Here is a 55,454-nt window from a genome sequence, read left to right as displayed (position 1 = left end):
GGCATCACGGCGACGATCGGCTTGCCCTTGCTGTCGGCGAGCGCGGCGCCGACGTTCGGCTGCTTGCCGAGCCGGATCAGGTTGCGCGTGGTCGGGAACGGCAGCTTGAAGCGGCCGGTCTCGCCGCCCTCCAGCGCCTCGCGCGTCGACACCCAGATCGAGTCGGTCGATTCCTTGCCGTCATGGGCGCCGAGCTGCTCGGGCGGCGCGGCGGCCAGGAAGAACCAGGTGTCGAAGCGCTTCGGCATGCCCTCCGGCGTGATCCAGTGCGCATACGGCACGAGCGCGTCGAGCGCGAGCACCATGCCGTTGTCGGTCAGCACCTTGAGGAAGCTGATCTTGCCTTCGTTCAGCGCCGCGCGATGCGCGGTCGCGATCTCGTTCGCACGCTTCGCATCGACCAAATCCTTCGACCCCTGCGGCCGCGCCAGCAGGATGCCGCTCTCCTCGAAGGTCTCGCGGATCGCCGCGATGCGGAAGCCGAGCGCGTCGCCATCGAGCCCTTCCCCGCCCGAATAGAGCGCGGGATCGGCGGCGATCTCCTTGTCGTTCTTGTCGACGCTGCCGCCCGGAAACACCAGCGCACCCGAGTTGAACTCGATCTGGTGATGGCGAACCATCATGAAGACTTCGATTTCACGTGACGCCGCGCCGTCGCGCAGCAGCAGCACGGTCGAGGCAAGGCGGGGGGCAACGATCTCGGTCATGATTAGCCTGCTGCACTGGATTGCGGTTGCAGATTGGCGCGGCGATCGACGCGCGCCACGCGGGAAAGCAGATAGTCGACCTCGGCCCTCGCCTGCGGCGTGATGACCGCACCCGGCTTGCGCTGGGCGCTGGAGGAGATGATGCCGCGCTTCTGCAGCACGTATTTGCGCACCGTCAGGCCAACGCCGGGCTGCTGCTCGTAGCGGATCAGCGGCAGATGCGCGTCGAACAGATCATGCGCCGCATCGCGCTTGCCGGCCTTGGACAGGTTGACGACGTCGATCAGCAGTTCGGGGAAGGCATAGCCGGTCATCGCACCATCGGCGCCGCGCTCCATCTCGAAATCGAGGAAAAGGCCGCCATTGCCGACCAGGATCGACAACGGCCGCAGCGAGCCGTCCTTCTGGAAATTGCGCAGGGTCGAGATCTTCTCCAGGCCCGGCCAGTCCTCGTGCTTGAGCATCACGCAGGACGGCGAATCCATCACGATCTTGCGGATCACCGCCGGCGTGAACACGACGGTCAGCGTCAGCGGATAGTCCTGCAGCACCCAGGGAATATCGTCGCCGATCGCTTCCTGCGCCTGCTTGAAATAGCCGATGATCTGGTCGTCGGTGCGCAAATGCGGCGGCGGCGCGATCATGACGCCGGCGGCGCCCGCATCCATCGACTTCTTCGCCAGCGAGCGCATCGTGGCAAAGCCCGGCGCCGAGACGCCGACGATGACCTGCAGCTTCTTGGCGCGCTTGACGAAGCGCAGCGCGACCTGCTCCGCCTCCGCGGCATCGAGCTTCGGCGCCTCGCCCAGGATGCCCAGCACGGTGACGCCGTCGCAGCCGACCTCGGTGTAGAAATCGGTCAGCCGATCGATCGATGCCTCGTCAATGCGGCCGTCGTCATGGAACGGGGTCGGTGCGATCGCGAAGGTTCCGGCGGCCTGGGCGGTGAGTTTGGTCATGGGTGCCTCGTCTGTTTCCGCCCTCTATACAGCGTCATTTCCCGATGCGCCATTGCGCATCGGGAAGCCGTCCCCGCGGTCGCGGGTGCAATCCTTACTTGAACCGCCGCGCCGACTTCTTGATCTCTTCCTCGGAGAAGAAGATCTCCTTGGCGTGGGTGACGATGTCCTCCGCCTTCCATCCCGTGAATGGCGGCGTCCAGCCCTCCATTTCCATCATCCGCATCTCGCGGACGCCGCGCGGGCCCGAGACGCCGAGGACCTTGCCGGTCTGGTCGCCCGACAGGTCGCTGACCATGTAGAGCACGGCCGGCGCGATGCCATCCGGGCCGAGCGCCGCACCCGGGTTCTCCTTGTAGCGCGGCAGGTCCGCGGTCATGCGGGTCAGCGCGCCCGGCGCCAGGGTCCAGATCCGGATGTTGTACTTGCGGCCCTCAATCGCCAGCACGTTGGAGAGGCCCCAGATGCCGCCCTTGGCCGCCCCGTAATTGGTCTGGCCGAAATTGCCGATCAGGCCCGAGGTCGAGGACGTGTTGACGATGACGCCGCCGCCATTGTCGCGCATCCATTTGAACACCGGCTGGGTGCAGCAGAAGGTGCCCTTCAGATGCACCTTCATCACTTTGTCCCAGTTCGCTTCCTTGGCCTTGTGGAAGGTCTCGTCGAGCAGGATGCCGGCATTGTTGACCAGAATGTCGGCGCGGCCGAAATGCTTGATGGCATCGTCGAACACCGACTGGCCGCCGGCGAGCGTCGAGATATCGGCGCCGTTGGCGACGGCGCGGCCGCCCTCGGCCTTGATCGCGTCGACCACCTTGTCGGCCATCGACTTGTCGGAACCCGAGCCGTCGCGCGGGCCGCCGAGATCGTTGACCACCACGGCCGCGCCCTCGCGCGCAAACAGTTTCGCATAGGCTTCACCAAGCCCGCCGCCGGCGCCCGTGATCAGCGCCACCTTGCCGTCGAGTAGTCCCATGGTTGTTTTCTCCCTTTATTGGTGCTCTTTCTTACCTCGCCCCGCTTGCGGGGGAGGTCGGATCGCATCGCGAGATGCGATCCGGGTGAGGGGGTACAGATCTGTCCGCAGACCACCGTTGCGGTGAGAGAGCCCCTCACCCCCCCTCTCCCCGCAAGAGCGGGGCGAGGGAGTGCATCACCCTCGCCGCTTAAGCCAGCACCGTCTTGCCGCTCTTGATCACGGTGACGCCGCGCGACTTCACCTTGGCCTCGAACGACACCACATTGCCGTCCTTCCACAGCTCCATGGTCACGGTCTCACCGGGGAACACCGGCGAGGAGAACCGCGCCACGTGCTGCTTGAAGGCGGACGGATCGTAGTCGGCATAGGTCTGCAGCACGCCGCGGCAGGTGATGCCGTAGGTGCACATGCCGTGCAGGATCGGCCGCGGGAAGCCGGCCTTCTTGGCGAACTCCGGATCGGAGTGCAGCGGGTTGCGGTCGCCGCACAGCCGATAGACCAGCGCCTGGTCGGGCCGCGTCGTGATGTCGACCACCTTGTCCGGCGCGCGCTCCGGCACCTTGTGCGGCTCGGGCTGGCCATCGGACGGGCCGCCGAAGCCGCCATCGCCGCGGGCGAAGCGCGAGGCGACCAGCGTGGCGAGCTTGTCGCCCTTCTCGTCCTTCAGCACGGTCTGGTGGCGGATCACCGCGCCCTTGTCCTTGCCCTTGTCGAACACGTCGAGCACGGTCGAGTCGGCCGTGATGTGCGCGGCGGTCGCGAACGGCTTGTGGAAGGTGATGTCGCGCTCGCCGTCGACCACCATGACGCGGTTGAGGTTCATCTCGCCGGGACCGGCGCCCCAGGCCGCGACCGAGGCAAACGTCGGCACCACCTTGAGCGGGCGCGGCGTCAGCACGCCCTCATTGACGAAGGCGAGCTCCTTCTCGTCCATCGGATCGGCACCCAGGCCGATGCCATAGGCATAGAGCATCACGTCGCGGTCGGTGTAGCTGTATTTCTGGCCGAGATTCTTCAGGGCCATCAGCTGTTCGTACACGATCGGCATTGTTGTTTTCTCCCCGAATGTATTCTTAACGGCACGGTGCCCATTACTGCGCCCTCTCCCCTTGTGGGAGAGGGCAGCACCGGCAGTCGTCTCAAACTCGTTTCGGTGAGGGGTTCGCGCCATAGAGAGATTCTCTACGCGGAGAGAGACCCCTCACCCGCCTTCGCTTTCAGCGAAGGCACCCTCTCCCACAAGGGAGAGGGTAAAATCAGGCCGGCGTGAAGAACGGCAGTGGGGCGCCGTCGGTCGGCTTCCACACCACCTTCACCTTCTGGCCGATCTTCACCTTCTCCAGATCGCAATCGACGATGTTGGTCTGCAGCGACGGACCTTCCTTCAGCGTCACATAGGCGATCGCATAGGGACCGGTCGGCGACTTCCGCATCAGGCTGTAGGTGTAGACCGTGGCCTCGCCGCTCGACTCTTCCCACACCGTCTTGTCGGAGAAACAGAACGGGCAGATCGCGCGCGGGAAGTAATGCGCTTCGCCGCAGGTGTTGCAGCGCTTGATCATGAACTTGCCCGCCTTCGCCGCTTCCCAGAACGGCGCGGTCTCCGGATTGGTCACCGGGGCATTGTACTTCTTCGCTTCAGACATCACGCACGCTCCAGAATGCAGGTTGAGGCGGCGTGGCGAACGCCGAGCAGACCGCCGGTGCCGTGGGCGATCGCGAGGTCGCAGTTCTTCACCTGCACCTTCGGATGCGCCTCGCCGCGCAACTGGCGCACAGCCTCGAGGATCTTCGTCATGCCGCCGCGATTGACGGGATGGTTGCTGCACAGGCCGCCGCCGTCGGTGTTGAACGGCAGCTTGCCGACGCCCGAGATCAGATTGCCGTCGGCGACGAACTTGCCGCCCTCGCCCTTCTTGCAGAAGCCGAGGTCCTCGAGCTGCATCAGCACCGTGATGGTGAAGCTGTCATAGATCGAGGCGTATTTGATGTCCTTCGGCGTCACGCCCGCTTCCTCGAAGGCACGCGGACCGGACCACACGCCGGCGGAGTAGGTCAGATCGAGATCCTTGCCGCCGCGCGGGCCCTTCATCGCCTCGCCATGGCCGATCAGACGCACCAGCGGCTTCTTCAGGCTCTTGGCGATCTCGGGCGTCGTGACGATCATCGCGCCGCCGCCGTCGGTGACGACGCAGCAATCCATGCGATGCAGCGGATCGGAGATCATCGGCGAGTTCAGCACGTCCTCGACGGTGACGACCTCTTTCAGCATCGCATGCGGATTGTATTGCGCATGATGCGAGGCCGCGACCTTGATCCAGGCGAGCTGCTCGGAGGTGGTGCCGTAGTCGTGCATATGACGCATGGCACACATGCCATAGGCATTGTGCGTGGTAGCCCCGTAGGCGGATTCGAAATCGGCCTCGGCGCCCGAGGCGCGCGGCGGCATCGGGCCGGTGCGCGGTTTGCCCGCCAGCGTGACCAGCGCGACCGAGCATTTGCCCGCGGCGATCGCCTCGGCGGCGTGGCCGAGATGGATCAGATAGGAACAGCCACCGGTCTCGGTGGAGTCGACATGACGCAGCTTCTTGGTGTTGAGGCCGAGATAATCGACCATCGGCCACAGCCCGCCCGGCGCGTCGCCGGCGCAGAAATAACCGTCGATGTCGTCCTTCGTGAGCCCGGCGTCCTCGATCGCGCCCTTGGCGACCTCGGCGTGCAGCTGTGCTGTTGATTTATCGGGTGCGTGCCGGGTGGGATGTTCGTAGATCCCGGCAATGTAGGCCTTGCCCTTGATGGTCAAATCGCTCTCCGCTGGCGTTTCTTCGCTCGAGCGTTTTTCTGAACCGACGACGCGACCTTGGCAAGCGCGGAAATATTCCGTCAGGCGAGACTGTCTCCGCAACTCAATCGTCGTCTCGGCGAAAGCCGGGACCCATAACCACAGGATTGTGTGGTGAGAGTGAGCTGTGGCCCCAGCGTCGCGCTACAACGAAGCGCGGTGGTTATGGGTCCCGGCTCCCGTGCGCAATTGCGCACTAGGCCAGGACGACACCGAATGTATGGCTACTCTACTCCGCCGCCATCTGCCGCGGCGCGGGCGGCGGATTGCCGAGATCGGCGGCGAGTTGCGCGTAGCGAACCTTCGCTTCCTCTCGCAAAGGCGGTGCTGCTAGCGACCTCTTCTCAAGCTTGGTCCGCGCGGAAATCGCAAGGCACGCTATCGATCGCGCAGCCCGGACCAATTGCCAGCGGTCAAGTCTGGCTGCGCCGACCTAAACTCATCCGATGACCCCGGCGCCCACGGAAACTCTCCGCCTCGATCCGGGAATATGATCTGGTGGCATTCAAAGTTGTCGTTTCCGTAAAACCATCTGCTCCACCCGAGATGGGATCGATAATGCTCGACAGCGACCGGGAGCAGCACCGCGGAGGCATTCTCGAATATCTCTTCCGTTAGCTCGCCAACGGGAAACCGTCGTCCAGCCTCGAGTTCGCGATAGATGTGCCAGAATGTATCCTGGGCGTTCTCCATCGACATTGAGAACAGGATCAATTCCGGAAGCTTGAATTTCAGCCAAAATCCGGTGGTGTACGAGAAGCTCGGGCCTACGTCGTCCGATGCGACATGCGTACCGAACCAGCCATGTCGTCGGATATGCTCGACCAAATTCTGCTCGTGTTTGTCGAGCCGCTCCGGAGCAGCATCGAGCGCTGTGAACACCCCCTACTCCGCCGCCATCTGCCGCGGCGCGGGCGGCGGGTTGGCGAGGTCGGCGGCGAGTTGCGCGTAGCGAACCTTCGCTTCCTTGATCGCCTTGTCCTTCACCGGACCGTAGCCGCGGATGCGATCGGGCAGCGCCAGCAATTCGACCGCAATATCGTGGTTGAGTGGCGACAGCAGGTTCAGCACGGTCGCGACATCCTTCTCGTAGCCCGCGATCAGATTGCGCTCCAGCTTGCGGTCGGCGTTGTAGCCGAAGATGTCGAGCGGCGTGCCGCGCAGGAAGCGGAATCTTGCCAGCACCCTGAAGGCCGACATCATCCACGAACCGAAAGCGCGCTTCTTCGGGCGGCCCTGCGCGTCGAGCCCGCCGCCGAGGATCGGCGGCGCCAGGTTGAAGTTGAACTTGAACTCGCCCTCGAACTGATCGCGCAGCTGCTTCTCGAAGCGGCCGTCGGTGAACAGCCGCGCCACCTCATACTCGTCCTTGTAGGCGAGCAGCTTTGCGTAGTTGATCGCGACCGCGCGCGGCAGCGCCTCGCCATAGCCGCCCTTGGTGGCGGCTTCGCGCACCTGGTCGACCAGCTTGCGATAGCGTTTTGCCAGACGTGCATTCTGGTAGTCGGTCAGGAACGCCATGCGATGGGTGATGATCTCGTCCAGCGACATCGCATCCAGCGATTTCGGTGGGGCGATCTCGTCATCGCCCTTCATCATCCCGCTCAGCCGCGCCGGATCGGCGGCGGCCAGGCGCCCAAGCTGGAACGCCTGGGTGTTCATCTTGATCGAGACGCCGTTGACCTCGATCGCCTGCAGGATCGCCTCCGCCGACAGCGGCAGCAGCCCGCGCTGATACGCAAAGCCCAGCATCATGATGTTGGTGGCGATGGAGTCACCGAGCAGCGCCTCGGCCGGCTTGGTGAAGTCGAAGAAGGCGGAGTCCTTGCGCAGCTCGGTCTCCAGCACGGTGTTGACCTTGCGGCTCTGGAAGTTGAAGTCGCGGTTCAGGATGAAGTCCGCGGTCGGGATCACGTGGCTGTTGATGATGCCGACGGTGCGGCTCGCATCGCACAGCGTGATGGTGTCCTTCGACGCCGCCACGACCTCGTCGGCCGCAAGTACCAGATCGGCCGTTCCGGTCACGATGCGCGAGCAGGTCACGTCGGCGGTGTGCTCGGAGAGCCGGACGTGGCTCAGCACCGCGCCGCCCTTTTGCGCGAGACCTGACATGTCGAGGATCATCGAGGCCTTGCCCTCGATATGGGCGGCCATGCCGAGCAGCGCGCCGATCGTCAGCACGCCGGTGCCGCCGACGCCGCCGACTGCGATGTTGTAGGGCCGGTCGAGCGCGGGCTTGGAGGCCGGCTCCGGCAGATTATCGATGCTGCCGAGCTCGGGCGGCGCGCGACGCCTGAGCTTGCCGCCATCGACCGTGACGAAGGACGGGCAAAAGCCCTTCACGCAGGAATAATCCTTGTTGCAGGTCGACTGGTTGATGGTGCGCTTGCGCCCGAGCTCCGTCTCCAGCGGCTCGACCGAGATGCAGTTCGACTGCACCGAGCAGTCGCCGCAGCCTTCGCAGACGGCAGGATTGATCAGCACGCGACGCTGCGGATCCTCCATCAGGCCGCGCTTGCGGCGACGGCGTTTTTCGGCGGCGCAGGTCTGCACGAACACGATCGCCGACGTGCCCTTGGTGTCGCGGCACATCTTCTGGACGTTCTCGAGCTCGTCGCGATGGAACAGCTTGACGCCGGGCGCGATCGTATCGGTCGGATAGGCGCCCGGATTCTCCGAGACCAGATAGATCTCGCGGATGCCTTCGGCATGGAGCTGGAAGGTGATCTGCTGCGGCGAGAGATCGCCGTCGTGGCGCTGGCCGCCGGTCATGGCGACCGCGTCGTTGTACAGGATCTTGTAGGTGATGTTGGCCTTGGAAGCGATCGACTGGCGGATCGCGAGAATGCCGGAGTGGAAATAGGTGCCGTCGCCGAGATTGGCGAAGACGTGGTTCTCGTTGGTGAACGGCGCGATGCCGACCCACGGCACGCCCTCGCCGCCCATATGGGTGAAGGTCTCGGTCGACCGGTTCATCCAGAGTGCCATGAAGTGGCAGCCGATGCCGGCCAGCGCGCGGCTGCCTTCCGGCACCTTGGTCGAGGTGTTGTGCGGGCAGCCCGAGCAGAAATACGGCGTGCGGCTGACAGGCGCGGTCGCCTGCATCTGCGTCGACTGACGGCCGTTGAACCAGTCGGCCTTGGCACGCAGCATCTCGGCGATTTCGGGATTGAGATTAAGTCGAAGCAGCCGTTCGGTGAGCGAGCTCGCAAGCGAGGCCACGCTTAGCTCGGCGGCGAAGGTCAGGAAGCGCTTGTCGTGATCGTCCATCTTGCCGACGATGCGCGGGCGCACGTCGTCGCGCCAGTTGAACAGCTCCTGCTTGACTTGGTTCTCGACGATCTCGCGGCGCTCCTCGACGATGAAGATCTCCTCGAGGCCGACCGCGAAGTTGCGCACGCCTTCCGGCTCCAGCGGCCAGGGCATGCCGATCTTGTAGAGGCGGATGCCGATCTTGGCGGCGATCTCGGGCGTGATGCCGAGCTCGCGCAAGGCCTGGCGGATGTCCTCGTAGCTCTTGCCCGAGGCCATGATGCCGTAGCGCGCGTTCGGCGAATCCATCGTGATGCGGTTGACCTTGTTGGCGCGGGCAAAGGCGATCGCGGCAAAGCCCTTGTAGTCCTGCAGCCGGCGGTCCTGCTCAAAACGGTCGTCCGGCCAGCGGATGTTGAGGCCGCCAGGCGGCAGCTCGAAATCGGTCGGGATGATGAAAGGCGTCATCTCGTCGGTGAGGTCGATCTCGGCGGTCGTCTCGACCGTCTCGGTGATCACCTTCATGCCGACCCAGCAGCCGGAGTAGCGCGACATCGCGATACCCAGGAGGCCCATCTCGATCATTTCATGGATGCTGGAGGGGTAGAGGTAGGGCATCAGCGCGGAGATGAAGGCGTGGTCGGACTGATGCGGGACGGTGGAGGATTTCGCGCCATGGTCATCGCCGGCAAGGCAGAGCACGCCGCCATGCTTGGCGGAGCCGGCCGCATTGCCGTGGCGGAACACGTCGCCGCAGCGGTCGACGCCGGGGCCCTTGCCGTACCAAATGCCGACCGCGCCATCATATTTGGCGCCCGGCGACAGGGCGAGCTGCTGCGAGCCCCAGATCGCGGTGGCCGCGAGGTCCTCGTTCACGCCGGGCTGGAATTTAATGTTGTACTGCTCGAGATGCTTGCGGGCGGCGAACAGCTGCTGGTCGTAGCCGCCGAGGGGGGAACCGCGATAGCCGGAGATGAAGCCTGCCGTGTTGAGGCCCGCGGCGCGGTCGCGCCTGATCTGCGCCATCGGCAGGCGGACCAGCGCCTGGATGCCGGTCATGAAAACGTGGCCGGTGTCCTGGGTGTATTTCTGGTCGAGGCTGATAGGCCCTTGGTTGATTCCCATTTAGCCCTCTTTTCGCTGGTCGCGACGCTGCTTTTAGCTAGTCATCCGAGCTTGTTAGAACCAGTCTATGTCGGATTTTCCGGCCCGCGCAGCACAATTCTGGGCGACCAGGCCCATCGCTCAAAAATCGCAATTTCGTGCCGGGAATATTGCAGGTCGTTTCGGTTTCTGTCGCAGGACAGGCCCGCGGCGAAATGGCGTGACGCGTCTTGTGGACCGGAAGGTGATCGGATGCGGCGACGATTTCGAACGACGGGTGCGATTCTGGTTGCAGCGCTGTTGTGCGGCGCGCTCGCGACCCGCGAATGTGCCGCCGCGCCGACCGACGACGTCATCGCCCGCGGCAAGGCGCTCACGATCGCCGGCGACTGCGCCAGCTGCCACACGGCCGATCCGGCAAAGCCTTTTGCCGGGGGGAAGCGGATCGACACGCCGTTCGGTGAGGTGTTCTCGCCGAACCTCACCCCCGACCGCGATACCGGCATCGGCGGCTGGGGCGACGACGATTTCCTGCGCGCGCTGCGGAGGGGCGTCGCGCCGAGCGGCGCGCATTATTATCCCGCCTTCCCCTACCCCTATTTTACGAAGCTGATCCGCGACGACATCCTGGCGATCCGTGCCTATCTCGCGACGCTGGCGCCGGTCAACGACAAGGCGCCGCCGGAGCTGCGCTGGCCGTTGAACTATCGCGTGCTGATGCGGGCGTGGAACGCGCTGTTCTTTACGCCGGGCATCATCCAGCCGGACCAGGGCAAGGGTGCGGAATGGAATCGCGGACGCTATCTCGTCGAGGCCCTCGCCCATTGCGGCGCCTGCCACACGCCCAAGAACGCCTTCGGCGCCGACAGGCGCGACCGGGCGCTCAGTGGCAGCAGGGTGCAAGGCATGTTCGCGCCAAGGCTCGATGGCGCCGCGCGCAGCGGGCTGAAATCATGGAGCGTCGCTGACATCGCCGAATATCTGCAGAGCGGCCGCAACCAGCACAGCCATGCCGGCCCCCTGATGTCCGAGGTGGTGCTCAATTCGACCTCGAAGATGCGCGACGCCGACGTGCGCGCGATCGCGGTCTATCTGAAGAGCCTGCCTGCCGGTGCGCCGGAGCCGGAAGTCACCCCGCCCTCGCCGGCGCAGATGAACAATGGCGAACGCATCTACCGCGGCGCCTGCATCGCCTGCCATGAGCTCGACGGCTCCGGCGCGCCGCGGATCTATCCGCCGCTGCCCGGCAACGCCAATCTGCAATCGGCCAATCCGGCGAGCACGCTGCGCATCATCCTCGACGGCGCGCAGACCGTGACCACGCCGCGCGCCCCGAACGGCGGCTCGATGCCGGCCTATCCCAAGCTCACCGACCAGGAGGTCGCGGACGTTGCGACCTACATCCGCAATGCCTGGGGCAACGCGGCGCCGGCCGTCACCGCGGACGAGGTCGCTAAGGTGCGGACGGCGAAATAGCCGTTCAGCGCTCCTCGTCGCTGAACACGAATTTCGGCATCTCCCATCGGTAGCGGATCGCAAGCATGCGGAACGTCAGCCCGAGTGCGAAGGTCAGCGCGGTCCAGAGCTGGGCGTTCACCTGCAGCCCGGAGCCGGTCACATAGAACAGTCCCGTGACCACGGAGACGCTGGCGTAGAGCTCGCTGCGAAACAACAACGGCACCTCGTTGCAGAGGATGTCGCGCAGCACGCCGCCGGCGCAGCCGGTGATCATGCCGGCGACGATCACGATCGGCAGCGGGACGTCGATTTGCGAGGCCACGTCGCAACCGGCCATGGTGAACACCACAAGTCCGATCGCATCGAGCACCAGGAATGCGAGGTTGAGCCGGTGCACGAGCCGCGCCAGCAGGATGGTGGCGAAGGCGCCCGCCGCCGCGACCGCAAGGTAGATCGGGTGCGCGACCCAGAGCAGCGGATAATGTCCGAGCAGCACGTCGCGGATGGTGCCGCCGCCGAGCGCGGTGATCGCGCCGAGCATGCAGACGCCGGCCCAATCCATGCTGCGCCTGCCTGCCGCCAGCGCCGCCGTCATCGACTGCGCCGCAACCGCAATGAACGAGAGCAAGTGCAGCACCGAATCGGTGGGCGGCATGGTCCACATTGAAAAGGCCTCATGAAACAGGTTGGAACCCGAGGAATCGGCGGTTCCTGCATGAACAGGTTGCAACATTGGCGCGGAACATCCTCGCGCGCCAGCCATTGTCCTCTGCGTTTAGCTTTCAGGTGCTAACGGAGGAACTTTGCAATGGCCCATCAACCTGACGATCCGTATCGCGCCAACCTGACCGAGGACGAAATGCGCCGTCAGGCGCGCTTCAACAGCCTGGACAACGAGCTGCAGCCGGACCCGGAACTCCAGGAGGGACCGGCCAGCACCACCAAGATCGCGATGTTCGCAGTCGCGGTGGCCGTGGTGCTCGGTGCGTTGTTCTACGGCTTGAACAATACCTCGGTGCATGAGGCGGGTACCACGCCGTCAGCGCAGACCGCGCAGCAGCAGCCGGCCAATCCGGCCGCGCCGCCTCCGGGCATGCGCGACGTGACGCCGAAGCCGAACAGCCAGCCCGGCACGACCACGGGCGCGGCACCGGCACAGCCGGCCTCTCCGTCGGCCAACAAGCCGACCGGACAGGAAATCGACCGCTCGGCGGCGCCGTCCGACTCGACCGGCGACAAGAACAAGTAATCCGCTCGCTATCTTGAGCGACGAAGCAGCGGGCCCCAGCGGCCCGCTGCTTTTTTGCGTGAGTCTACTTGAACATCTTGTTGAGCTCGCCGCCGGGATAGCCGTTGGCGAATTCCGTGAAGGTGCCCTTCTCGGCCATCTCCTTGGCCGCCTTCATCACGCCGGTCCAGGCCATCCGCGCCAGCGCTCCGCCGACGCTGATCCGGCGCACGCCGAGATCGGCAACCGATTGCAGCGTCAGCTCCGACGCGCCGCCGATCAACAGATTGACCGGCTTTGGCGCCACCGCCTTCACGACCGCGGAAATCTCCTCCTTGGTCGCGATGCCCGGCGAATAAAGGACGTCCGCTCCTGCTTCCGAATAGGCCTGCAGCCGTTCGATCACCAGATTGAGGTCCTTCTTGCCCCACAGGAATGCCTCACAGCGGCCGGTGAGCAACACGCCGCTGTTGTCGGCATCGATGGCCTTGCGCGCCGCCTCGATGCGCTCCACCGCAAGCTTGTGCTCGAACAGCGGGTTGGCGACGTCTCCGGTGGAATCCTCGATCGAAAGCCCGGCGACGCCGGTCTTGACGCCGCGCGCGACATTGGCGGCGACCTTGTCGGGCTCGATCGCGAAGCCGCCCTCGAAATCCGCATTGACGGGAATATCGACTGCCGCACACAGCGCGGTCAGGTGGTCGCAGACGTCATCGACGGTGACGCGGTTGTCGGCCTTGGCGATGGTCCAGGCAAAGCCCGCGCTAGTCGATGCCAGCGCCTTGAAGCCGAGATGCTGCAAGGCGCGGGCGCTGCCGACATCGAACGGATTCGGAATGATGAAGCAGCCGCTCTCATGCAGCTTCCTGAAGGCGGCGCGTTTGTCAGCAGTTGGCAGTGGCATTGGTCGCTCCCTGGAGTCATTGGCCGCGCACAGATAGGCACCCACGCATCCGCCCGCTAGTGCGGCTCATGCGCCGCGCGGCTGTCCTTCGGCGCCTGATCGCGTTCGTTCAGGCCGTAATCACGGACCACGCTTGCCACCCGCAGCCGGTAGTTCTCGAAAATCCGCGCGCGGCCCTTGGCCTGGGTACGGCGATGTTCGATCGTGTTGCGCCAGGCTTCCACCGCAGCCTCGTCGCGAAAGAATGACAGCGACACGAACTTGCCCTTCTCGGTAACGCTCTCGAACCGCTCGACCGTGATGAAGCCGTCGATCTCCTGCAGGATCGGCTTCAGCTCGGCGGCGAGGTCAAAATAAAGATCCCGTTGCTCAGGCTTGGGCCAGACTTCGAAGATCACTGCGATCATGGGCGCCTCCCGCACATTGCTGTTGTGGCCCTACTATACCTCGACCTTGCGGAGAAATGTCCGTTCCTCGGCGAGGATGAAGCAGTTTTCTTCCGCGAAATTGAAGTTTGCGACGCCCTCCTTGTCCTGGCGCAGCCGCGCGCGATAGGCCTCATAAGCGGCAAGGCTGTCGAACGAGATCAGCGCGAACGCGATGTTGTTTGTTCCCTCATGCGGCATCCAGTAGCCGATGAGGTCGCCGCCGCAGCGCGGGATGATCGAGAGCCAGTTCCGCGAATACTCCTCGAACATCGCGCGCTTGAATGGATCGAGCTGGTAGCGGATGAAGACGGTGACGGTCATTGATGGCCTCCGGTAATATTTCCGTCATTGCGAGCGATAGCGAAGCAATCCATCGCTCCACGCATGTGGAAAGGTGGATTGCTTCGTCGCTGCGCTCCTCGCAATGACGACATGCGTCCGATGCTGAAGATTACCGCCTTGTCCGACCTCGATGCTTCGGCTATCATCGAACTATGAAAGCAGGACCCGACATCTCCCGGATCGCCGCTTTGGTCGGCGATCCCGCACGCTGCAACATGCTGACCGCGCTGATGACCGGCCGGGCGCTGACCGCGAGTGAGCTGGCGCAGGAGGCCGGCATCACGCCGCAGACGGCGAGCTCGCATCTCTCCAAGCTCGAGGCCGGCGGGCTGATCGAGCCCGAGAAGCAGGGCCGCCACCGCTACTACCGCCTCTCCGACCCCGACGTCGCCGACGTGCTCGAAGGCCTGCAGGGCATTGCCGCTCGCGCCGGCCATATGCGGGTGCGCACCGGGCCGAAGGATCCGGCGCTGCGCCGCGCCCGCATCTGCTACGACCATCTCGCCGGCGATCTCGGCGTGCAGATGCTCGACAGCATGAAGCGGCAGAAGCTGGTCCGCCAGAGCAAGCAGGCGATCGAGCTCACCGGCGAAGGCAAGCGCTTCGTGGCCGAGGAGCTGCAGATCGACGCCGATGCGCTGACGCATCCGCGCCGTCCGGTGTGCAAGGCCTGCCTCGATTGGAGCGAGCGGCGGCATCATCTCGCCGGCACGCTGGGCGCTGCCATGATGGACCGCTTCACGGAACTGAAATGGGCCGCGCGCGACGCGACGCCGGGCAGCCGTGTGGTCAATTTTTCGCGCAACGGCGAGAAGCGATTTGCCGCGCTGTTCGGCCCGGACCAGTAGCGGTGCGCCTTCGGGCAAGCGTCGATGAACCGCCGGTCTCGGTTGCCTCGTCTTCCGATGCATTTTCATTCACACGCTCGCCATTAGCGCGCGGCTGCCCGCGTCCGCGAAATATTTCGAAGTGATGCTGAGCCGGCTTGCGGCGTGCTGACGCAGCTGTGAGCTGCAACATTCATCTCGCATTCAGGCCGCAACATTATGGTCGGCGACATCGGGCACGCCTTCTGCAATGATCCGGCCGGGCGAATCGGTAGACGAAAGCTTGTTGCGGTGCCGCAGCGCGGCCCAAAATAAAAAAGGAGAAGACATGAAGTATCTTTTTGCTGCAGCAGTTCTGCTGACGACCGCATTCGCCGGCATCAGCGCCGCTGATGCGGCCGGTGGCTGCGGCCCCGGCTGGCACCGTGGCCCCTATGGCGGCTGCGTCAGGAATCGCGGCGTCGTCGTCGCGCCGGGCGCCGTTGTCGTGCGCCCGCCGGTCGTGGTCGAGCGCCCCGTCGTGGTGGCGCCGCGTGTCCGCGCCTGCCCCTACGGTTTTGCCTGGCGCTATGGCCGTTGCCGCCCGATCTGATCGCGGCAGATTCCGAACTAACAAAACCCCGCCTGGCGCGGGGTTTTTCTTTTCGTCATGGAGTCGACATCACCAGCGGCGCCAGTGATGACGGCGCCAATGGTGGCGACGCCAGCCCCAATGCCTGCGGTGCCAGTGCCGGTGACGCCAACCCCAATGGCGATGATGCCAGCGTACTTGCTCGGGCTTCATGCGGCCGACCTCGTCACCCGTGGTGACGGCGGGATGCGCATCGCCAGCCGCCGGCGCGCGTGCATCCTGGTTGAGAGGAAGCGGCGCGAGCGGCGCCGCCTGCGCCGTCGCTGCGAAGGTGACGGCTCCGGCGGCGGCACCGAAGGCCATCTTCAGAAAATCCCGGCGTTCCATGAGCGTTTCCCTTTGTTGCTGAGTTGGACCAACTGCAGCAGCGAGTTTTTGCCTCACGAGCTGAACGCCCGCTGAACCGCGCGTTCACGTTTCATGGAACTCGAGGGTTGTCGACGTCGTGACGTCACGCAACCATCATGCCGCCGTCGTCTCCTCCGCCTGCACCAGGAGATCGCGCGTGCGTGTCACCTCCGGCCAGTCACGGTTGAAGTCGGCGACCAGCCGCTTCATGTCCTCACTGCTCACCGCGCGCTCGAGCGCCTTCTCGTCGGCGAACTGATAAGTCGCCTGGTGCAGCGAGGGATCGCTCAGGCTCCAGCATCGCCAGGCGCGCTCGGCGCCGAACGATTTCATCGCGTCCGGCAGATGCTCGCGCGAATACCAGGCGTCGAAGGCGGCACGCCGGGCGGCGTCCGTGACGGTGGCGCGGACGACGAAATAGGCTGCGGGCATTGGTTTTCCTCTCCATAGTTTCATTTCGCACAGGCGGCCGGCACATGCTCCGTGATATGTCGGCCTGCTGACAATGCCCGATCAGGGGGATCACCCATGCTTGCCCGTCACCGCACCGCGCTGCTCTCGTTCCTGCTCGCCCTCGGCGCCGCGCTGCCCGTCGCCGCCGGGGAGATCGCGCTGCCGCGCGACGCACAGCTCGGGCCGCGCCCGTTCTATCTGGTCGACAGGATGAAGGACGGGCCCCTGAAGCAGCAGCTCAGCCAATGCACCGGGCCGTTCCACAAGACCGACTTTTCGATCGGCCACCGCGGCGCCGCGCTGCAATTCCCCGAGCATAGCCGGGAATCCTATCTCGCCGCCGCGCGGATGGGCGCCGGCGTGATCGAATGCGACGTCACCTTCACGCGGGATCGCCAGCTGGTGTGCCGGCATTCGCAATGCGACCTGCACACCACGACCAACATTCTGACGGTGCCGGATCTCGCCGCAAAATGCACGCAACCCTTCAGCCCGGCCGATCCGGCCGCCGGCAGGAAGGCCTCGGCGAAATGCTGCACCAGCGACATCACGCTCGCCGAATTCAAGCGGCTCACCGCGAAAATGGACGGCTTCAATCCGGATGCGAGGACGCCCGAGGAGTACCAGAACGGCACGCCGCGCTGGCGCACCGACCTCTACGCCAATTCCGGCACGCTGATGAGCCATGACGAGAGCATCGCCTTGATCAGGAGTCTCGGCGCAAAATTCACGCCCGAGCTGAAGGCGCCGGAAGTGGCGATGCCGTTCGACGGCGACTACACCCAGGAGACATATGCGACCCAGATGCTCGCCGCCTACAAGGCCGCCGGCATTCCGCCGAGCGACGTGTTCCCACAGAGCTTCAGCCTCAAGGACATCCTCTATTGGGTGAAGACCGAACCCGACTTTGCCGGCCAGGCGCTCTATCTCGAGGACCGCTACGAGAAAGCAGGCCTTGATCCGAACCGGCCGGAGACCTGGAAGCCGTCGATGCAGGAATTGAAGGCCTCCGGCGTCGCGATCCTGGGGCCGCCGATCTTCGCGATGCTGGCACTGAACGACAAGGGCGAGATCGTCCCGTCGGCTTACGCCAGGGCGGCGAAGGCCGCCGGCCTCGATCTGATCGGCTGGTCGCTGGAGCGCGACGGGCCGCTCAACCGAGGCGGTGCGTTCTACCACAAGTCGGTGAAGGCGGCGATCGACCGCGACGGCGACACGTTGACCGTGCTCGACGTGCTGGCAAGACAGGTCGGCGTCCGCGCGATGTTTTCCGACTGGCCGGCGACGACCACATTCTATGCGAACTGCATGGGGATGAAGTGAGGTCTTGCCGGGCGCGTTACGGCTGCCCCGCCCTACGCACCGTGCGCGCCCGCCATGACCATTCCGGCCGTTCCGCGCGCGGCAGAACGGGACTAGCATCATCGCCTTCCCGCCCGACGGGACAACACCACAGGGAGGCCGCCATGAAGCCAGGACAACCGGTCAAGGACGCCAGCCATCTCTACGAAGTCGAGCGCCGCGCCCAGCACGCCGCCCGCCCCGGCTTCCGCATCATGGAGCTGCAACTCTCGCCGACCCAGAAGGTGCCGTGGCACACCCACAGCAACATCTCGGACACCTTCTACGTGCTGGAGGGCCAGATGCGGCTGTTCCTGCAGGAGCCCAAGGAGGAAGTGAACCTGAAGGTCGGCGAAGTCTACGCCGTCCGCCCGACCGGCCCTCACCTCGTCACCAACGCCGGCACGACGTCGCTGACGTTCCTGATCCTGCAAGGCGTCGGCGAATACGACTACGTACCGCTGGCGTCGAAGTAACTCCCTCCGCTGTCGTCCCGGCGAAAGCCGGGACCCATTACCACCGCATTTCGGTGATGAACGGGATCGCGGCCCCAGCGTCGCGCAACAATTGAGACTTGGGATAATGAGTCCTGGCTTTCGTCAGGACGACACTGAGTTTGCGGCGCCGCTTTGCGCGCCCGCCGCGCCTCACATCAGCTTCAGCGGCGCGTCGTGAACCAGCCGCAGGTCGATATTGCCGATCAGCCGCGCGCGGCGCGCCTCGGCGGTGCTGATCGCTGCCTCGGTCTGCCGCAACGTGCTGACATTCGAGCCGAGCGACACGATACCGCCGAGCACCAGTGCGATCGATCCGAGTGCCGCAGTCTGACCGGCGCCCAACAGCCCGAGCAGCGCGACGGCCAGCAACGCGAACCCGCCTGCGATCGCGACCTTCGAGCCGAGAATGATCCGCCGGGAGCGCTCGGCGCTCTCGGCAAGCTCCTCGATCTGCGCCTCGATCTCGGAGATCTCGTCGGTCGGCTGGTCTTCGGTCATCGGGTTCGGACCTGTAGGGCGGGTCAGGCGGAAGCCGTAACCCGCCGTGTTCATTTTCGCAAGAAATCGCTACGCTTCAGGCGCGCGCTAGCTCTTGGTCATCCGATTCGGACTCAAATCAAATGTTAGCCTGTTCAACGCTCGACGACGGATGGGTCGTTGCGGCTCCCGCCGAGGTCGGCTTCGATGCCGAAAGCCTCTCCGGACTCGACGCGTTTCTCAAACAATGGCCCAAGCGCAACGTTCACGCCGTTGTCATCGTGCGGCGCGGCAAGCTTGTGTTCGAGCGCTATTTCGCCGGCCGGGAGCGGCGGTGGATGGAGTGGTCGGCACCGGTTCAATTTTCGGCGGAAACGAAGCACGACATCCGCTCCATCTCGAAGAGCGTAACCTCACTTCTGATCGGCTTGGCGATCAGCGAGGGACAATTTCCGCCGCTAGATTCCCCTGTTATCGACTACTTCCCCGAATACGCCGATCTTCGTACGACGAGGAACGCTCGCATCACGTTCCGGCACCTGCTCACCATGTCGCACGGTCTACGGTGGGATGAAGCGCGCGGCTGGAACAGTCAGGCGAACAACGAACGGCATCTGCTCGAAGCGAAAGATCCCTACCGCTATGTTCTGCAACAGCGGATGGCGCTCCCGCCCGGCGTATCGTTCAACTATAGCGGCGGCGCCACCAGCCTCCTGGCTGCGGCCCTTGCCAAGAGCGTCGGCCAACGGATCGATGCTTTTGCCAGAGACAAGCTGTTCGAACCGCTCGGCATCACTGATGTCGAGTGGCTCAGCTTTACCGGCAGTGCCGAACTCGCGGCCTTTGCCGGATTGCGGCTACGGCCGCGCGACGTCGCCAAGTTTGGCCAACTCGTCGCGAATGATGGACGCTGGAACGGCAGACAGGTCCTGCCCGCCGCGTGGATCGCCGAGTCGACCAAGCCGCGGGTTAACGCCGGAGGGCACGTGGCCGTCTACTATGGTTATCACTGGTGGCTTGGCCGTTCCTTGCTGAACGGTCACGACCTGATCTGGATCGCCGCGTACGGCAGCGGCGGCCAACGCCTTTTCATCGTGCCCGGGCTCGATCTGGTGGTCGTCGTGAACGCCTTCGACCACGATGCCATCTCAAACGCCATCCTCAACCAGTTTCTCCTGCCTGCCGTGACGGACTGTCCGCCCCTTTCAGCGTAAAGGGTTGGAATGGGGCTGAGCTCAGCTCTCTGTTCGCAGGGCCGGTTACGCGACCGGGTCCGCGCGCGTAGCGCAGTGAGCGAAGGCGGAAGCCGCAACCCGCCACGGATCGTACGCCCCTGGAACCTCGAGATTCCGGGTTCGCGCTCACGCGCGCCCCGGAATGACGACAACAAGAGCAACAAAGGGAGACGCGCATGCGAAGGTCGTGGGTTACGCTTGCGCTAACCCACCCTACGCTCTCCTCACAACGGCAGATTGTCGTGCTTCTTCGCGGGGATCTCCACCTTCTTGTCCTTCAGCATCGCCAGCGCCCGCGCGATGCGGCGGCGGGTCGAATGCGGCATGATGACGTCGTCGATGTAGCCGCGTTCGGCGGCGATGAAGGGGGACAGGAAGCGGTCTTCGTATTCCTTGGTGCGGGCGGCGATCTTGTCGGGGTCGCCGATGTCAGAGCGGAAGATGATCTCCACCGCGCCCTTGGCGCCCATCACGGCGATCTGGGCGGTCGGCCAGGCGTAGTTCATGTCGGCGCCGATTTCCTTCGACGCCATGACGTCGAAGGCGCCGCCATAGGCCTTGCGGGTGATGATGGTGACGAGCGGCACCGTGCACTGCGAATAGGCGAACAAGAGCTTGGCGCCGTGCTTGATCAGGCCGCCATATTCCTGCGCGGTGCCCGGCAGGAAGCCCGGCACGTCGACGAAGGTGACGATCGGGATGTTGAAAGCATCGCAGAACCGAACGAAGCGCGCGGCCTTGCGTGAGGCGTCGCTGTCAAGCACGCCCGCCAGCACCATCGGTTGGTTGGCGACGAAGCCGACGGTGCGGCCGGCGATGCGGCCGAAGCCGGTGACGATGTTTTTCGCAAAGGTCTCCGAGATCTCGAAGAAGTCGCCCTCGTCGACGACCTTGAGGATCAATTCCTTCATGTCGTAGGGCTTGTTCGGATTGTCGGGGATCAGCGTGTCCAGCGACATGTCGACCCGCCCGATATCGTCGAAGCTCGGCCATTCCGGCACGCCGTCGCTGTTGTTCGAGGGCAGGAAGTCGATCAGGCGGCGCATCTGCAGCAGCGCGTCGACGTCGTTCTCGAACGCGCCGTCGGCGATCGAGGAGCGCGTGGCATGCACCGAGGCGCCGCCGAGTTCCTCGGCGGTCACCACCTCGTTGGTGACGGTCTTCACCACGTCGGGGCCGGTGACGAACATGTAGCTGGTGTTCTTCACCATGAAGATGAAGTCGGTCATCGCGGGCGAATAGACGTCGCCGCCGGCGCAGGGGCCCATGATGACGGAGATCTGCGGGATCACGCCCGAGGCCTGCACGTTGCGGCGGAACACATAGGAATAGCCCGCCAGCGCCGCGACGCCCTCCTGGATACGCGCGCCGCCGGCGTCATAGAGGCCGATGATCGGCGCCCTCGCCTTCATCGCCATGTCCTGCAGTTTCGTGATCTTCAGCGCGTGGGTTTCGGAAAGCGAGCCGCCGAACACCGTAAAATCCTTGGCAAAGACGAACGTCTTGCGGCCGTTGACCGTGCCCCAACCGGTGACGACACCGTCGCCGGGGATCCTGGTCTTCTCCATGCCGAATTCGATCGAGCGGTGCTCGACGAACATGTCGAACTCCTCGAACGAGCCCTTGTCCAGCAGGAGCTCGATCCGCTCGCGGGCGGTCAGCTTGCCGCGGGCGTGCTGCGCCTCGATGCGCTTTTCGCCGCCGCCCAGCTTGGCGCCGGCGCGCCGCTCTTCGAGGGTATCGAGGATATCTTTCATTTGTTTCCGCCCGTGTTAGCTACAGTCCGCGTCCCGGCGCGAGCCGAGGTCCGCTTCGTTCGGAAATGGCTTAGCACGGCCATTTCGGAACCGGAAAGGCGGTTGTGGACGGGTTCGGGCGCAAAAACGGTAGGATTTTCCGATATCTGGGGAGATGGCGATGACCGACACGAGCACGGCCACGGTCGAGACCGGCGCACCGACCGGCGGGGTGCGCACCCTGCTCCGGCTGGAGGGCCTCGTGCTGTTCCTCGGCATGACCGTGCTCTATGCCCAATGGGAGGGCTCGTGGCTGGTCTATGTCCTGCTGTTCCTGGTGCCGGATTTGAGTTTCGCGGCCTATCTCGCCGGCCCGCGGGTCGGCGCCATCGTCTACAACGCCGCCCACAGCTATCTGGCGCCGGTCGCGCTGATGACGCTGGGCTTTGCCGCCGCGGCGCCGCTGGTGCTGTCGATCGCGATGATCTGGCTCGCCCATATCGGGATCGACCGCGCGCTCGGCTACGGGCTGAAGTATTCGAAAGGCTTTGGCTTCACCCATCTCGGGCGGATCGGGAAAGCGCAGGAGCCCGCCTAGCGCCCGCTTCCTGACGTCCCGCACGGCCCGCCGCGCTACGCGCGTCCACCTCCCCCGCAAGCGGGAGAGGTGCAACCAGTTCGGTTCAACCGGCTGTGAATTTGCGTTGTGATACTTACGCGTACCGGCGCGCGAACACCACGCAGACCACGACCAGCAGGGTCGCCACGATCATCGACCACGGCACCTGCTCGTGCAGCAACAGGCCGGCCAGCGCGAGGCCGAAGAACGGCTGCAGCAGCTGCAATTGGCCGACGCTGGCGATGCCGCCGATCGCAAGGCCGCGATACCAGAACACGAAGCCGACCAGCATGCTGAAGATCGAGACATAAGCGAGCCCGAGCCAGGCCGGCGCACCGATGCCCTGCCAGCTCGGCGGCAGTGTCATGATCGTCATCACGAGCACCACCGGCACTGAGAGCACCAGCGCCCAGGAGATCACCTGCCAGCCGCCGAGCCGCCGCGACAGCGCAGCCCCCTCGGCATAGCCGAGGCCGCAGACGATGATGGCGGCGACCATCAGGAGGTCCCCGGTCAGCGACGCCGATCCGCCGCTCGACAAGGCGAACGCGCCGACCGTCGCGCTGCCGATGCAGGAGAACAGCCAGAACAGCGGCTGCGGCCGCTCGCCGCCGCGCAGCACGCCGAACACGGCGGTCGACAGCGGCAGCAGGCCGATGAACACGATCGAATGCGCCGAGGTGATGTGCTGGAGCGCGAGCGCGGTGAGCAGCGGAAAGCCGATCACGACGCCGAGTGCGACGATGGTCAGCGACACCAGATCCTTGCGCTGCGGCCAGGGCTGGCGCAGCACCGCCAGCAGCGCGGCGCCGAGCAGCGCCGCGATCGCCGCCCGCGCCGAAGTCAAGAACAGCGGCGAGAACCCTGCCACGGCCACGCGGGTCGCCGGCAGCGAGCCGCTGAAGATAATCACGCCGAGCAGGCCGCTGCCCCAGCCGTCGATCGAAGCCTTGTCCATCGTACTTTGCTTCCCAAAACGTAACTGCGCCCCCTCGCCCCGCTCTTGCGGGGCCGAGACGAGCGAAGCTCGCTCTTAGAGGGTTGGGGTGAGGGGCGGCTCCGCATACTCGGTAACGGCCGAACTCGTGGAGACTCCCCCTCACCCGGAACGCATCTGGCGATGCGTTCCGACCTCTCCCCGCAGGCGGGGCGAGGTGAAGCCGAGTCCGACCTCGCACCGACCATAGCCGGCGGAGGCTCGCCAAGGCAGCTACAGATCGGTACAATATCGTAAAACTGTATGGGCAAAGGTAGGCATACACTTGCAACAGCAATCCGATGTGCCAAAGGCGATGCGGACCACCGAGGTGATGAACGCGATCCGCGCCAGGGTGGCGAGCCGCGCGCTGGTCGCCGACGACCGCCTGCCCTCGATCCGCGGCCTGGCCGCGACCATCGGCGTCTCGCCCTCCACCGTCGTCGAGGCCTATGACCGGCTGGTGGCCGAGGGCCTGATCCGGGCCCGGCCCGGCTCCGGCTTCTATGTCTCGTCCGCGGCGCTGCCGCCGCTCGCGCTCGCAAAGGACCAGCCGCAGCGCGACCGCGCGGTCGATCCGTTCTGGGTGTCGCGGCAATCGCTCGATGCCGAGACCGGCGCGCTCAAACCCGGCTGCGGCTGGCTGCCCGCCGAGTGGATGCCGACCGAGGCGCTGCGGCGCGCGCTGCGCGGCCTGGCGCGGGCCGACGACGCCGTGCTCTCCGACTACGGCGCGACGCGCGGCTCGCTCACGCTGCGTCGGATCCTGATGGCGCGGTTTGCCGACGAGGGCCTCGAGGTGCCGCCCGAGCAACTCTTGCTGACCGCGTCCGGCACGCAGGCGATTGATCTCGTCTGCCGCTTCCTGCTGCGGCCGGGCGACACCGTGCTGGTCGACGATCCCTGCTACTTCAATTTTCGCGCCCTACTGCGCGCGCATCAGGTTCGCATCGTCAGCGTGCCCTATACGGCTTCGGGGCCCGATGTCGCGAGCTTCGAGGCGACACTGGCCGCCGAGCGGCCGCGGCTCTATGTCACCAACTCGGCGCTGCATAATCCGACCGGTGCGACGCTGTCGCCGCAGACCGCGCACCGCGTGCTGAATGCCGCTACAGCCCATGATCTCACCATCGTCGAGGACGACATCTTTGCGGACTTCGAGCCGGAGCCTTCGGCGCGGCTCGCCGCGCTCGATGGCCTGAGCCGCGTGATCCGGATCGGCAGCTTCTCCAAGACGCTGTCGGCATCGGTGCGCTGCGGCTTCATCGCCGCGCGGGCGGACTGGATCGAGGATCTCGTCGATCTCCAGGTCGCGACCGGTTTCGGCGGCCCGAGCGCGGTCGCCACCGAGATCATCGCCAGCGTGCTGTCGAGCGGTTTCTATCGCAAGCATGTCGAGGAGCTGCGCCGGCGCCTTGCCCGCGCCCGCCGCGACGTCGGCGACAAACTGCAGCGCATCGGCGTCACACCCTGGCTGATGCCGCGCGGCGGCTTCTATCTGTGGTGCCATCTGCCCGACGGGTGCGACTCCGCCGACGTAGCGCGGCTGGCGCTCGCGGACAATGTCGTGCTGGCGCCCGGCAACGTGTTCAGCGCCTCGCAGACGGCCGCCGCCTTCATGCGCTTCAACGTCGCGCAATGCCGCGACCCGAAGCTGATGCCGACCTTGCAGCGGGCGATCGGGCGCCAATAGCGACGGCGCCCTACTCCCTCTCCCCGTTCTTACGGGGAGAGGGTTGGGGTGAGGGGCTGCTTCCTCTTGCACGGTGATAGCTGTGCCTGAGGAGAGTCCCCTCACCCGGAACGCATCTGCGATGCGTTCCGACCTCTCCCCGCACGCGGGGCGAGGTGAACGGAGTCCGCGCCGCCCCTACTTCTCACCAACCTTGAACGGCTCCTCCTTGCCCGGCGGCACGGTCTCCTCCGCCATCGCCAGGATCATCGCCACCATCACGTAATTGCCGGCGACCGCGGTGAGGTCGACGATCTGCTGATCGTTGAAAATCTTCCTGGCGCGCGCATAGGTCTCGTCGGAGACCTTCTTGGTCGTGGTCAGTTCGGTGACGAAGTCGTACACGACCGCCTCGTCGTCGGCCATCTTCGACGGCCGGTTGCCGGCCTTGAGCTCCGCGATCACGTCGGGCGGCAAGCCGGCCTTGGCGGCGAGCGGCGCGTGCGCGAACCACTCGACCTGCGAGCGCCACTGCCGGCCGATGATCAGGATCGCGAACTCGTTCAGCCGTGTCGGCACCGAGGTCTGCCAGCGCAGATAGTAGAACAGATCGTAGAGCCGCTGGCCGAGCACCGGGCTCCGGATCATCGGATTGTAGGGACCGCCGATGCCGACGCTCGACACCTTCATGATCTGCTCGCCGAGCGGTTTTTGCAGGTCGCTGAGCTGCTCCATCGTGAGCTGCGGGAAGCGCGGCTCCTTGCTGGTGGCCGGCGCCGAGAACACCGTCGCCGCGAGCCAGCCGCCGGCCGCGGCCAGCGTGAGCGACGAGAGCCAGACTGTTGCTGAATGCATGATTCCTCCGCTTGATTTTATCGGAGGATGCTAGTCGAGCTACGTAGCGCCAGCCAGCGATGAACACGCAGATCAGGTCATCACAGCGCGACGATATCGGTGAGGCATTGCTGCGTGACGCTCATCCGCGCATCGGTCTGCGCCTGCGTTTTGCAGTCCATGTTCATCGCGAACACCGTGATGTCGGTGCCCTTCTCGGCCCAGCCGACCAGCCAGCCGAGCGAGCCGTGCTCCTTGTCGGTGAGGCCGGTCTTGGCGCGAATGACGGCGTCGCCGACTTTCGTCACCGGGAGAATGTCGCACACCAGCTGCTGGCTGCGCTTGTCGACCGGCAGCACGCCGCGGCGCAGCCGGTCGAGGAAATCGATCTGCTGCACCGGATCGATCCGCAAATTGCCGGTCACCCAGAACTGGTCGATGCCGCCGCCGATGTCGCGATTGCCGTAGTCGATGATCTCGAGATGTTTCTTCATCCGCTCCTCGCCGATGCGGCGGGCGATCTCCTGGAACACCGGAAACGCCGACACCGCGAGCGCGGAGCGCAGCGTGTGATCCTTGTTCCAGGCCTCGATGCTGCGCGTTGTGCCGTCCCACTTGAAGACGTCCTTGTCGGGGTCCTGCACCACCCCCGTCTCGAGCGCGATCAGCGCGTTCGGGATCTTGAAGGTCGAGGCCGGCAATTTGCCCTCGCCCGAGCGGACCTTGTCGCTGGCGATGATCAGATAGTCCTCGACCTTGTAGCCGACGAAGGTGCCCTCGGTGCCGAGCTCGAAGAACCGCTTTTGCAGCTCCTCGCGAAACTCGCTGCGCTGGTAGGACACGTTGGCGAAGCTGCGCGACGGCAGGATCGTAGCGGCAGCAAGCAGACCGAGCGCATGGCGGCGATGGATCACGACAAGTCCTAGGCAGGTTCGCATTGACGACGATGGTGGATGCCATCGTGGTGAAAGGATGGCAAGAAGACTCACTTGTTTGTCGCGTTTTCTTCACGCGAACCGGTGCCCGCTTCGCTCGAAAACGCGATCGCTAGCGCGCCGGGCCCGACATCCGCAGCACGAACACCAGCACCTCGGCGACGGCCTTGTAAAGCTCGGCCGGAATCTCGTCGCCGAGTTCGACATTGGAGAGCGCGCCGGCCAAGACCTCGTTCTCCTCGATCGGGATGTCGTTGGCCTTGGCGACCTCGATGATCTTGGCGCCGATTGCGCCCTTGCCTTTTGCCACCACGCGCGGCGCACCGGCGTGGTCGTAATGCAGCGCGACCGCGAGCTGGTTGTTGGCCTCGCTCACGATGCGCGGTCCAGGAAATGGCCGGCGCGGGCGGGTGCGGGTTGCGGCGGGGTGCCGTCGCGGATCTCGATATCGCCGGGCGTAAGCTCGGCCCTGGTCAGCGCCTGGCTCAGCTCGGACGCGCCGGCGCGCAGCTGCGCGGCGGTCGAGGGACGCTCGGCCCACATCCGCACCGAGGTGCGCTCGCCGTTCAGCGAGACCAGCGCGTGCACCGGCCCGGCGGGCTCGACATCGAGCGTGAAGCGCGCGCGCCACACCCGCTTGGCGGCTTCGACCTCATGGCCGCCGCCGTCGCGGGAAATCTCGAACTGCGCCATCGCCGTGCCCTGCTGGGTCAGGAACGGGATCTCGAAATTCCAGCGCGGCAGCATGGCGTCGAGCCGCGGCCGCGTAGCGTCGCCGCGGTCCGGCAGCGAGGCGACCTGCAGCAGCGTCTGCCGCGCCAGCGCGGCGTCGGTGTTTTCCAGCAGACGATGCGCGGCGGTCGCGAGCGGCGTGTTTGGGGCGATCGACGGCTCGGCGACGGCCTGCGCCGACGGCAGCGCGCCGTGAAACGGCGGCGGCGGTGTGTTGCCGCGTACGGGCACCTCGCCCGGCAGCAGCTCCCTCGGCACAGCGCCCTGCCGTGCGGAGTTGCCGAGTTCGTGCAGCGCTTCCTGAATGAGATTGAGCGCGCCGCCGGAGGACGGGCCGGCATCGAGTGCATCCGCGAGTGCTCCGGCGAGCCCTGCGGTGCCGCGGCTGACATCCTCGGCGACCGGCAGGCGGGCCTGCGGCAGCAGGATCTCCCGAACGTCGAGGTCTTGCGTGCCTGACGGCACGAGGCTCGGCGCCGTGGCGGCGCTGGCTAGCGCCGGTTGCTGGAGCGGTGTGGCGGACGCGGGCCTGCCGGCATCAGCGGTGCCAAGCGAGGTCAGCGCCTGGCGCAGCACGATCAGCGCGGCCTTCAGATCAGGTGCGCTGCCGCTCGCGGGCGCAACGCCCGCGGCGAGCGTCGCCTCGAACAGCAGGCCGGATTTCTGCAAGCCGGTCTTGACCGCATCGCCGCTCAAGTTATCGTCGAGCCCGGTCTGCTGCGCCAGCACCTGCGCGATCGCGGCCTGCAGCTTCGGCGGCAGATTGGCCGAGGTGACCGCGGCGAGATTGGCAAACAGCGGCGCCTGGCTGCCCTGCGCCGCAGCCGCGGTCTGGGCCGTCGCGGTGATGGTGACACGCTCCAGCGGCGTCAATACAGCCTTCGGTGCCGTGGCGACCGGCTGGGCGGCATCGGTGGCATTGGCCGCTGCCGGCGACAGCCGTACGGCATCGCCGGTGTCCGGGCCCGGCCCGACCAGCTGCAGGCGGATGCCGTCATTGGTCTGCGAAACCGCGAGCTGCAGGTTCTGGCCCTGCTGCAGCGGCACTTCGGTCTGGACGTCGATCGACAGGCTCGCGATGGCGATCCGCACCAGATCGGCGGACAGCACCTTCAGCACCTGCGCATTGACGACGCTGCCGGCCTCGAGCGTGAGGTCCGGCGCAACGCTGTCCGCCTCCTTCGAGGCGAGCACCGGCAGCACGGGATTGATGGCGAGTGCCATGTCGGAGGTCTCGGCCAGGTGCGAGGAACGTGCCGCAGGCTAGCCCGGCGCCGTAAACCCCTCGTTAACCGGCAGCCGGCTTGAGCTCCCTGAGCACGCCGGCGGCGGCCTTGAAATCGAGCTGGCGGGCGGCGCGGCGGACGGCGACCTCCTCGTCGACGCCCCATTTCTCGATGTTCCAGTCCTCGTCGACATGGGCGGCGGCCCAGACCTGGTCCTCGTCGCGGACGCCATGGGCGAGCGCCAGCGCCAGCAGCGCCGAGCCGGTCAGCGTCGTCACCACATGGAGCGCGGCAACCGACCATGGGTCGGTCGGGAACGCCGCCCGCGCCGCCTTGATCGCAGGCTCAGGCTGGCCGACATGCATCACCCCCTCGGCCATCACGAAATGGGCGCCGAGCGCGTCAGCGGCCCAGAACAGGATCGGATCCCAGTGCTGGGCCTCGCGCGCCACCAGCGTCTCTGGATGGCCGGCGCGATAGAACAATAGGTCGCTGCCGAGGAACTTGGCCGCATCGTCGGCGACCTCGTCGACGCGATCGATCACCCCCTCGATCACGCTGTTGGCAAGCCGCGTCAGCGGCATGGTCATGGGATCGATGGTCTCGCCCTGCGCATTCCATTCCGCCGCCACCGCGTCCGCAATGGCCCGCGTCGGCACCGCGATCGGCTTGCCGGACGGCGTGCGGATCGGCTTGCCGTCGAGGGTGATCGAAAATCCGCCGTCGGCCTCCGCGACGCCGGCGCTGGTGTAAAACCGCTTGCGCTGGGGCGTGCGAATGTGGCGCCGCACCGCCTCCTGCGGATCGAACGGAGATTGTTCTGGGACATCGTCGAAAAGTTCGCGCATCGCGCCGGGTAGCTTTCGTTCAAAGGGATTTCCCTGCAAGATATGTCAGGGGCAACGGCAAATAAAGCTGATGGGACGCGGCAAATTCCTTGCGGGTTTTTCGCTGGTTGCGGTGGTTTTCGCTGCCGCCACAGCCTGTGCCGGGTTCCGTTCGCCGGAATCCCTGATCCGCAACGTCTACGCCCATTATGGGCGAGGCAGCGCCGAATATTCCAACGGCCTGCCGCGCGACGAGGAAACCGCTCGCCGATTCTTCGATCCCACCCTGCGCGGTGCCTGGACCGCGCTGCACGATGCGCCCTACGATTTTCTGGTGCAGAGCCCGACCTGGCGGCTCGGCCCGATCTCGATCGCAATCCCGCGCCGGCAGTTCGACAAGGCCGACGTGACGGTGACATTCGACAATGAAGGCCGCGCCGTCACGCTCAACTTCATCGTCGTCAACGGTCCCGACGGCTGGGTGATTTCGGATGTCGAGAGCCCGCACGATTCCTTGCGGACGTTTCTGACGCAGTTTCGGCGGTAGTAGACTGCCCTTGCCCTTCCGGCGATCGCTGCTCCACCGGGCACGTCGGCAGCCATATCGGCTACGAGCCGATGCTTTGATGCTGCCGCTTGGTCCGCCTTGTGACCATGTCCGCCTACCTGTTCCGGTCACCACCGAGAAGATTCTTGTAGACCTTCCCATCTTTCATGATGACCAGGAAGTTCTTCGCCGGATCCTCTATCAGCTTGATGTTGTCGATTGGATTGCCGTCGACCAGCAGAAGGTCGGCGAGCGCACCTTCCTCCACCACGCCCAGCTTGCCTGGATATGGGTTTCGAAGCCCGGACAGACTGAGCAATTCGGCATTCGTCGATGTAGCCATGATGAGCGCTTCAGCCGGCGTGTACCATCGCGTGAGGGTCGTCAGCATGGCTCCTTGCCGGTCAGCAAGCGCCTTCGAGAACAAGACGTCGGTACCGAATGCCGTCTTCAACTTGTACTTCTTCGCAAAGCCGTAGACCCTGTCGGTGCCGGCAACAACCTGCCGCATCTTGTCCTGCTCCGCAGGTCCAAGGGCGCTGGCGCCCGACATATCGAGGAAGGGCTGGGTGCTCAGCCAAATTCCCTTCTCGGCCATCAGGCGGGCCGACGCGTCGTCCATCAAATGACCATGCTCGATACACTTGACCCCCGCTGCGATCGATCGCTGGATCGCGACCGGCGTGTAGGCGTGTACGACGGCATAAGTACCCCAGTTCTCCGCAGCCTCGACCGCGGCGCGCAACTCCGGTTCAGTGAACGTGGACACATCGAGCGGGCTGAACGGCGACGCCACCCCACCGCCCGCCGTGAGCTTGACCTGCGAAGCCCCCTGCATGAGCTGCTCGCGCGCGCGCACGCGAACTTCATCCGGGCTGTCCGCGACCATGGCGCCGCCTATCCTCTCCATGCGGCTGAGCATGCCGCCGATCGTTCTGGGCAGATCGGACAGCGGCCGGAAGTCGCCATGGCCGCCGGTGATGGTGATCATGGCACCGGATGGGTAGATGCGGGGACCGGCGACGAGACCTTCGTCGATCGCCCGCTTGAGGGAGAAGGCCGGCCCGCCCATGTCGCGAATGGTGGTGAAGCCGCGCATGAGGGTGGCCGTTGCCTCGGCGGCGGCAAGAAGATTGGTGTAACCGATGTCGCTGGCCATCACGGCCGCCGGCGTCGGGCGTACCAGCATTGCATGCCAGTGCGCGTCGATCAGCCCCGGCATCAGCACCCGTCCGTCACCGGCAATCACCTGAGCGTCGGTCGCTATCGGCCCAGTCGAAATTTTCTCGATCTTGTTCTTCCGGATCAGCACATTGGACGGCCCGGACAGCGCGCCATTCCTGCCATCGAAAATTCGCACGTTCTGAAACAGCACGTCGCCATCCTGCTGAGCTTGCGCGGGCAGCAAGGCGACGAGGCTCATCACGATCGACGCAACCAGCGCCGAAACGCTCACGCCCTTCCTCAAACCTGACATGTCCACTCTCCGCCGATGGCGCATCGCGCGAGACCGTCATTGATCTCGCGAGGAGCCGACCTAATTTCAGACGATTAATGAGAGTTCTGCTGCTCCCTGGAGGATCGACGGCTTATTGAGCCGCTCTGGCGGCAGGCTGTAAAGCGTAACTCAGCCATCCGATGCCATGAGACAGCAGATCGATCCCCAGCAGCAGCCCGAGCACCCACAGCCCGGTTGCCGGAAATCCCGTCAGAATGACGAGGCCGGCCAGAACGCCAAACAGCCCGGATGCCAGCATGATCCAGCCGGACTGCTGCCAATGGCCGATACCGACCAGCATGCGCACAATCCCGGAGACTAAAAGCATGAGACCGAGGGCATAGGTCAGGAGCAGCGCGCTCGCCACTGGTTGGCTGAGGAGAACGATTCCGCAGGCAAGGTAGAGCACCCCCAGCACAAGCTGCCACACGAATCCACCCCAGCCCTTGGTCCAGAAGGCGTGCAGGATTTCGAACCCGCCGGCAACGATGGCCGTCCAGCCGATAAAGATGGCGCTGATTACGGTGAAAAGCACGACATCTCCAAGGACCAGAAGGCCCGCGGCGATCATGACGAGGCCCAGCAGAACGCAGACCCATAAGGGCGGGCCAGGCAGGCCGCGGAGCATCGTGGAGCTGTTCTCATAGGTAGCCATGTCGTCCTCCTTGATCCCAAGCCGCCATGGCACGGTCGCGCGCAACCGGGCCACTCGAGCTGCCGAAGCTTGTGCCTGCCGTCACCAGCGCCATCCACAGCGGCGGCGACCTCTGTGCCACCAACAGGTCCAGCGGCGCCGGCGATGCCAGCGGCGGCGCGGTGGCGGAGGACGCGGGCGCGGTGATGGTCGGGCGACGACCATATGCAGCGGCCGCACGGGATCATCCGTCTTCGCGACGAGGGCACCTTCGGTAGCGACTGGCAGCGCCTTGGCCGCCTGCGTCAGCAAGCCGGTTCCGAGACCAACGGCTGCGACGCCGCCGAGCATTCTCCTGAGCACGATGCGACGATCGAGTTCATCCATATCTGGCACCTCGTTATTGCAGAGACCTTCTTGCCCGGCGGCGGCCAGCATCCCGATCAGGTCGATCGCTCGCGCTCGCCGGTCGCTCCGTCGTCCGGTATTTCGTCCGGCCGGTAATTCGGCAACCGCCCCGCCGGAATGACCGCAAGCAAGGCGAGGCCGGCCATGATCAGCAACCCGATCTTCAAAGCGCGCAGGCGCGCTTCGGTGTTGACCCGGACGGCTTCCTCGACCTGCTGCGGCGTACCGCTCGTGCCTTCGAGCACGCTGCGCAGCCGGTCATTGCTGACGAAAGTGATGTTGCCGAGATCAACCTGGCTCTGAAGCTCCTTGGTCAGCACCGGACTGGCCGCAATCCTGCCGAGCGCGATCGTGCTCAAAAGACCGACCAGAAGAGCTCCGGCGACCGCGGTGCCGACTGCGGCCGCCAGATTCTGTGTGGTTCCGCGCAAGGACCCGACGTCCCCGGCCAATGCCTTGGGTGAGGCCGTGACCAGAACGTTGAACAGCAATGTCACCAGCGAGCCCTGGCCGATGCCGAACAGCACCAGTCCGAGCAGAACGGGAATCTCGCTCCAGTCGTTGCGCACGACGAACGCGAGCCACAGCAACGCGACGGTGCAGAGGCCAAAGCCGAAGCGTCCGATCTGGCGAGGCGTCAGCTTGTCGTAGAGATTGACGATCAGCATCGCCGAGAGGAAAACGGTCAGATTGAAGGGCATCATCGCGATCGCCGTCGCGATTGGTGAACGTCCCTGCACGATCTGGATGTATAGCGGCACCGTGAAGTTCAGCGCGGCCTCGAGCGCCACGACCGCGAATAGCGCGTAGACGGCGCTCCTCTCCTCCGGTGAATCGATCACCTCCAACGCCAGCAAAGGCGTCCTCCCCGCGGCCTGCTGGCGATGCGTCCACATCAGGAATGCCTGCCCGAGCACGATGCCGAGCACGATCAGGATCGGCGCCGGCGAGACGCCCAGCAAGTCAAACGGCGCGTTGGGGGTCGCAAGGATCACCCCCCAACCGTTCAGATTATTGAATCCGAAGCTGATGAAAATGATTGCGCTCGCTGCCAGAGCGACGCCGATCAGATCAATCTGGACATCCGCGCGACCGCGGTCCGGCCGCAGGCGGAAACTCAGAGCGAAAGCGATCGCCGAGGCGACGATGAGAATTGCAAACGCCGGGCGCCAGCCGATATAGGTGCCGAGCAACCCACCGACGACAAATGCCAGCACGCCGGCGGCAGCCCTTGCCGAGCCCAGCGCACCAAGGGCGGTTGCCTGCTGGCGTCCGGCATAATTCTCGGCAATCAGCGCGACGAGCGAGGGCACGATCACCGCGCCCGCAGCGCCGCAAAGCGCCTGAGCGGAAATCATGACGGAGGCCGTGGGGCTGAACGTCATCGCGATCTGCGCTATCAGGAAAAGCACGACGGCACCGCGAAATACCTGCACCGCCCCGAACCTTTGGGCGAGCTTCGCGCCAAGCATCACGAACCCGGCCACAAGCATCGAGTAAGCCACGATTCCGGTCGCGACCGTGGTCGGCGGTACGCCGAAGCTGGCCACCATTCCCCCCATCGCAACCGGCAACGACGCGACGTTGAACGACATGATCATCTGACCGACCGCAATCGCGATCATGGGCACCCATGATGCGCGCTCTTCCTGTCGAACGTCGCAGATCGAGATCGCTTGCGTTGCCATCGCGTCCTCCAACCTGCCTGGTGTTGCGATCGATCGAGCGACAGCTCCACCGATCCTCACAGCATCTTGTTTCACTCGTCCGGTTGGGACACGAACAGATCCATGCCCAGTCTTTGCGACAGGAACTTCGCGGCGAGCTGCCCTCGCACGCTGTTGCCGGCCGCATCCAGTGGCGGCCCGAAAGTGCCGAATCCACCTTTTCCCGGAGACACCGCGACGATGCCGCCACCGATGCCGCTTTTGCCGGGCAGACCGATGTCGTACAGCCAGTCGCCCGACGTCTCATACAGTCCGGCCGTGACCATGACGGCCAATGCATAGTGGCACACGGCCGCATCGACCACCCGCTGCCGGGTCACCGGATTCACGCCACCATCGGCCAGCGTTGCACCCATCACGGCCAGATCCCTGGCGCTCACATTCAGCGAACACTGCCGGGTGTAGAGATCGGTCGCCTGCCTGGCGTCGCAGTAGATCCGGTCGTAACTCTCCAGCAGCCGCGCGATGCTTCGATTGCGAAAATTGGTCTTGGATGCCGATGCGTAGACTTCCTCGTTGAGCGAAAGCTTGCGGCCCGCGAAGCGCGAGAGACCGTCATGGATGAACCGCCATTGCTCGTCAGCGCTCGAGCCCGGCACGAGGCTTGTGGTCGCGATCGCGCCTGCGTTCACCATGGGGTTGGTGCGCCCGGCTCCATGCTCGATCGCCGCCAGTGAATTGAACGGCAGCCCGGTCGCGTTCGCGCCCAGTTTTGCACGAGCCTCTTCAGGGCCAATGGCCTCGCACACCAATGCGAATACGAATGGCTTCGATACACTCATGATCGAGAATTCGTATTCGATATCGCCCGCGCCGTAGACACGTCCGCTGGTACCGGCCACGCAGACGCCGAACAGTTCACTCGGCACCCTGGCCAGGGCCGGATAAACCTGCGAATTGGCCCCTTCGCTGTTCGACTTGAAGCGCTGATACGCTTGAGACACGAGCTCCTGCACCATCTCGGGTTCGGGCAAGTGCCCGGTCGAGATGTAGGGCCGCTCCGCTTGTTCCGCGATCGAAGGCGGCCGCATTGGCTGTCCTTCCGGATTTCGACCTTATTGCTTCAGGTCTTCTAGTCGGCAACCAGAAGTAGGCGCCCAAAAATCCACGGAGTCAACGATCCGCTCCCGCAGCCTTTGCAATGCTTGTGTTGGTCCAGAACACTTTACGACAAATGCGCTGAACGCATTGCGTATCGCGGAATCGCAGCGCCGTTGCGCGATGCACATTCGATACAGTCATGCGACGTTTCGGCGCGGCTAGGTAAGCAAGATTGTCCAATCGCCCGCGGCGCAATTGAATCAAAAGAGAAGTCATCATGGCAGCAACGAGCGATTTCCATGATTGGCACGCGAGAGTACGATCATCGTGTGCGGATGTGAGCCCGCCGCTTGTCCAAGCAACACCGGCCCGCGGCGACGGTGGAATGACCGCATCACTTACAGAGTGAGGTTGATCATGGTGGCGCGCGCAAGCGACGGACAGCTTCTGTTGGTAAAGAAGCTTGGTGGGCTTATTGCTATCGTTGTAGGCTGCTTGCTGACAGCAGTCGGTGTGACATTCGAATCGACAAGCACAACTGTCGTCGGTGTCCTGTTTCTTGTGCTCGGGGCGGCCCTGCTCACGCTCAAGATCATGAGACGAAATCAAAGCGGTCCGTTTGGATAGCCAGACAGATTCGCAAATTCGAAAGCCCTGAACCGGATCGCCGCGCCTCCGCCGGCCGATACCGCTTGCCTGTTCGAACTCGCACCGGCGCGACGACAATTCCGTCCATGCGTCAGCAAGGCTTGTCTAGCAGACCACGCCCTGCCCTAATCCCGGTGGTTGGCGCAGGATCGCGAATAGGCGGCACGCTCGGCCTGGTTCAGGCCGGCGGCGGCGGCCTCGTCGAGGCACCGGCTGACGCGGTCGCCGAACGAGCTGCGCGGCCGCGAGCGCAGGCTCGGCTGCGTCGGCGCGTCCATCCTGGGGATCGCCGGCACCTCGATCCGCGGCGGAGGCGGAGGCTGAGGGACCGGCGGATCCCACGTCGAGCGGCCGGGCGCAAGGATTTGCGCGCTCGCAGCGCCCATGGCCCAGAGCAGAATGCCGGCAACAATCAAGGATCGCTTCATAGCCTGTATGTCGTGACGCGGCAGCAACGGTTCAAGTGAACGCACCAAGCGTCAATACTGTCCCCGAGATGCGAGTTCCCCGCCCTCGTCACGGTTTCTGGTAGATCACGTGACCGGCACGGATGGTGCTGCTCACTTTCGCAAGATTGCCGACGTCGCCGAGCGGATCGCCGTCGAGCACCACGAGATCGGCGTCGAAGCCCTGCTCCACCCGTCCCTTCTTCGCGGCCTTGAAGAACCGCGCCGGATTGGTCATCAGCGAGGCCAGCACCTGCCGCTCCGACAACACGCGGTGCATCAGCTGAAATTCCTGCGTGGTGTCGTACAGCGTGGTGAAACCGACATCGGTACCGAACAGCACCGTGCCGCCATTCTCCGAAAACTGTTTGAGCTGGTTGACGGTCGAGGCCACCAGACGGTTGGTGACGTTGGGATCGAGCACCACGGTGGTGAACAGCGACAGTGTGGGAACGAGCGCAGTGCCCTGTGCCTTGAACCGCGCCAGCTGATCCGCGGTGTAGCTGGGTTCGCCGGGCGTGGTGTGCGCGAGCACGTCGACGCCGGCCTCGATCACCGTCTCGACACCGATCTTGTTCTGCGGATGCGCGAACACCGGCCTGCCCTGCGCATGCGCGACGTCGACAGCCGCTTTGGCGATTGCAGGGTCCATGTTGACGACGGGCTTGTCCCCCATGAACGCGCCGGTGAACAGCTTGATGCCGTCCTCACCCATGCCGAGCCAGTCGCGCGCCCATGTCGTGGCCTCCTCCGGCGTTGCGACTTCAGGAAGCTGCACTTCGCGCGGGATGTAGACGGGGTGCCCACCCTTCGGGAAGATGTTGCCGGCGAGCAGGATGTTGGGGCCGGCGACTTCGCCCGCGACGATGCGCTTGCGCAGCGGCAACGTGTCGCTCGGATCGGAGCCGAGATCCCAGACCGTGGTAAAACCCCAGCGCGTCAGCATCTCCTGCATGTGCTGCGTCAGCGCCGCGGCCGGCGCTGCGCCGGCGTTGCGCCAGACTTTCTGCGTGAAATGGACATGGCTGTTCCAGAAGCCGGCGACGATGGTCTTGCCGCTGCAATCGATCACGCGGGCATCCGGCGGCGTCTGGATGTCGCCGGACTTGCCGACAGCGCTGATGACGCCGTCGGTCATCACGACCACCGCATTCGGCAGCGCTTGCGCATCGGCCGACGCGTAGAGCGTGCCGCCGCGAAGCACGATGGTCTCGGCCTGTGCCGTCACCGCGGCGACAGCCGAGCCGATCAGGAAAAGCGTGACGCGCAGCCAGGTGCCGATCATGGAGAGTCTCCGTTGCAGGCCGGCAAAAGCCGGCGCGCGAAGATAGCCGCAGAGCGCGGAGCCGTTTGATCGTTGTTGCTGTCCGCGCCGGATATCGGCGCCCGACCGTCACTCCTCGGGCGCGTTCTCGATCGGGTCGAAGCGGTCGGCCTCGAGCCCGAGCAGATTCCAGGATTGCAGCATGTGCGGCGGCAGCGGCGCGGTGGCATCGATCACGCCGCCCCTCGGGTGCGGAATCACGATGCGGCGGGCAAGCAGATGCAACCGGTTCTGCAGGCCACCGGGCAGCTGCCAGTTCTCCTTGTTGAAATATTTGGGATCACCGACGATCGCGTGATCGATATGCGCCATGTGGGCGCGCAATTGATGGGTGCGGCCGGTCACCGGCTTGAGCGAGACCCAGGCGAGCTTGGTCGCCGAGGTCTCGACCACGGCATAATAGGTCACGGCGTGGCTCGCGCCCTCGTCACCATGCTCCGCGATCCGCATGATGCTGTCCTCCTCGCTCTCCTCCTTGGCGAGATAGGTCGAGATGCGGCCCTGCTTCGGCTTCGGCACGCCGGCGACCAGCGCCCAGTAGATCTTGCGCGCGGAGCGATGGCGGAAGGCGCCGGTGAGATGCGTGGCGGCGAAACGCGTCTTGGCGACCAGAAGGCAGCCGGAGGTCTCCCGGTCGAGCCGATGCACCAGCCGCGGCTTCTGCCCCTTGGCGTCGCGCATCACCTCGAGCATCTGGTCGACATGGCGCGTCATGCCGGAGCCGCCCTGCACGGCGAGACCGGCCGGCTTGTTCAGCACCAGCACGTCGTCGTCCTCGTACAGCGTCATGTCCTTCAACGCCTGCAGCGTCTTCGCCTCGGCCTCGGAGAGCGTGCCGGCCGTCTTCGGCGTATCGAGCCGCAGCGGCGGAATCCGCACGCTCTGGCCCTCCTCCAGCCGGTCCTTGGAATCGGCGCGCTTGCCGTTGACCCTGAGTTCGCCCTTCCGGACGATGCGCTGGATGTGGGAGAACGACAGGCCGGGAAAGCGTGCCTCGAGGAAACGGTCGACGCGCATGCCATTCTCGTCGGCGGTGACGACGACGGTCTGCACCTTGGTCGGCAATGGCTGCTCGGCCGCGGGCTTCGTAGCGGCCGGCTCGGCCCGCTCCTGCCGGTCGCGACGCGACTCGGCAGGGCGCGGCGGCTTTCCGGCCGCACGGTGCGCGAACGGACGCTCACCGGACTTGCGCTCACCGAACTTGCGATCGTCCGGCTTGCGGCCGCGCGGCGCCGATCCGCTCTTGCCGCGATCGCCGGCGCGGTCCCGGTCGCGGCCCTTGTCGCGCCCTTTGGCGCGGTCGCCTGGCGATGTAGTTCTCTTGATGCGGCGGCTCATGGTGATTTTTCGGCTCCAGACCTGCATTGTGCCTAGCGCAAATGCCGCGAATCGTCACGGCGAAATCGGTGTGAATCCGGTGCAACATCGGCCATGTTCGGCCGCATACGGCAATCGACGGGGGCCCTGGAATGAGACTGGCGATATCGGCCTTGGCGGCGGCCCTGATGCTCACGGACCCTGCGCTCGCCCAGCAAAGCCCGATGCCCGAAGCCGCGATGCCGGAAGATCTGGCCTGGAAGCTCCTGGAACTCGGCCGCGTCATCGACCCGCCCAAGACCGCTGCACTCTACGCGCCGCTGCAACAGAAGGAGCCCTATCAGGGCGTCAAGGTCGAGCGCGACCTCAAATACGGCCCCGCCGACCGGCATCTGCTCGACGTGTTCACGCCGGAGATGGCGGCACCGGCACAACCCGTGCTGATCTACATCCATGGCGGGGGCTTCGTCGCGGGCAACAAGCGCGCGCCCGGCAGCCCGTTCTACGACAACATCATGCTGTGGGCGGTCAAGAACGGCTTCGTCGGCGTCAATGCCACCTATCGCCTGGCGCCGGCCTTTCCGTGGCCGGCAGGCCCGGAGGACATCGGTGCGATCGTGCAGTGGGTTGCGGAAAACATCGCCTCCCGCGGCGGCGAGCCCAGGCGCATCTTCCTGATGGGCCAATCGGCCGGCGCGATCCATGTCGCGAGCTATGTCTCCCATGGCGAATTCCACAAGGTGAAGGGCGGCGGGCTCGCCGGCGCGATCATGGTGTCGGGCATCTATGATCTGACGGCCTCGCCGGCCGGTGACGCCGAGCTCGCCTATTACGGCTCCGACCCCTCGCGCTATGCCGAACGCTCCTCGCTGCAAGGGCTGGTCGCGAGCCCGATCCCGTTCCTGATCACCGCGGCCGAACTCGATCCGCCGCGCTTCGTCGAGCAGTTCGAGCTCATGAAGCAGGCCAGTTGCAAGCGGCCGAGCGGCTGCGCCCGCAGCTTCATGCTGCCGCAGCACAGCCACATGTCGGAGGTCTATGCGATCAACACGCCGGACACGCGGCTGACGGACGAGATTTTGGAGTTCGTGAAGAGCGTCAAGTGACGCGCCAGCGCAATATGAGGTTATGGGCCGTTGCAGCGGGCGCTGGCAAAATATCGAGAACAACCCCATGCAAAGGAGCCGGCGGCGATCGGCGTGGCACCAAGCAACTTGACACGTCGGGCAAATCAGGAATATATTTCTAATATTCCGAAGTTGCGTAGGTATTCCTCGCCCGAAGGTGTTGCATATGGCATTGGCGAGCCTCCGCAACCGACGCTTCCACGCCGCAGGTGGAAACGGGAACGCGCGTTATTCGCGGCCGCGGCCCAATCTCGTCTTGCCCTAGCTCCCGCCCCGTTCCTTGCGCAGCCGCTGCCAGTAATCCAGCCGCTTGCGGATCTCGCGTTCGAAGCCGCGGTCGGGCGGATCGTAGAAGGTCTGGCGGCCCAGCGCTTCCGGGAAATAGTCCTGGCCGGAGAATGCGTCCGGCATGTCGTGATCATATTGATAGCCGGAGCCGTAGCCCTCCGACTTCATCAGCTTGGTCGGCGAATTCAAAATGTGCTTCGGCGGCAGCAGCGAGCCGCCCTGCTTCGCGGTCTGCATCGCCGCGCCGAACGCAGTGTACACCGCGTTCGATTTCGGTGCGGTGGCGAGATAGACCACGGCCTGCGCGATCGCGAGCTCACCCTCCGGCGAGCCGAGGAAATCGTAAGCATCCTTGGCGGCATTGCACACCGCCAGCGCCTGCGGATCGGCAAGGCCGATGTCCTCGACCGCCATGCGCACCACGCGCCGCGCCAGGAACAGCGGATCCTCGCCGGCATCGAACATGCGCGCGAGATAATACAGCGCCGCATCCGGATCGGAGCCGCGCACCGACTTGTGCAGCGCCGAGATCAGATTGTAATGGCCGTCGGCCGATTTGTCGTAGATCGGCGCGCGGCGCTGCAGGATGGCCTGCAACTGCTCGGCGTTGAACACCTCGCCCTTGCGGGCGGCGCGCCAGACCTCTTCGGCCAATGTCAGCGAGGCGCGGCCATCGCCATCGGCCATCCGCACCAGCACGGCGCGGGCTTCGGCATCGAGCGGCAGCGGCTTGCCCTCGATCTTCTCGGCATTGGCGAACAGTTTCTCGATCGCCGCCGTATCGAGCGAGTGAAACACCAGCACGCGGGCGCGCGACAGAAGCGCCGCGTTGAGCTCGAAGGACGGGTTCTCCGTGGTGGCGCCGACCAGCACCACCGTGCCGTCCTCCATCACGGGCAGGAAGGAATCCTGCTGCGCGCGATTGAAACGATGCACCTCGTCGACGAACAGCAGCGTGCCCTTGCCGGTCTCGCGGCGGGCACGCGCGGCATCGAACGCCTTCTTGAGATCGGCGACGCCGGAGAACACCGCGGAGATCTGCTCGAAATGCAGCTCGGTGGCGTCGGCCAGAAGCCGCGCCACCGTGGTCTTGCCGGTGCCGGGCGGTCCCCAGAACACCAGCGAGCCCAACGTGCGCGTCTCCAGCATCCGCGTCAGCGCGCCGTCAGGGCCGAGGATGTGATCCTGGCCGACGACATCGGCCAGCGTGCGCGGACGCAGCCGGTCCGGCAGCGGGTGCGGCGCGTCCTGCTCCATCCCCGCCGCAGCAAAGAGGTTGCCGGCCTCTCGCGGTTGCTTGGGGCTCATCCGCCGAGCGTCACGTTGATCTGCTGGCCGCCGCGCACCAGCGTGATGCGCCAGACCCGCGTCCCCGTCTTCGATGCCTTCTCGAGGTCGCTGGTCCGCACGATCTTCTCGTTGTTGACCGCGAGGATGATGTCGCCCTTCTGGAAGCCGACATTGGCCGCGGTGCCGTCACCGGCGAGATCAGTCACCACCACGCCCTCGGCACCGGCGTCGAGATGCAGTTCGTCGGCCAGCGCCGGCGAGATGTTGGCGACCCTCGCGCCCTGGAACGGCGAGCGCGCGGTCAGCACGATCTCGTCGCGGTTGGTGTCGGGCGCGGTCTCCAGCGGTATGGTGAGCTTCACCGGCTTGCCGGCGCGCTGCACCTCGATCTCCGCGTTGCCGCCGAGCGGACGGGTCGCGAAGCGGTAGTCGAACGCGTTGGGATCGTCGATCGGCGTGCCGTCGATCCCGACGATCAGGTCGGAGAGCTTCAGGCCCGCCTTCGCCGCCGGGCTGTTCGGCGCGACGTTGGCGACCAGCGCGCCAGACGGCAGCTTCAGCCCGAGCGTCTCGGCAATCTCCGGCGTCACCGCCTGCAGCCGCGCGCCGAGCCATGGCCGCTTCACATTCTTGCCGCCGCTCTTGGCGGAGGCCACCACGACGCGCACCATGTTGGCGGGGATCGCAAAGCCGATGCCCTGCGAGCCGCCGGAGCGCGAGAAGATCGCAGTGTTGATGCCGGCGAGCCGGCCGGTCATGTCGACCAGCGCGCCGCCGGAATTGCCGGGATTGATCGCGGCGTCGGTCTGAATGAAGAATTGATAATCCGTGATCCCGACTTGAGTGCGCGCCAGGGCCGAGATGATGCCGTGCGTCACGGTCTGGCCGACGCCGAACGGATTGCCGATCGCGAGCACGACGTCACCGACCTGCAGTTGGTCGGAATTGGCGAAGTCGAGGGTCGCGAACTTCTCCTTGTTGGTGTCCTTCAGGCGCAGCACCGCGAGGTCGGTACGGCTGTCCTTCAGCACGATCTCGGCCTCGTATTCGCGCTTGTCGGCGAGCGAGACCTTCACCTGATCGGCGCCCTCGATCACGTGATTGTTTGTGACTACGAGGCCGGAGCCGTCGACCATCACGCCGGAGCCGAGCGAGCGCTGCATCTGCTCGGGCTGCTGTCCCGGCACGCCGAAGAAGCGGCGAAAAATCGGGTCGTCCAGGAATGGATTGCGGTTTTGCACGGTCTTGGCGGCGTAGACATTGACCACCGCCGGCTGCACCCGCTGCACGATCGGCGCATAGGACAATTGCAGCTCGGCCTGCGAGGACGGCACGCGGCGGTCCTGGGCCGCGGCTGCGGAAAGATTCCCCATGAAGGCCAACGTGCACAGAGCGGATACGGCAGCAAAGCGGACAGGTCGGAGCATTCTCACCTCTCGTGGAAACGCCGGAATATAGGCGTGTTCGCCGGGCAATTGAAGGGCGCCCGGCCGGATAACTGGCCCCCCGCCGTACCGGTGCACAACCCACGGCGGCCGCGTTGAAGCGCGCCGCCAAGCTTCTATGATGGCTGTCATCTCACTGCGCCGCTCCGCTTGTTGCCTGCGGACCACAAGCGGAACTGCGATGCCCGGAAGCACTGTCGTGCGTCAGTCACGATACGCTCCTAGGACCGTTCAGTGAGTGAGTGGGGAATTCAAACACAACAGGGGTGCACAATGGGTGCAACAAAAGTCAGTGCAATCGCCATAGGCCTGGCAGGGGCGCTTGCCGCCTCGCCGGCCTATTCGCAATCGGCCGGAGGCGGCAGCGATGCGGAGATCGCGCTGCTGAAGCAGCAGCTGAAGATGCTCGAGCAGAAGCTCGACAGACTGCAGAAGCAGACCAACGCCAATACCGCGAGCGCAGCCAGCGCAAACGCCAATGCGAAGGCGGCGGATGCCAAGGCCGGGCGGGTGGCGACCGCCAACGCCGCGATCCCGGTGAAGGGCCCGGTCGCGCCGTCCGGCGTCGTGGTGACGATGCCGAACAACCGGCCGACGATCTGCACCGCGGACGAACAGAACTGCGTTGCGATCACGAGCCGCGTGCACTGGGATGTCGGCGGCTACGACTATCGCCCGAACACCGCAGGCACCTCGCCGCAGAAGCTCGACAGCGGCGAGAACGTCCGCCGCGCGCGCATCGGCATCGTCGGCAAGTTCTTCGGTGACTGGAATTACTCGCTGATCTACGATTTCGGCGGCTCGTCCGACGGCTTCGGCGGCGCGGCGCCGGGATCGCTGCCCGGCGGCGGCACCTCGGGCATCGAGAACGCGTATCTGAGCTACACCGGCTTCAAGCCGTTCGGCGGCAAGATGGCGATCGAAGGCGGCATCATGGACGTGCCGTGGACACTCGACGAAGCGACCAGCTCCAACGACATCCTGTTCATGGAGCGCGCCTCGGTCGGCATCATCGCCCAGAACATCGCCGCCGGTGACTTCCGTTCGGCCGCCGGCACCCGCTGGTGGAACGACCAGTTCTGGATCGGCGGCTATGTCACCGGACCGACGTCGGGCGCCATCCACTCTGCGTCCTCCGCCTCGCCGGCCGGCACGTCCGAGCAGTATGGCGGCGTCATCCGCGTCGCCGGCAATCCGATCAGCGGCAAGAACTATTCGGTGCACATCGGCGCCGATGCGGAATGGCTGGTGCAGCCGCCGCGCAACCAGCTCACGCAGGCGCAGACGCTCACGCTCAGCGACCGGCCCGAGCTGCGCATCGATCCAACCACGCTGATCTCGACCGGTGCGATCGCCAACGTCTCCGGCGCGCAGGTCTACGGCGTCGAAGCGGCAGCGACCTATGGCCCGTTCATCGCGCAGGGCGAATATTACTGGTTCAATGTCGATCGCTCCGCGAACACCGGACTGCCGCCGTTCGGCGCGCCGAGCCTGAAGTTCGACGGCGGTTACGCGCAGGTCGGCTATGTGCTGACCGGCGAGAACCACGCCTACAACCCGGCGACGGCCTCCTATAGCGGGATCAAGCCGCATGATCCGTTCTCGCTCGCCGGCGGCGGCTGGGGCGCCTGGGAAATCGCCGGCCGCGTCAGCACGATGGACCTCAACGATCAGATCGCGCAGGCGGTCGGCATCGCGGGTGGACGGCAGACCGTCTACACCGCCGCGCTGAACTGGTACGTCAACAACAACGTCCGCTTCATGCTGAACTATCTGCACGGCGATATCGCCAAGCAGGCCTCGGCGACCTCGGCTGCGGACGTCGGCTCGAAGTTCGACGCGGTCGCGCTGCGCACGCAGGTTGCGTTCTGAGCTGAGCTGATCTGTCGTCGATAAACAGACGGCCCGGGCATCGCTCCGGCCGTTTTCATTGAGCGTTTGCTTGACGCGGCGTCTTCACGCGAACCGGCACCCACTTCGCTCGAGACGCTGCTGCGCGTGATGAGATCGGCCGAATAGCGACCACGACCTCACTGCGCTCCCTCGCCCCGTTCTTACGGGGAGAGGGCTGGGGTGAGGGGCCCTCTCCGCGTATTCGGAGATAGCTGCGTTCGCGGAGACTCCCCCTCACCCGGAGCGCATCTAACGATGCGTTCCGACCTCTCCCCGCACGCGGGGCGAGGTGAAGCGGAGCCCGCCGCTCGATACGCTTCAAGCCGCGCGCTTCGGCCTCTTCACGACGACCTCCGGTGCCGGCGCGCAGGACAGCCGCTCCTGATGGCCCTCGCCCCAGGCTTTCAGAATATCGATCACCGGGCGCAGGCTCTCGCCGAGTTCGGAAAGCGTGTATTCGACCCGTGGCGGCACCTCGGCATAGACCTTGCGGATCACGAGCCCGTCGTCCTCGAGCGCGCGCAGCTGCTTGGTCAGCATGCGCTGGGTGATGCCGGGCATCCGCCGCCGCAACTCGCCGAAGCGCTGGGTGCCGGCCTGCAAATGATACAGGATCACGCCCTTCCATTTGCCGTCGATCAGGTCGAGCGCCGCCTCGACCGCGCAGCCCGGCCGGCGCGCGAAATTCTTCCGTTTCATGCAGTATTTTCCCAATAGTATACAAACAGGGACTAGTTCCCTGTTTTTACAGTACTTGCCAAATGGACGCCAGCGCGACAGTTAATCGGCAGGCAATCGCCCACCACGGAGACCAGGCATGAAGGCCGTCGGATACCAAAAATCGCTGCCGATCGAGGCGGCGGATTCGCTCGTCGATTTCGAGATCGCCAAGCCCGAGCCGAAGGGGCGCGACATCCGCGTCGCGGTAAAAGCCATCTCGGCCAATCCGGTCGACTACAAGGTGCGCAAGCGCGCGGCGCCGACCGACGGCGGATACAAGATCCTCGGCTTCGACGCGGCCGGCGTGGTCGACGCGGTCGGGCCCGACGTCTCGCTCTTCAAGCCCGGCGACGAGGTGTTTTACGCGGGCTCGATCCTGCGCCAGGGCACCAATTCGGAATTTCATCTGGTCGATGAACGCATCGTCGGCAACAAGCCGGCGTCGCTGTCCTTCGCGCAGGCCGCCGCCCTGCCCCTGACCTCGATCACCGCGTGGGAGCTGCTGTTCGACCGGCTCGGCGCGGTGCCGGGCAAGAGCCTCGACCCGCGCACGCTTCTGATCACCGGCGGCGCCGGCGGTGTCGGCTCGATCCTGATCCAGCTTGCGCGCCGCCTCACCGGGCTGACGGTGGTCGCGACCGCAACGCGGCCGGAGTCGCAAAAGTGGTGCCGCGATCTCGGCGCCCATGCGGTGATCGATCACTCGCAGCCGATGAAGGAGCAGATCGAGAGCTTGAGGCTGCCGCCGGTCGGTCTCGTCGCCAGCCTCACCTTCACCGACCAGCACTACAAGTCGATCGCCGACTTCATCGCGCCGCAGGGCAAGTTCGGCCTGATCGACGATCCGCCGGAATTCAACGTCGCCGCATTCAAGGGCAAGGCGGTCTCGGTGCACTGGGAATCGATGTTCACGCGCTCCTCGTTCCAGACGCCCGACATGATCGCGCAGCATCATCTGCTCAACGATGTCGCCGACCTGATCGACAAGGGCGTGCTGCGCACCACGCTCGACCAGACCTTCGGCACCATCAACGCCGCGAACCTCAAGCGCGCCCACGCTTTGCTGGAAAGCGGCAAGTCACGCGGCAAGATCGTGCTCGAAGGCTGGTAAGGCTCCTCACGTCCGCTTCCTCATGCCCGGGCAACATCCCGGGCATGATATCCCCACAGGCCGGCGGGTGGCTTTTGCCAAAGCCACGGCATCGCCTGTATGATTTGCGCAACGATCACCCCGTCCTCAATCCGGCCGCGCAGGACGCAGCCGGAGCGGTGGTGACGCCCACGGGGATGGGAGGAAACCGATGAGTTTGCTCACGGCCGATCCGTCGCGGATCGATCCGGAGTGGATGACGCGGGCGCTGCGCGAAGCCGGTGTGATCAACCAGGCCAGGGTCGTCGATCTCGCCTGCAAGCCGGTCGGCAATGGCCTCGTCGGCGGCAGCTATCGATTTCGTCTGACCTATGACGGTGACGAGCCGAACGCTCCCTTGAGCGTCGTCGGCAAATTCCCGGCTGCAGATCCCGACAGCCGCCGCTCCGGTTCCGCGCACACGCTTTACGTCCGCGAGGTCGCGTTCTATCGCGAGCTGGCGGCGACCGTCGCCATTCACACCCCGCGGCCGATTCTTGCCGAAATCGATCCGGCGACCGACGACTTCACCCTGATCCTGGAGGACCTCGCGCCCGCACGTCCGGGCGATCAGCTCGCCGGATGCTCGATCGCCGACAGCCAGATGGCCATGACCGAGGCCGCGGCGTTGCATGCGCCGCGATGGAATGACCCGAGCCTCGATGCGGTGCAATGCTTCGTGATGGCCGCAAGCCGGCGCAGAGACCTTCGCTCGGTGCTGCCCGGCATCATCGGTCACTACAAGGAGCGATATCGCGGCGTGATCGAGCCGGAATTCCTTGATCTGATCGACCGGCTTCCGGACGCGCTATTGCGCTACCAGTCCGATCGATCGGCGCCGCGAACGCTGCAGCACGCAGATTTCCGGCTCGACAACATGCTGTTCGACGTTCGCGGCAATACCCATCCGATGGCGACGCTGGACTGGCAGACGCTGACAGTGGGCCCGGGAATCGTCGACGTCGCCTATTTCCTCTCGGCCGGCATCGACCCGATCGAACGGCGGCTTCATGAAGCCGACCTGGTGCGGTTCTATCATTCGGAACTGATCCGGCGCGGCGTGCGGGACTATGACTGGGATCGTTGCTGGCGGGATTACCGGCGCTACACGCTGCATGGCATCATGATGGGCGTCGTCTCCGCGCTCAGCGTGCAGCGCTCCGAGCGCGGCGACGCGCTGTTCCTGAAAATGACCCGCGGCGCCTGCGCGCAAGCCCTGGACCACGACAGCTTTTCATACTGGCAGGACTGACAGCGAAAGGGATCGGCGTGCTCAACAAACTGGACGATTTCCCCATCCACCAGACGCCGGAGCCGATCGCGGTTCCCTCGACCAGCGACCGCAATGTCTATGACCGGACCTGGTTCAACGGCTACACCGCCGACGGCGCGTATTATTTCGGGATCGGCATTGCGATCTACCCGCACCGCAAGATCCTCGATTGCGCCTTCAGCGTCGTGGAACGCGGCGGACGGCAGCACTGCTTTTACGGCTCGCGGCGCGCCCCGCTCGAGCGCACCGAGATGCAGGTCGGTCCGTTCAGGCTCGAAGTGCTCGAGCCGATGCTGCGGACCCGGGTCGTGCTCGACGACAATGCGACGGGCCTCGCCTGCGACCTGACCTTCTCCGCGCGCACCGCCGCGATCCAGGAAGCGCGCCAGACGCTTTGGTCGGGCGGCCGCCGCGCGATGGATTCGACCCGGTTCGACCAGTTCGGCCGCTGGAGCGGTGTCATCAGCCACCCCGACGGCGGGATCAAGGTCGACGATCGCACATGCTACGGCACCAAGGATCGCTCCTGGGGCGTGCGCAATGTCGGCGAACGCGACGTCGGAGGCGCGCCGATGCCGCCGCCGAGCGTGTTCTTCCTCTGGGCGCCGCTGGTCTGGGACGACCACATCTCGCACGCGATCTTCTTCGACGGGACGCAGGGCGAGGCGCTGGTCCGCGAGGGCATCACCGCGCCGCTCTACCGATGCGAGGCCGAGATTCCCGGCGTGGTCGACGGCCTCGACCGCCGCATGGCGACCGCGCGGCATCGCGTCAAATACGTGCCGCACACCCGGCTGGCGCAGTCGGCTGAAATCGACCTCGTCGATATCGACGGCCACACCACGACCATCGCGCTCGACCCGATCCTCAAATTCCAGATGAAGGGCCTCGGCTACGGCCATCCGCAATGGGGCCAGGGCATGTGGAAGGGCGAGCTCGAGATCGGCGGCGAGTCGTTCGATCCATCGACGCTGGATCCGCTGGCCCGTGAAAATGTGCACGTGCAGCAGGTGGTCCGCGCCCGCCAGGGCGGCCAGACCGGAATTGGCGTGCTGGAGCAGATTTGCTTCGGTCCCTACCGTCCCGCAGGCTTCAGCGAGTTTCTCGACGGCGCGAAGGGATAGCTAGGTCGGCGGCACGCCCTCGACGAACAGCAGGCGTCGCTCCAGCGCGGTTGCGCGAAGCTTCAACGCTTCGGCATATTCCGGTGACGCATACCATTCGCGCAGGCGCGCCATGGTCGGAAATTCGACGATGACGATCGCGTTCGGTGGTGGACCGCCCTCCACCACCTCGACTGTGCCGCCGCGCACGACGTAGCGCCCGCCATATTTTGCGATGGTGTTCGCCGCCAGCGTGCGATAGGCCTCGAACGCCGCGGCGTCCCGCATCTCGACCTCGGAGATCACATAGGCCGGCATGCGGCCTCATGCGATGGTGTTGACGATGCCGCCTTCGGCGCGCAGCGCGGCGCCGTTGGTCGCGGATGCCTGCTTGGAGCAGACATAGACCACGAGGTTGGCGATCTCCTCGGTGCTGGCAAAGCGCTGCAGCAGCGAGGTCGGCCGGTGCTGCTTGACGAAGTTGGAGGCCGCCTCCTCGACCGATTGGCCGTTCTGCTTGGCGAGATCCTTGACGAAGGTCTCGACGCCTTCGGACATGGTCGGTCCGGGCAGCACCGAGTTGACGGTCACCGCGGTGCCCTTGGTCAGCTCGGCGAGGCCGCGCGCGATCGCAAGCTGCGCGGTCTTGGTCATGCCGTAGTGAATCATCTCGGTCGGGATGTTGAGGCCGGACTCCGAGGAGATGAAGACGATGCGGCCCCAGTTGCGCTTCAGCATGCCCTGCATGTAGCCGCGCGACAGCCGCACGCCCGACATCACGTTGACCTCGTAGAAGCGGCTCCAGTCCTCGTCGGGAATGTCGAAGAACGGCTTCGGCTCGAAGATGCCGGCATTGTTGACGAGGATGTCGACCTCGGGCAGCGCCGCGAGCAGCGCCTTGCAACCGGCAGCGCTCGATACGTCGGCGGCAATGCCGCGGAGCTTCGCGCCGGGTACCGCCTTCGTGATCGCGGCAATCGCGGCATCGACCTTGGCCTGACCGCGGCCGTTGACGACGACCTCGGCGCCGGTTTCGGCCAGCCCCCTTGCGATGGCATTGCCAATGCCCGCGGTCGAGCCGGTCACCAGCGCAGTCTTTCCGGAAAGGTCGATTTTCATCTGTCATCTCCATTGATGTCGACGGACATATCGGGCGCGGCATGCAGCGCCGCAATTGCATCTCACCGATGCGTGAGGAACACAGTACACAAGACGACGTCGTCCTGGCGCAAGCCAGGACCCATTACCACCGCAGGTGATTATGAGAAGGATTTGAGCCCCAGCGTCGCGCAACAATCTAGATTTGGGGTAATGGGTCCTGGCTTCCGCCAGGACGACAAGGATGGGAGCGTGGCCACCAAATAAAAACGGCGCCCGAAGGCGCCGCTTTCAAAACTGGCTCTAAGCGGGGCTTACGCCGCCTCGGCTTCCTTGTCCTGCGTCGGACCGGAGTCCTGGCCCTTGGCGTCGACGTCGCGGTCGACGAACTCGATCACGGCCATCGCCGCGTTGTCGCCGTAGCGGAAGCCGGCCTTGATGATGCGGGTGTAGCCGCCCTGGCGGTCCTTGTAGCGGGTCGCCAGCGTGTCGAACAACTTCTTGACCTGATCCACGTCGCGCAGCTCCGAGATCGCCTGACGGCGCAGGGCGAGGCCGCCCTTCTTGCCGAGGGTGACGAGCTTCTCGACGATCGGCCGCAGCTCCTTGGCCTTCGGCAGCGTGGTGACGATCTGCTCGTGCTTGATCAGCGCGGCCGCCATGTTGGCGAACATCGCACGTCGGTGCTCGGCGGTGCGGTTGAGCTTCCGATGAACCTTGCCGTGACGCATTGACTTCTTCCTTCTTCAATTCTGCCGCGGTGGTTCAGCGACAAGTTTTGCAGGTGGGCATCCTGCGTTCGCCCGCAAAAGCGCCTTAGCGCGCTTTTGCTATCTCGTTTGAGCATGATCCTCGCCGGAAAACCGCTCCGCACTTTTCCGGGATCATGCTGGGTAAAAAATCGTGGCCGGAAGTTTTCCGGCCACGACGGTGAAAACGGATCAGTAGTGATCCTCGAAGCGCTTGGCGAGCTCGTCGATGTTCTCCGGCGGCCAGCCCGGCACTTCCATGCCGAGGTGCAGACCCATCTGGGCCAGCACTTCCTTGATCTCGTTCAGCGACTTGCGGCCGAAGTTCGGGGTGCGGAGCATTTCCGCTTCCGACTTCTGCACGAGGTCGCCGATGTAGACGATGTTGTCGTTCTTCAGGCAGTTTGCCGAACGCACCGACAGCTCGAGCTCGTCGACCTTCTTGAGGAACGCCGGGTTGAACGCGAGATCGGGGATGATCTCCTGCGTGACTTCCTTGCGCGGCTCTTCGAAGTTGACGAACACGTTGAGCTGATCCTGCAGGATGCGCGCGGCGTAGGCCACCGCGTCCTCCGGCGTGATCGCGCCGTTGGTCTCGATCGTCATGGTCAGCTTGTCGTAGTCGAGGATCTGGCCCTCACGGGTGTTCTCGACCTTGTAGGACACCTTGCGGACCGGCGAGAACAGGCTGTCGACCGGGATCAGGCCGATCGGAGCATCCTCGGGACGGTTGCGCTCGGCGGCGACATAGCCCTTGCCGGTCGTGACCGTGAACTCCATGCGGATCTCGGCGCCGTCGTCCAGCGTGCAGAGCTGCAGGTCGGGGTTGAGCACGGTGACATCGCCGACGGTCTGGATGTCGCCGGCGGTGACGGCGCCCGGGCCCTGCTTCTTCACGACCATGCGCTTCGGGCCTTCGCCCTGCATCTTGATCGAGATGTCCTTGATGTTGAGGACGATGTCGGTGACGTCTTCACGGACACCGGCGATCGAGGAGAACTCGTGCAGCACGCCGTCGATATGCACCGACTGCACCGCCGCGCCCTGCAGCGAGGACAACAGGATGCGGCGCAGCGCGTTGCCGAGCGTCTGGCCGAAGCCACGCTCGAGCGGTTCGGCGACCACGGTGGCGAACCGGCTCGCGTCCGAGCCCGGCGTCACCTGCAGCTTGTTCGGTCGAATGAGTTCTTGCCAATTTTTCTGGATCGTCACTGTTTCACCCATTTGCCGGTCACAGGGCCAAATCGAATGGCCGAACCCGGCGTTGGAGATCGCGGATCAGTCCGCGCGGTCAATTCCAAAAACCATCGCAGGGCGGCCAGAGGCCGCCCGCGACTTACAGATCAAACGCGCCGACGCTTGCGCGGACGGCAGCCATTGTGCGGGATGGTGGTCACGTCGCGGATCGAGGTGACGGTGAAGCCCGCAGCCTGCAGCGCACGGAGCGCCGACTCACGGCCCGAACCCGGGCCGGCCACTTCAACCTCCAGCGTGCGCATGCCGTGTTCCTGCGCCTTCTTGGAGACGTCTTCCGCCGCGACCTGCGCGGCATAGGGGGTCGACTTGCGTGAGCCCTTGAAGCCCATGGTGCCGGCCGACGACCAGGCAATGGTGTTGCCCTGCGCGTCGGTGATGGTGATGGTCGTGTTGTTGAACGACGAATTCACGTGCGCGATGCCGGAGGCGATGTTCTTGCGTTCGCGGCGGCGTACGCGGGTGGCTTCCTTGCCCATTTCAAACCTTTCCTGTGATCTCGACGCCGCCGTAGTGCCAGCGGCTACACCTCAAAACGCAAATGGCGAGTAGCGAATTTCCATTCGCTACTCCCCACCTGCAATTCGCAAAACTTACTTCTTCTTGCCGGCGATCGCCTTGGCCGGCCCCTTGCGCGTGCGCGCATTGGTGTGGGTGCGCTGGCCGCGCACCGGCAGACCGCGGCGATGACGCAGGCCGCGGTAGCAGCCGAGGTCCATCAGCCGCTTGATGTTGATGCCGACCTCGCGACGGAGGTCGCCCTCGACCAGGTAGTCGCGGTCGATCACTTCGCGGATCTGCAGGACTTCCTGGTCGGTCAACTGGTTGACGCGACGGTCCAGCGGGATCTTGACCTTCTCCACGATGTCGGCCGCGTTCTTCTGGCCGATGCCATGGATGTACTGAAGCGCGATCAGGACGCGCTTGTTGGTAGGAATGTTGACGCCGGCAATACGGGCCACGGACTTCTCTCCTGTCGCCGATCCATCACGGATACGGGCTTCTCGAGTTCTTGCTCTCTCGGGCTTGTGTCCACAAACGCGAACACGACGCCCTCCCCTCATGTCCTTCGGGGCCCGGCATCGTCATAAAACTATCCAACTGGATGCGGGGCTTATTAAAGGATTCATGTCGGTTTCGTCAACCGCTCCTAGCGTTTAGCTCGCTTTTTCGTGAGCTTTTTTGCCGCCTTTTTGGCGGTCTTTGCTCCCTTGCGGGCTTTCGCGGCGGGGGCGGCCTTCTTTACCGCCTTCTTCGCGGCTTTCTTCACGGTTTTCTTGGCCGCTTTGGCCTTGGAGGACGCCTTGACAGCCTTCCGGGCCGATTTGGCGGCCTTTTTGGCTGGTTTAGCTGCCTTCCGGGCCGGCTTCTTGCTGGCCTTCATGACCGCCTTGGCGGCCTTTTTAGCCGCCTTCGGGGCGTGATCCTCGTGATCCTTCGGTTCCAGCGCGCCGAGCGCGGTCAGGATCCGGTTGATCTCGCGGGTGACGTGCTCGATGGTCGTCATGCCATCGACCGTCAGGAGCTTCCGCCGCTCCGAATAATAGTGAATCAGCGGCTCCGTCAGCGAACGGTACTGCGCCAGGCGCTTGGTCAGCACTTCCGGCGTGTCGTCGAGGCGGACTTCCTCGCCGCGTGCGCGGGTTTCCTCGGCACGCTTCTCAACGCGGGCGAGCAGCGCGCTCTCGTTGACGCGGAGCTCAACCACCGCGTCGAGCTTGAGGTGCTTTTTCCGGAGCAGATCGTCGAGCGCCTCGGCCTGCGGCACGGTGCGCGGGAAGCCGTCGAGAATGAACCCCTTCTTGGCATCGGGCTCCTCGATCCGGTCGGCGATGATTCCCACCACCACCTCGTCGGGAACCAGGCCGCCATTGGCCATGATCTCTTTCGCCTGCAAGCCGATCGGCGTGCCCGCAGCGACCGCAGCGCGCAGCATCTCACCGGTCGAGAGCTGGACGATGCCGTGCTTGTGCACCAGCCGCTGCGCCTGGGTTCCCTTGCCCGAGCCCGGCGGCCCCAAAAGGATCAATCTCATATCTGTTTCGCCCCCCGGCTAGGTGGGCGACGTCCGCACACCTGTGTTTTGAGTTCGAAGCCGAGCCGCGATCAGCGGCGGCGGCCTCCCCTGAGCTTCGACTTCCTGATCAACCCCTCATACTGATGAGCGAGCAGATAGCCCTGCACCTGCGACACCGTATCCATCGTCACGCTGACGACGATCAACAGCGAGGTGCCGCCAAAGTAGAACGGGACCGATGCGTAGGAAATCAGAATTTCAGGAATCAGGCAGACGATCGCGAGATAGACCGCGCCGAGCACCGTGATGCGCGACAGCACATAGTCGATGTACTCGGCGGTGCGCTCGCCCGGCCGGATGCCCGGGATAAAGCCGCCATGCTTCTTCAGGTTGTCCGCGGTCTCGGTCGGATTGAACACGATCGCGGTGTAGAAGAACGCGAAGAACACGATCAGCGCGAGATACATGAACAGGAACAGCGGCCGGCCGTGGCTGAGCTGGGTCGTGATCCACTGGAACCATTCCGGCCCCTTGCCGGCGTTGAAGTTCGCGACCGTGGTCGGCAGCAACAGCAGCGACGAGGCGAAGATCGGCGGAATCACGCCCGAGGTGTTGAGCTTGAGCGGCAAATGCGAGGACTGGCCCTCGAACATCTTGTTGCCGACCTGGCGCTTCGGATACTGGATCAAAAGCCTGCGCTGCGCGCGCTCCATGAACACGATGAAGGCGATCACGGCGACCGCCATCACGATGACGATCAGGATCAGGCCGGTCGACATCGCACCCTGGCGGCCCAGTTCCAGCATGTTGGCGAGCGCCGACGGCAGCTCGGCGACGATGCCGGACAGGATGATCAGCGAGATACCGTTGCCGATGCCGCGCGAGGTGATCTGCTCGCCGAGCCACATC

The 55,454-nt window shown here is 65.0% G+C and carries 57 protein-coding genes (2 of these 57 cut by a window edge); 16 read left to right on the top strand and 41 right to left on the bottom strand.

Annotated elements, in window-relative coordinates:
- The 8 genes from J6525_RS21675 to J6525_RS21640 form a co-directional block, all read right to left on the bottom strand.
- Positions 1–707 carry the 5' portion of an NUDIX hydrolase gene (locus J6525_RS21675; protein WP_225646198.1) on the bottom strand. It extends 94 nt beyond the left edge of the window, so the window shows 707 of its 801 coding nt (coding positions 1–707); the start codon lies at positions 705–707; the stop codon falls past the left edge of the window.
- A 2-nt stretch (positions 708–709) separates the two neighbouring features.
- On the bottom strand, positions 710–1,666 hold the full coding sequence (locus tag J6525_RS21670) for a dihydrodipicolinate synthase family protein (RefSeq protein ID WP_141340969.1): 957 nt from the start codon (positions 1,664–1,666) through the stop codon (positions 710–712).
- A 94-nt stretch (positions 1,667–1,760) separates the two neighbouring features.
- Positions 1,761–2,642, bottom strand: a complete 882-nt coding sequence (locus tag J6525_RS21665) for an SDR family oxidoreductase (protein ID WP_076831307.1) — start codon at positions 2,640–2,642, stop codon at positions 1,761–1,763.
- Positions 2,643–2,832: 190 nt separating this feature from the next.
- The gene (locus J6525_RS21660; protein ID WP_225161766.1) at positions 2,833–3,693 is read right to left on the bottom strand and encodes a MaoC family dehydratase; all 861 of its coding nucleotides are present in this window, start codon (positions 3,691–3,693) and stop codon (positions 2,833–2,835) included.
- A 208-nt stretch (positions 3,694–3,901) separates the two neighbouring features.
- On the bottom strand, positions 3,902–4,291 hold the full coding sequence (locus J6525_RS21655) for a Zn-ribbon domain-containing OB-fold protein (protein ID WP_076831312.1): 390 nt from the start codon (positions 4,289–4,291) through the stop codon (positions 3,902–3,904).
- Positions 4,291–5,448, bottom strand: coding sequence for a thiolase family protein (locus tag J6525_RS21650; protein WP_225646197.1), 1,158 nt, complete (start codon positions 5,446–5,448; stop codon positions 4,291–4,293). The genes J6525_RS21655 and J6525_RS21650 overlap by 1 nt, the downstream gene beginning before the upstream one ends.
- Before the next feature lie 417 nt (positions 5,449–5,865).
- A complete protein-coding gene (locus J6525_RS21645; protein WP_225646196.1) occupies positions 5,866–6,369 on the bottom strand; it encodes a DUF4262 domain-containing protein in 504 nt (167 codons plus the stop codon).
- 3 nt (positions 6,370–6,372) lie between these two features.
- Entirely contained in the window at positions 6,373–9,864 is a 3,492-nt protein-coding gene (locus J6525_RS21640) for an indolepyruvate ferredoxin oxidoreductase family protein (RefSeq protein ID WP_225646195.1), read from the bottom strand.
- Positions 9,865–10,095: 231 nt separating this feature from the next.
- Here J6525_RS21640 and J6525_RS21635 point away from each other — a divergent pair, with 231 nt between their 5' ends.
- A complete protein-coding gene (locus J6525_RS21635) occupies positions 10,096–11,319 on the top strand; it encodes a cytochrome c (protein WP_225646194.1) in 1,224 nt (407 codons plus the stop codon).
- Positions 11,320–11,323: 4 nt separating this feature from the next.
- On the opposite strand, the gene J6525_RS21630 is transcribed toward J6525_RS21635, so the two are convergent.
- A complete protein-coding gene (locus tag J6525_RS21630) occupies positions 11,324–11,965 on the bottom strand; it encodes a trimeric intracellular cation channel family protein (protein WP_225646193.1) in 642 nt (213 codons plus the stop codon).
- A 144-nt stretch (positions 11,966–12,109) separates the two neighbouring features.
- Here J6525_RS21630 and J6525_RS21625 point away from each other — a divergent pair, with 144 nt between their 5' ends.
- A complete protein-coding gene (locus J6525_RS21625; RefSeq protein WP_225161761.1) occupies positions 12,110–12,550 on the top strand; it encodes a hypothetical protein in 441 nt (146 codons plus the stop codon).
- 64 nt (positions 12,551–12,614) lie between these two features.
- Here J6525_RS21625 and J6525_RS21620 read toward each other — a convergent pair whose 3' ends face one another.
- From J6525_RS21620 to J6525_RS21610, 3 genes are read right to left on the bottom strand one after another with little or no spacing between them, the layout of a single operon-like run.
- Positions 12,615–13,433: an isocitrate lyase/PEP mutase family protein gene (locus tag J6525_RS21620; RefSeq protein ID WP_225646192.1), complete on the bottom strand. Its 819-nt coding sequence runs from the start codon at positions 13,431–13,433 to the stop codon at positions 12,615–12,617.
- A gap of 56 nt (positions 13,434–13,489) precedes the next feature.
- Positions 13,490–13,840: an antibiotic biosynthesis monooxygenase family protein gene (locus J6525_RS21615; RefSeq protein ID WP_225646191.1), complete on the bottom strand. Its 351-nt coding sequence runs from the start codon at positions 13,838–13,840 to the stop codon at positions 13,490–13,492.
- A gap of 33 nt (positions 13,841–13,873) precedes the next feature.
- The gene (locus J6525_RS21610) at positions 13,874–14,182 is read right to left on the bottom strand and encodes an NIPSNAP family protein (protein WP_225646190.1); all 309 of its coding nucleotides are present in this window, start codon (positions 14,180–14,182) and stop codon (positions 13,874–13,876) included.
- Positions 14,183–14,355: 173 nt separating this feature from the next.
- On the opposite strand from J6525_RS21610, the gene J6525_RS21605 reads away from it, so the two are divergent.
- Entirely contained in the window at positions 14,356–15,051 is a 696-nt protein-coding gene (locus tag J6525_RS21605) for an ArsR/SmtB family transcription factor (protein ID WP_225646189.1), read from the top strand.
- A gap of 183 nt (positions 15,052–15,234) precedes the next feature.
- Here J6525_RS21605 and J6525_RS46965 read toward each other — a convergent pair whose 3' ends face one another.
- Entirely contained in the window at positions 15,235–15,360 is a 126-nt protein-coding gene (locus J6525_RS46965; RefSeq protein WP_256520351.1) for a hypothetical protein, read from the bottom strand.
- Between J6525_RS46965 and J6525_RS21600 the strand changes: the two genes are divergently transcribed.
- Positions 15,359–15,622 carry a GCG_CRPN prefix-to-repeats domain-containing protein gene (locus J6525_RS21600; RefSeq protein WP_016839912.1) on the top strand — a complete coding sequence of 88 codons (264 nt, stop codon included), beginning with the start codon at positions 15,359–15,361 and terminating at the stop codon, positions 15,620–15,622. The genes J6525_RS46965 and J6525_RS21600 overlap by 2 nt on opposite strands.
- A gap of 69 nt (positions 15,623–15,691) precedes the next feature.
- Here J6525_RS21600 and J6525_RS21595 read toward each other — a convergent pair whose 3' ends face one another.
- Positions 15,692–15,988, bottom strand: a complete 297-nt coding sequence (locus tag J6525_RS21595) for a twin-arginine translocation signal domain-containing protein (protein WP_225646188.1) — start codon at positions 15,986–15,988, stop codon at positions 15,692–15,694.
- Positions 15,989–16,123: 135 nt separating this feature from the next.
- Positions 16,124–16,441 (bottom strand): hypothetical protein, encoded by a 318-nt coding sequence (locus J6525_RS21590; protein WP_225646187.1) that lies wholly within the window; start codon positions 16,439–16,441, stop codon positions 16,124–16,126.
- A 96-nt stretch (positions 16,442–16,537) separates the two neighbouring features.
- On the opposite strand from J6525_RS21590, the gene J6525_RS21585 reads away from it, so the two are divergent.
- Complete coding sequence (locus tag J6525_RS21585; RefSeq protein WP_225646186.1) at positions 16,538–17,785, top strand: glycerophosphodiester phosphodiesterase family protein; 1,248 nt, start codon at positions 16,538–16,540, stop codon at positions 17,783–17,785.
- A 143-nt stretch (positions 17,786–17,928) separates the two neighbouring features.
- Positions 17,929–18,279, top strand: a complete 351-nt coding sequence (locus J6525_RS21580; RefSeq protein WP_225646185.1) for a cupin domain-containing protein — start codon at positions 17,929–17,931, stop codon at positions 18,277–18,279.
- 171 nt (positions 18,280–18,450) lie between these two features.
- On the opposite strand, the gene J6525_RS21575 is transcribed toward J6525_RS21580, so the two are convergent.
- The gene (locus J6525_RS21575) at positions 18,451–18,798 is read right to left on the bottom strand and encodes a hypothetical protein (RefSeq protein ID WP_225646218.1); all 348 of its coding nucleotides are present in this window, start codon (positions 18,796–18,798) and stop codon (positions 18,451–18,453) included.
- A gap of 122 nt (positions 18,799–18,920) precedes the next feature.
- Here J6525_RS21575 and J6525_RS21570 point away from each other — a divergent pair, with 122 nt between their 5' ends.
- Positions 18,921–19,991, top strand: coding sequence for a serine hydrolase domain-containing protein (locus J6525_RS21570; protein ID WP_225646184.1), 1,071 nt, complete (start codon positions 18,921–18,923; stop codon positions 19,989–19,991).
- Positions 19,992–20,236: 245 nt separating this feature from the next.
- On the opposite strand, the gene J6525_RS21565 is transcribed toward J6525_RS21570, so the two are convergent.
- A complete protein-coding gene (locus J6525_RS21565) occupies positions 20,237–21,769 on the bottom strand; it encodes an acyl-CoA carboxylase subunit beta (RefSeq protein ID WP_076831336.1) in 1,533 nt (510 codons plus the stop codon).
- Between the two features lie 160 nt (positions 21,770–21,929).
- Here J6525_RS21565 and J6525_RS21560 point away from each other — a divergent pair, with 160 nt between their 5' ends.
- Positions 21,930–22,346 (top strand): DUF4260 domain-containing protein, encoded by a 417-nt coding sequence (locus tag J6525_RS21560; protein ID WP_028335494.1) that lies wholly within the window; start codon positions 21,930–21,932, stop codon positions 22,344–22,346.
- A gap of 115 nt (positions 22,347–22,461) precedes the next feature.
- Here J6525_RS21560 and J6525_RS21555 read toward each other — a convergent pair whose 3' ends face one another.
- On the bottom strand, positions 22,462–23,325 hold the full coding sequence (locus tag J6525_RS21555) for a DMT family transporter (RefSeq protein WP_225646183.1): 864 nt from the start codon (positions 23,323–23,325) through the stop codon (positions 22,462–22,464).
- Positions 23,326–23,677: 352 nt separating this feature from the next.
- Here J6525_RS21555 and J6525_RS21550 point away from each other — a divergent pair, with 352 nt between their 5' ends.
- The gene (locus tag J6525_RS21550; RefSeq protein ID WP_225646217.1) at positions 23,678–25,036 is read left to right on the top strand and encodes an aminotransferase-like domain-containing protein; all 1,359 of its coding nucleotides are present in this window, start codon (positions 23,678–23,680) and stop codon (positions 25,034–25,036) included.
- 177 nt (positions 25,037–25,213) lie between these two features.
- On the opposite strand, the gene J6525_RS21545 is transcribed toward J6525_RS21550, so the two are convergent.
- From J6525_RS21545 to J6525_RS21525, 5 genes are all read right to left on the bottom strand, one after another.
- Positions 25,214–25,870, bottom strand: coding sequence for a carboxymuconolactone decarboxylase family protein (locus J6525_RS21545; RefSeq protein WP_225646182.1), 657 nt, complete (start codon positions 25,868–25,870; stop codon positions 25,214–25,216).
- 80 nt (positions 25,871–25,950) lie between these two features.
- Positions 25,951–26,763 (bottom strand): class D beta-lactamase, encoded by an 813-nt coding sequence (blaOXA, locus tag J6525_RS21540; RefSeq protein WP_225646181.1) that lies wholly within the window; start codon positions 26,761–26,763, stop codon positions 25,951–25,953.
- A 133-nt stretch (positions 26,764–26,896) separates the two neighbouring features.
- Positions 26,897–27,160, bottom strand: coding sequence for an EscU/YscU/HrcU family type III secretion system export apparatus switch protein (locus J6525_RS21535; RefSeq protein WP_225646180.1), 264 nt, complete (start codon positions 27,158–27,160; stop codon positions 26,897–26,899).
- Positions 27,157–28,740, bottom strand: coding sequence for a flagellar hook-length control protein FliK (fliK, locus tag J6525_RS21530; protein ID WP_225646179.1), 1,584 nt, complete (start codon positions 28,738–28,740; stop codon positions 27,157–27,159). Before fliK ends, J6525_RS21535 begins: the two co-directional genes overlap by 4 nt.
- Before the next feature lie 64 nt (positions 28,741–28,804).
- Positions 28,805–29,590, bottom strand: coding sequence for an ATP12 family chaperone protein (locus J6525_RS21525; RefSeq protein ID WP_092090145.1), 786 nt, complete (start codon positions 29,588–29,590; stop codon positions 28,805–28,807).
- A 70-nt stretch (positions 29,591–29,660) separates the two neighbouring features.
- On the opposite strand from J6525_RS21525, the gene J6525_RS21520 reads away from it, so the two are divergent.
- Complete coding sequence (locus J6525_RS21520) at positions 29,661–30,116, top strand: hypothetical protein (RefSeq protein ID WP_225646178.1); 456 nt, start codon at positions 29,661–29,663, stop codon at positions 30,114–30,116.
- Between the two features lie 115 nt (positions 30,117–30,231).
- Here the strand turns inward: J6525_RS21520 and J6525_RS21515 are convergent, their stop codons facing one another.
- Positions 30,232–31,539, bottom strand: a complete 1,308-nt coding sequence (locus tag J6525_RS21515) for a metal-dependent hydrolase family protein (protein ID WP_376708541.1) — start codon at positions 31,537–31,539, stop codon at positions 30,232–30,234.
- 166 nt (positions 31,540–31,705) lie between these two features.
- A complete protein-coding gene (locus tag J6525_RS21510) occupies positions 31,706–32,269 on the bottom strand; it encodes an HdeD family acid-resistance protein (protein ID WP_092090157.1) in 564 nt (187 codons plus the stop codon).
- Positions 32,270–32,473: 204 nt separating this feature from the next.
- On the opposite strand from J6525_RS21510, the gene J6525_RS21505 reads away from it, so the two are divergent.
- Positions 32,474–32,752 carry a hypothetical protein gene (locus J6525_RS21505; protein WP_225646176.1) on the top strand — a complete coding sequence of 93 codons (279 nt, stop codon included), beginning with the start codon at positions 32,474–32,476 and terminating at the stop codon, positions 32,750–32,752.
- Here the strand turns inward: J6525_RS21505 and J6525_RS21500 are convergent.
- From J6525_RS21500 to J6525_RS21480, 5 genes are all read right to left on the bottom strand, one after another.
- Positions 32,692–34,344, bottom strand: a complete 1,653-nt coding sequence (locus J6525_RS21500) for an MFS transporter (protein ID WP_225646175.1) — start codon at positions 34,342–34,344, stop codon at positions 32,692–32,694. The two genes, J6525_RS21505 and J6525_RS21500, sit on opposite strands and share 61 nt — an antisense overlap.
- Before the next feature lie 71 nt (positions 34,345–34,415).
- Positions 34,416–35,414, bottom strand: a complete 999-nt coding sequence (glsA, locus tag J6525_RS21495; protein WP_225646174.1) for a glutaminase A — start codon at positions 35,412–35,414, stop codon at positions 34,416–34,418.
- A gap of 783 nt (positions 35,415–36,197) precedes the next feature.
- Positions 36,198–36,500 (bottom strand): hypothetical protein, encoded by a 303-nt coding sequence (locus J6525_RS21490; protein WP_057015495.1) that lies wholly within the window; start codon positions 36,498–36,500, stop codon positions 36,198–36,200.
- Between the two features lie 88 nt (positions 36,501–36,588).
- Positions 36,589–37,803: an amidohydrolase family protein gene (locus J6525_RS21485; RefSeq protein ID WP_225646173.1), complete on the bottom strand. Its 1,215-nt coding sequence runs from the start codon at positions 37,801–37,803 to the stop codon at positions 36,589–36,591.
- A 108-nt stretch (positions 37,804–37,911) separates the two neighbouring features.
- The gene (locus J6525_RS21480) at positions 37,912–39,180 is read right to left on the bottom strand and encodes an RluA family pseudouridine synthase (RefSeq protein ID WP_225646172.1); all 1,269 of its coding nucleotides are present in this window, start codon (positions 39,178–39,180) and stop codon (positions 37,912–37,914) included.
- 167 nt (positions 39,181–39,347) lie between these two features.
- On the opposite strand from J6525_RS21480, the gene J6525_RS21475 reads away from it, so the two are divergent.
- A complete protein-coding gene (locus J6525_RS21475) occupies positions 39,348–40,265 on the top strand; it encodes an alpha/beta hydrolase (protein ID WP_225646171.1) in 918 nt (305 codons plus the stop codon).
- Between the two features lie 282 nt (positions 40,266–40,547).
- On the opposite strand, the gene J6525_RS21470 is transcribed toward J6525_RS21475, so the two are convergent.
- A complete protein-coding gene (locus J6525_RS21470) occupies positions 40,548–41,882 on the bottom strand; it encodes a replication-associated recombination protein A (protein ID WP_141343263.1) in 1,335 nt (444 codons plus the stop codon).
- Complete coding sequence (locus J6525_RS21465; RefSeq protein WP_092090135.1) at positions 41,879–43,237, bottom strand: DegQ family serine endoprotease; 1,359 nt, start codon at positions 43,235–43,237, stop codon at positions 41,879–41,881. Before J6525_RS21465 ends, J6525_RS21470 begins: the two co-directional genes overlap by 4 nt.
- A gap of 345 nt (positions 43,238–43,582) precedes the next feature.
- On the opposite strand from J6525_RS21465, the gene J6525_RS21460 reads away from it, so the two are divergent.
- A complete protein-coding gene (locus J6525_RS21460; RefSeq protein WP_225646170.1) occupies positions 43,583–45,181 on the top strand; it encodes an OprO/OprP family phosphate-selective porin in 1,599 nt (532 codons plus the stop codon).
- A 339-nt stretch (positions 45,182–45,520) separates the two neighbouring features.
- On the opposite strand, the gene J6525_RS21455 is transcribed toward J6525_RS21460, so the two are convergent.
- Entirely contained in the window at positions 45,521–45,901 is a 381-nt protein-coding gene (locus tag J6525_RS21455) for a winged helix-turn-helix transcriptional regulator (RefSeq protein ID WP_225646169.1), read from the bottom strand.
- A 118-nt stretch (positions 45,902–46,019) separates the two neighbouring features.
- Between J6525_RS21455 and J6525_RS21450 the strand changes: the two genes are divergently transcribed.
- The 3 genes from J6525_RS21450 to J6525_RS21440 all read left to right on the top strand — a co-directional run bounded on the left by J6525_RS21450 (position 46,020) and on the right by J6525_RS21440 (position 49,448).
- Positions 46,020–47,033, top strand: coding sequence for a zinc-binding alcohol dehydrogenase family protein (locus tag J6525_RS21450; protein WP_028335470.1), 1,014 nt, complete (start codon positions 46,020–46,022; stop codon positions 47,031–47,033).
- 190 nt (positions 47,034–47,223) lie between these two features.
- Complete coding sequence (locus J6525_RS21445) at positions 47,224–48,303, top strand: phosphotransferase (protein WP_225646168.1); 1,080 nt, start codon at positions 47,224–47,226, stop codon at positions 48,301–48,303.
- Positions 48,304–48,320: 17 nt separating this feature from the next.
- Positions 48,321–49,448: an Rv3169 family protein gene (locus tag J6525_RS21440; protein WP_225646167.1), complete on the top strand. Its 1,128-nt coding sequence runs from the start codon at positions 48,321–48,323 to the stop codon at positions 49,446–49,448.
- Here J6525_RS21440 and J6525_RS21435 read toward each other — a convergent pair whose 3' ends face one another.
- The 8 genes from J6525_RS21435 to secY all read right to left on the bottom strand — a co-directional run.
- Positions 49,449–49,745: a DUF1330 domain-containing protein gene (locus J6525_RS21435; RefSeq protein ID WP_225646166.1), complete on the bottom strand. Its 297-nt coding sequence runs from the start codon at positions 49,743–49,745 to the stop codon at positions 49,449–49,451.
- A 6-nt stretch (positions 49,746–49,751) separates the two neighbouring features.
- Positions 49,752–50,546, bottom strand: coding sequence for an SDR family NAD(P)-dependent oxidoreductase (locus J6525_RS21430; protein WP_225646165.1), 795 nt, complete (start codon positions 50,544–50,546; stop codon positions 49,752–49,754).
- Positions 50,547–50,839: 293 nt separating this feature from the next.
- Positions 50,840–51,256: a 50S ribosomal protein L17 gene (rplQ, locus tag J6525_RS21425; protein WP_028339307.1), complete on the bottom strand. Its 417-nt coding sequence runs from the start codon at positions 51,254–51,256 to the stop codon at positions 50,840–50,842.
- Positions 51,257–51,466: 210 nt separating this feature from the next.
- A complete protein-coding gene (locus tag J6525_RS21420) occupies positions 51,467–52,498 on the bottom strand; it encodes a DNA-directed RNA polymerase subunit alpha (RefSeq protein WP_035631062.1) in 1,032 nt (343 codons plus the stop codon).
- Positions 52,499–52,617: 119 nt separating this feature from the next.
- The gene (gene rpsK / locus J6525_RS21415; RefSeq protein WP_006021048.1) at positions 52,618–53,007 is read right to left on the bottom strand and encodes a 30S ribosomal protein S11; all 390 of its coding nucleotides are present in this window, start codon (positions 53,005–53,007) and stop codon (positions 52,618–52,620) included.
- A gap of 114 nt (positions 53,008–53,121) precedes the next feature.
- On the bottom strand, positions 53,122–53,490 hold the full coding sequence (rpsM, locus tag J6525_RS21410) for a 30S ribosomal protein S13 (RefSeq protein ID WP_092082432.1): 369 nt from the start codon (positions 53,488–53,490) through the stop codon (positions 53,122–53,124).
- 188 nt (positions 53,491–53,678) lie between these two features.
- The gene (locus J6525_RS21405) at positions 53,679–54,563 is read right to left on the bottom strand and encodes an adenylate kinase (RefSeq protein ID WP_225646164.1); all 885 of its coding nucleotides are present in this window, start codon (positions 54,561–54,563) and stop codon (positions 53,679–53,681) included.
- Positions 54,564–54,634: 71 nt separating this feature from the next.
- On the bottom strand, positions 54,635–55,454 hold the 3' portion of the coding sequence (secY, locus tag J6525_RS21400) for a preprotein translocase subunit SecY (protein ID WP_057019546.1). It continues 515 nt past the right edge of the window; the window shows 820 of its 1,335 coding nt (coding positions 516–1,335); its start codon lies off the right edge, out of view; the stop codon is at positions 54,635–54,637.

Source organism: Bradyrhizobium australafricanum (genome assembly GCF_020329495.1).
In the GTDB taxonomy this organism is placed as follows: Bacteria; Pseudomonadota; Alphaproteobacteria; order Rhizobiales; family Xanthobacteraceae; genus Bradyrhizobium; species Bradyrhizobium australafricanum.
The sequence above is the reverse complement of the archived record's forward strand: the minus strand, read 5'-3'. Positions and strand labels throughout refer to the sequence as shown.

What these genes read in the sequence shown, in the direction of transcription:
- J6525_RS21670 (WP_141340969.1), bottom strand. Translation starts at nt 1,666, where the DNA reads ATGACCAAACTCACCGCCCAGGCCGCCGGAACCTTCGCGATCGCACCG.
- J6525_RS21665 (WP_076831307.1), bottom strand. Translation starts at nt 2,642, where the DNA reads ATGGGACTACTCGACGGCAAGGTGGCGCTGATCACGGGCGCCGGCGGC.
- J6525_RS21660 (WP_225161766.1), bottom strand. Translation starts at nt 3,693, where the DNA reads ATGCCGATCGTGTACGAACAGCTGATGGCCCTGAAGAATCTCGGCCAG.
- J6525_RS21655 (WP_076831312.1), bottom strand. Translation starts at nt 4,291, where the DNA reads ATGTCTGAAGCGAAGAAGTACAATGCCCCGGTGACCAATCCGGAGACC.
- J6525_RS21640 (WP_225646195.1), bottom strand. Translation starts at nt 9,864, where the DNA reads ATGGGAATCAACCAAGGGCCTATCAGCCTCGACCAGAAATACACCCAG.
- J6525_RS21635 (WP_225646194.1), top strand. Translation starts at nt 10,096, where the DNA reads ATGCGGCGACGATTTCGAACGACGGGTGCGATTCTGGTTGCAGCGCTG.
- J6525_RS21630 (WP_225646193.1), bottom strand. Translation starts at nt 11,965, where the DNA reads ATGTGGACCATGCCGCCCACCGATTCGGTGCTGCACTTGCTCTCGTTC.
- J6525_RS21625 (WP_225161761.1), top strand. Translation starts at nt 12,110, where the DNA reads ATGGCCCATCAACCTGACGATCCGTATCGCGCCAACCTGACCGAGGAC.
- J6525_RS21620 (WP_225646192.1), bottom strand. Translation starts at nt 13,433, where the DNA reads ATGCCACTGCCAACTGCTGACAAACGCGCCGCCTTCAGGAAGCTGCAT.
- J6525_RS21615 (WP_225646191.1), bottom strand. Translation starts at nt 13,840, where the DNA reads ATGATCGCAGTGATCTTCGAAGTCTGGCCCAAGCCTGAGCAACGGGAT.
- J6525_RS21610 (WP_225646190.1), bottom strand. Translation starts at nt 14,182, where the DNA reads ATGACCGTCACCGTCTTCATCCGCTACCAGCTCGATCCATTCAAGCGC.
- J6525_RS21605 (WP_225646189.1), top strand. Translation starts at nt 14,356, where the DNA reads ATGAAAGCAGGACCCGACATCTCCCGGATCGCCGCTTTGGTCGGCGAT.
- J6525_RS21600 (WP_016839912.1), top strand. Translation starts at nt 15,359, where the DNA reads ATGAAGTATCTTTTTGCTGCAGCAGTTCTGCTGACGACCGCATTCGCC.
- J6525_RS46965 (WP_256520351.1), bottom strand. Translation starts at nt 15,360, where the DNA reads ATGTCTTCTCCTTTTTTATTTTGGGCCGCGCTGCGGCACCGCAACAAG.
- J6525_RS21595 (WP_225646188.1), bottom strand. Translation starts at nt 15,988, where the DNA reads ATGGAACGCCGGGATTTTCTGAAGATGGCCTTCGGTGCCGCCGCCGGA.
- J6525_RS21590 (WP_225646187.1), bottom strand. Translation starts at nt 16,441, where the DNA reads ATGCCCGCAGCCTATTTCGTCGTCCGCGCCACCGTCACGGACGCCGCC.
- J6525_RS21585 (WP_225646186.1), top strand. Translation starts at nt 16,538, where the DNA reads ATGCTTGCCCGTCACCGCACCGCGCTGCTCTCGTTCCTGCTCGCCCTC.
- J6525_RS21580 (WP_225646185.1), top strand. Translation starts at nt 17,929, where the DNA reads ATGAAGCCAGGACAACCGGTCAAGGACGCCAGCCATCTCTACGAAGTC.
- J6525_RS21575 (WP_225646218.1), bottom strand. Translation starts at nt 18,798, where the DNA reads ATGACCGAAGACCAGCCGACCGACGAGATCTCCGAGATCGAGGCGCAG.
- J6525_RS21570 (WP_225646184.1), top strand. Translation starts at nt 18,921, where the DNA reads ATGTTAGCCTGTTCAACGCTCGACGACGGATGGGTCGTTGCGGCTCCC.
- J6525_RS21565 (WP_076831336.1), bottom strand. Translation starts at nt 21,769, where the DNA reads ATGAAAGATATCCTCGATACCCTCGAAGAGCGGCGCGCCGGCGCCAAG.
- J6525_RS21560 (WP_028335494.1), top strand. Translation starts at nt 21,930, where the DNA reads ATGACCGACACGAGCACGGCCACGGTCGAGACCGGCGCACCGACCGGC.
- J6525_RS21555 (WP_225646183.1), bottom strand. Translation starts at nt 23,325, where the DNA reads ATGGACAAGGCTTCGATCGACGGCTGGGGCAGCGGCCTGCTCGGCGTG.
- J6525_RS21550 (WP_225646217.1), top strand. Translation starts at nt 23,678, where the DNA reads ATGAACGCGATCCGCGCCAGGGTGGCGAGCCGCGCGCTGGTCGCCGAC.
- J6525_RS21545 (WP_225646182.1), bottom strand. Translation starts at nt 25,870, where the DNA reads ATGCATTCAGCAACAGTCTGGCTCTCGTCGCTCACGCTGGCCGCGGCC.
- fliK (WP_225646179.1), bottom strand. Translation starts at nt 28,740, where the DNA reads ATGGCACTCGCCATCAATCCCGTGCTGCCGGTGCTCGCCTCGAAGGAG.
- J6525_RS21525 (WP_092090145.1), bottom strand. Translation starts at nt 29,590, where the DNA reads ATGCGCGAACTTTTCGACGATGTCCCAGAACAATCTCCGTTCGATCCG.
- J6525_RS21520 (WP_225646178.1), top strand. Translation starts at nt 29,661, where the DNA reads ATGGGACGCGGCAAATTCCTTGCGGGTTTTTCGCTGGTTGCGGTGGTT.
- J6525_RS21515 (WP_376708541.1), bottom strand. Translation starts at nt 31,539, where the DNA reads ATGAGCCTCGTCGCCTTGCTGCCCGCGCAAGCTCAGCAGGATGGCGAC.
- J6525_RS21510 (WP_092090157.1), bottom strand. Translation starts at nt 32,269, where the DNA reads ATGGCTACCTATGAGAACAGCTCCACGATGCTCCGCGGCCTGCCTGGC.
- J6525_RS21505 (WP_225646176.1), top strand. Translation starts at nt 32,474, where the DNA reads ATGCAGCGGCCGCACGGGATCATCCGTCTTCGCGACGAGGGCACCTTC.
- J6525_RS21500 (WP_225646175.1), bottom strand. Translation starts at nt 34,344, where the DNA reads ATGGCAACGCAAGCGATCTCGATCTGCGACGTTCGACAGGAAGAGCGC.
- glsA (WP_225646174.1), bottom strand. Translation starts at nt 35,414, where the DNA reads ATGCGGCCGCCTTCGATCGCGGAACAAGCGGAGCGGCCCTACATCTCG.
- J6525_RS21490 (WP_057015495.1), bottom strand. Translation starts at nt 36,500, where the DNA reads ATGAAGCGATCCTTGATTGTTGCCGGCATTCTGCTCTGGGCCATGGGC.
- J6525_RS21485 (WP_225646173.1), bottom strand. Translation starts at nt 37,803, where the DNA reads ATGATCGGCACCTGGCTGCGCGTCACGCTTTTCCTGATCGGCTCGGCT.
- J6525_RS21480 (WP_225646172.1), bottom strand. Translation starts at nt 39,180, where the DNA reads ATGAGCCGCCGCATCAAGAGAACTACATCGCCAGGCGACCGCGCCAAA.
- J6525_RS21475 (WP_225646171.1), top strand. Translation starts at nt 39,348, where the DNA reads ATGCTCACGGACCCTGCGCTCGCCCAGCAAAGCCCGATGCCCGAAGCC.
- J6525_RS21470 (WP_141343263.1), bottom strand. Translation starts at nt 41,882, where the DNA reads ATGAGCCCCAAGCAACCGCGAGAGGCCGGCAACCTCTTTGCTGCGGCG.
- J6525_RS21465 (WP_092090135.1), bottom strand. Translation starts at nt 43,237, where the DNA reads ATGGGGAATCTTTCCGCAGCCGCGGCCCAGGACCGCCGCGTGCCGTCC.
- J6525_RS21460 (WP_225646170.1), top strand. Translation starts at nt 43,583, where the DNA reads ATGGGTGCAACAAAAGTCAGTGCAATCGCCATAGGCCTGGCAGGGGCG.
- J6525_RS21455 (WP_225646169.1), bottom strand. Translation starts at nt 45,901, where the DNA reads ATGAAACGGAAGAATTTCGCGCGCCGGCCGGGCTGCGCGGTCGAGGCG.
- J6525_RS21450 (WP_028335470.1), top strand. Translation starts at nt 46,020, where the DNA reads ATGAAGGCCGTCGGATACCAAAAATCGCTGCCGATCGAGGCGGCGGAT.
- J6525_RS21445 (WP_225646168.1), top strand. Translation starts at nt 47,224, where the DNA reads ATGAGTTTGCTCACGGCCGATCCGTCGCGGATCGATCCGGAGTGGATG.
- J6525_RS21435 (WP_225646166.1), bottom strand. Translation starts at nt 49,745, where the DNA reads ATGCCGGCCTATGTGATCTCCGAGGTCGAGATGCGGGACGCCGCGGCG.
- J6525_RS21430 (WP_225646165.1), bottom strand. Translation starts at nt 50,546, where the DNA reads ATGAAAATCGACCTTTCCGGAAAGACTGCGCTGGTGACCGGCTCGACC.
- rplQ (WP_028339307.1), bottom strand. Translation starts at nt 51,256, where the DNA reads ATGCGTCACGGCAAGGTTCATCGGAAGCTCAACCGCACCGCCGAGCAC.
- J6525_RS21420 (WP_035631062.1), bottom strand. Translation starts at nt 52,498, where the DNA reads ATGGGTGAAACAGTGACGATCCAGAAAAATTGGCAAGAACTCATTCGA.
- rpsK (WP_006021048.1), bottom strand. Translation starts at nt 53,007, where the DNA reads ATGGGCAAGGAAGCCACCCGCGTACGCCGCCGCGAACGCAAGAACATC.
- J6525_RS21405 (WP_225646164.1), bottom strand. Translation starts at nt 54,563, where the DNA reads ATGAGATTGATCCTTTTGGGGCCGCCGGGCTCGGGCAAGGGAACCCAG.